This window comes from Pseudomonas sp. R5(2019) (assembly GCF_009905435.1).
Lineage (GTDB): Bacteria > Pseudomonadota > Gammaproteobacteria > Pseudomonadales > Pseudomonadaceae > Aquipseudomonas.
In genome coordinates this window covers 1-51,624 of record NZ_JAAAMT010000041.1, presented here as the reverse complement: position 1 = coordinate 51,624, position 51,624 = coordinate 1, and the positions used below count along the sequence as shown (strand labels likewise).

The 51,624-nt window shown below is 60.7% G+C and carries 52 protein-coding genes, 1 tRNA gene and 2 pseudogenes; 30 read left to right on the top strand and 25 right to left on the bottom strand.

All coding sequences use genetic code 11. The annotated features are described in order from the left end of the window. The 4 genes and pseudogenes from GUY40_RS21905 to GUY40_RS21890 form a co-directional block, all read left to right on the top strand. Nucleotides 1-1,472: pseudogene (locus tag GUY40_RS21905) on the top strand (hypothetical protein); the annotation flags it as partial. Between the two features lie 5 nt (nucleotides 1,473-1,477). Beyond that, complete coding sequence (locus GUY40_RS21900; RefSeq protein WP_166571006.1) at nucleotides 1,478-2,362, top strand: DUF6708 domain-containing protein; 885 nt, start codon at nucleotides 1,478-1,480, stop codon at nucleotides 2,360-2,362. A 5-nt stretch (nucleotides 2,363-2,367) separates the two neighbouring features. Continuing rightward, nucleotides 2,368-3,252 carry a DUF6708 domain-containing protein gene (locus GUY40_RS21895; RefSeq protein ID WP_166571005.1) on the top strand — a complete coding sequence of 295 codons (885 nt, stop codon included), beginning with the start codon at nucleotides 2,368-2,370 and terminating at the stop codon, nucleotides 3,250-3,252. 119 nt (nucleotides 3,253-3,371) lie between these two features. Continuing rightward, the gene (locus GUY40_RS21890; RefSeq protein ID WP_166571004.1) at nucleotides 3,372-4,094 is read left to right on the top strand and encodes an MBL fold metallo-hydrolase; all 723 of its coding nucleotides are present in this window, start codon (nucleotides 3,372-3,374) and stop codon (nucleotides 4,092-4,094) included. Here GUY40_RS21890 and GUY40_RS21885 read toward each other — a convergent pair. The 3 genes from GUY40_RS21885 to hpaA all read right to left on the bottom strand — a co-directional run bounded on the left by GUY40_RS21885 (nucleotide 4,088) and on the right by hpaA (nucleotide 6,777). Further along, on the bottom strand, nucleotides 4,088-5,299 hold the full coding sequence (locus tag GUY40_RS21885) for a Bcr/CflA family multidrug efflux MFS transporter (protein WP_166571003.1): 1,212 nt from the start codon (nucleotides 5,297-5,299) through the stop codon (nucleotides 4,088-4,090). The genes GUY40_RS21890 and GUY40_RS21885 overlap by 7 nt on opposite strands. A gap of 74 nt (nucleotides 5,300-5,373) precedes the next feature. Further along, nucleotides 5,374-5,796, bottom strand: a complete 423-nt coding sequence (gene hpaR / locus GUY40_RS21880; protein ID WP_166571002.1) for a homoprotocatechuate degradation operon regulator HpaR — start codon at nucleotides 5,794-5,796, stop codon at nucleotides 5,374-5,376. Nucleotides 5,797-5,874: 78 nt separating this feature from the next. Beyond that, nucleotides 5,875-6,777 (bottom strand): 4-hydroxyphenylacetate catabolism regulatory protein HpaA, encoded by a 903-nt coding sequence (hpaA, locus tag GUY40_RS21875; RefSeq protein ID WP_166571001.1) that lies wholly within the window; start codon nucleotides 6,775-6,777, stop codon nucleotides 5,875-5,877. A 183-nt stretch (nucleotides 6,778-6,960) separates the two neighbouring features. On the opposite strand from hpaA, the gene GUY40_RS21870 reads away from it, so the two are divergent. From GUY40_RS21870 to hpaI, 8 genes are all read left to right on the top strand, one after another. After that, entirely contained in the window at nucleotides 6,961-7,632 is a 672-nt protein-coding gene (locus tag GUY40_RS21870; RefSeq protein WP_166571000.1) for a fumarylacetoacetate hydrolase family protein, read from the top strand. After that, nucleotides 7,632-8,399, top strand: a complete 768-nt coding sequence (locus GUY40_RS21865; protein ID WP_166570999.1) for a fumarylacetoacetate hydrolase family protein — start codon at nucleotides 7,632-7,634, stop codon at nucleotides 8,397-8,399. Before GUY40_RS21870 ends, GUY40_RS21865 begins: the two co-directional genes overlap by 1 nt. 5 nt (nucleotides 8,400-8,404) lie before the next feature. Next, complete coding sequence (gene hpaE, locus GUY40_RS21860; RefSeq protein WP_166570998.1) at nucleotides 8,405-9,865, top strand: 5-carboxymethyl-2-hydroxymuconate semialdehyde dehydrogenase; 1,461 nt, start codon at nucleotides 8,405-8,407, stop codon at nucleotides 9,863-9,865. A 172-nt stretch (nucleotides 9,866-10,037) separates the two neighbouring features. Continuing rightward, the gene (hpaD, locus tag GUY40_RS21855; RefSeq protein WP_166570997.1) at nucleotides 10,038-10,895 is read left to right on the top strand and encodes a 3,4-dihydroxyphenylacetate 2,3-dioxygenase; all 858 of its coding nucleotides are present in this window, start codon (nucleotides 10,038-10,040) and stop codon (nucleotides 10,893-10,895) included. A 47-nt stretch (nucleotides 10,896-10,942) separates the two neighbouring features. Next, nucleotides 10,943-11,335 (top strand): 5-carboxymethyl-2-hydroxymuconate Delta-isomerase, encoded by a 393-nt coding sequence (locus GUY40_RS21850; protein ID WP_166570996.1) that lies wholly within the window; start codon nucleotides 10,943-10,945, stop codon nucleotides 11,333-11,335. Nucleotides 11,336-11,386: 51 nt separating this feature from the next. Further along, entirely contained in the window at nucleotides 11,387-12,691 is a 1,305-nt protein-coding gene (locus GUY40_RS21845) for an MFS transporter (protein ID WP_166570995.1), read from the top strand. Nucleotides 12,692-12,702: 11 nt separating this feature from the next. Beyond that, a complete protein-coding gene (hpaH, locus tag GUY40_RS21840) occupies nucleotides 12,703-13,506 on the top strand; it encodes a 2-oxo-hept-4-ene-1,7-dioate hydratase (RefSeq protein WP_166570994.1) in 804 nt (267 codons plus the stop codon). Between the two features lie 18 nt (nucleotides 13,507-13,524). Beyond that, nucleotides 13,525-14,328: a 4-hydroxy-2-oxoheptanedioate aldolase gene (gene hpaI, locus GUY40_RS21835; RefSeq protein ID WP_166570993.1), complete on the top strand. Its 804-nt coding sequence runs from the start codon at nucleotides 13,525-13,527 to the stop codon at nucleotides 14,326-14,328. 161 nt (nucleotides 14,329-14,489) lie between these two features. On the opposite strand, the gene GUY40_RS21830 is transcribed toward hpaI, so the two are convergent. Next, nucleotides 14,490-14,747 (bottom strand): hypothetical protein, encoded by a 258-nt coding sequence (locus GUY40_RS21830; protein ID WP_166570992.1) that lies wholly within the window; start codon nucleotides 14,745-14,747, stop codon nucleotides 14,490-14,492. Further along, nucleotides 14,711-14,863, bottom strand: a complete 153-nt coding sequence (locus GUY40_RS21825) for a hypothetical protein (protein WP_166570991.1) — start codon at nucleotides 14,861-14,863, stop codon at nucleotides 14,711-14,713. Before GUY40_RS21825 ends, GUY40_RS21830 begins: the two co-directional genes overlap by 37 nt. Before the next feature lie 52 nt (nucleotides 14,864-14,915). Here GUY40_RS21825 and GUY40_RS21820 point away from each other — a divergent pair, with 52 nt between their 5' ends. Next, nucleotides 14,916-15,395, top strand: a complete 480-nt coding sequence (locus GUY40_RS21820; protein ID WP_166570990.1) for a YbaK/EbsC family protein — start codon at nucleotides 14,916-14,918, stop codon at nucleotides 15,393-15,395. A 175-nt stretch (nucleotides 15,396-15,570) separates the two neighbouring features. Here the strand turns inward: GUY40_RS21820 and GUY40_RS21815 are convergent, their stop codons facing one another. Together GUY40_RS21815 and GUY40_RS28430 are read right to left on the bottom strand one after the other, a co-directional pair. Continuing rightward, the gene (locus tag GUY40_RS21815; protein WP_166570989.1) at nucleotides 15,571-16,422 is read right to left on the bottom strand and encodes a CAP domain-containing protein; all 852 of its coding nucleotides are present in this window, start codon (nucleotides 16,420-16,422) and stop codon (nucleotides 15,571-15,573) included. A gap of 116 nt (nucleotides 16,423-16,538) precedes the next feature. Further along, complete coding sequence (locus tag GUY40_RS28430; protein ID WP_256675818.1) at nucleotides 16,539-16,661, bottom strand: hypothetical protein; 123 nt, start codon at nucleotides 16,659-16,661, stop codon at nucleotides 16,539-16,541. Nucleotides 16,662-16,751: 90 nt separating this feature from the next. Here GUY40_RS28430 and GUY40_RS21810 point away from each other — a divergent pair, with 90 nt between their 5' ends. Genes GUY40_RS21810 through GUY40_RS21795 form a run of 4 tightly spaced genes read left to right on the top strand, consistent with a single transcriptional unit; the run spans nucleotide 16,752 to nucleotide 20,263 of the window. Further along, the gene (locus tag GUY40_RS21810) at nucleotides 16,752-17,363 is read left to right on the top strand and encodes a paraquat-inducible protein A (RefSeq protein ID WP_166570988.1); all 612 of its coding nucleotides are present in this window, start codon (nucleotides 16,752-16,754) and stop codon (nucleotides 17,361-17,363) included. Beyond that, on the top strand, nucleotides 17,360-17,974 hold the full coding sequence (locus GUY40_RS21805; protein ID WP_166570987.1) for a paraquat-inducible protein A: 615 nt from the start codon (nucleotides 17,360-17,362) through the stop codon (nucleotides 17,972-17,974). Before GUY40_RS21810 ends, GUY40_RS21805 begins: the two co-directional genes overlap by 4 nt. After that, nucleotides 17,967-19,643, top strand: coding sequence for an intermembrane transport protein PqiB (locus GUY40_RS21800; RefSeq protein WP_166570986.1), 1,677 nt, complete (start codon nucleotides 17,967-17,969; stop codon nucleotides 19,641-19,643). Before GUY40_RS21805 ends, GUY40_RS21800 begins: the two co-directional genes overlap by 8 nt. Next, on the top strand, nucleotides 19,643-20,263 hold the full coding sequence (locus GUY40_RS21795) for a membrane integrity-associated transporter subunit PqiC (protein ID WP_371924942.1): 621 nt from the start codon (nucleotides 19,643-19,645) through the stop codon (nucleotides 20,261-20,263). Before GUY40_RS21800 ends, GUY40_RS21795 begins: the two co-directional genes overlap by 1 nt. Here the strand turns inward: GUY40_RS21795 and GUY40_RS21790 are convergent. The 3 genes from GUY40_RS21790 to GUY40_RS21780 form a co-directional block, all read right to left on the bottom strand. After that, complete coding sequence (locus GUY40_RS21790; protein WP_166570984.1) at nucleotides 20,254-21,291, bottom strand: hypothetical protein; 1,038 nt, start codon at nucleotides 21,289-21,291, stop codon at nucleotides 20,254-20,256. The genes GUY40_RS21795 and GUY40_RS21790 overlap by 10 nt on opposite strands. A gap of 92 nt (nucleotides 21,292-21,383) precedes the next feature. After that, on the bottom strand, nucleotides 21,384-21,728 hold the full coding sequence (locus tag GUY40_RS21785) for a hypothetical protein (protein ID WP_166570983.1): 345 nt from the start codon (nucleotides 21,726-21,728) through the stop codon (nucleotides 21,384-21,386). 3 nt (nucleotides 21,729-21,731) lie between these two features. Continuing rightward, the gene (locus tag GUY40_RS21780) at nucleotides 21,732-22,247 is read right to left on the bottom strand and encodes a transporter suffix domain-containing protein (RefSeq protein WP_166570982.1); all 516 of its coding nucleotides are present in this window, start codon (nucleotides 22,245-22,247) and stop codon (nucleotides 21,732-21,734) included. 131 nt (nucleotides 22,248-22,378) lie between these two features. On the opposite strand from GUY40_RS21780, the gene GUY40_RS21775 reads away from it, so the two are divergent. From GUY40_RS21775 to GUY40_RS21765, 3 genes are read left to right on the top strand one after another with little or no spacing between them, the layout of a single operon-like run. Then, nucleotides 22,379-23,917 (top strand): efflux transporter outer membrane subunit, encoded by a 1,539-nt coding sequence (locus GUY40_RS21775; RefSeq protein WP_166570981.1) that lies wholly within the window; start codon nucleotides 22,379-22,381, stop codon nucleotides 23,915-23,917. Further along, nucleotides 23,914-25,038 (top strand): HlyD family secretion protein, encoded by a 1,125-nt coding sequence (locus tag GUY40_RS21770; RefSeq protein WP_166570980.1) that lies wholly within the window; start codon nucleotides 23,914-23,916, stop codon nucleotides 25,036-25,038. Before GUY40_RS21775 ends, GUY40_RS21770 begins: the two co-directional genes overlap by 4 nt. Continuing rightward, nucleotides 25,028-26,059, top strand: coding sequence for a DUF2955 domain-containing protein (locus tag GUY40_RS21765; RefSeq protein ID WP_166570979.1), 1,032 nt, complete (start codon nucleotides 25,028-25,030; stop codon nucleotides 26,057-26,059). The genes GUY40_RS21770 and GUY40_RS21765 overlap by 11 nt, the downstream gene beginning before the upstream one ends. On the opposite strand, the gene GUY40_RS21760 is transcribed toward GUY40_RS21765, so the two are convergent. After that, entirely contained in the window at nucleotides 26,044-26,493 is a 450-nt protein-coding gene (locus GUY40_RS21760; RefSeq protein ID WP_166570978.1) for a YMGG-like glycine zipper-containing protein, read from the bottom strand. The genes GUY40_RS21765 and GUY40_RS21760 overlap by 16 nt on opposite strands. Nucleotides 26,494-26,816: 323 nt before the next feature. On the opposite strand from GUY40_RS21760, the gene GUY40_RS21755 reads away from it, so the two are divergent. After that, nucleotides 26,817-27,311 (top strand): PaaI family thioesterase, encoded by a 495-nt coding sequence (locus tag GUY40_RS21755; protein ID WP_166570977.1) that lies wholly within the window; start codon nucleotides 26,817-26,819, stop codon nucleotides 27,309-27,311. Between the two features lie 20 nt (nucleotides 27,312-27,331). Here the strand turns inward: GUY40_RS21755 and GUY40_RS21750 are convergent, their stop codons facing one another. Next, nucleotides 27,332-27,547, bottom strand: coding sequence for a molybdopterin-binding protein (locus tag GUY40_RS21750; RefSeq protein ID WP_060752785.1), 216 nt, complete (start codon nucleotides 27,545-27,547; stop codon nucleotides 27,332-27,334). Between the two features lie 224 nt (nucleotides 27,548-27,771). Between GUY40_RS21750 and GUY40_RS21745 the strand changes: the two genes are divergently transcribed. Then, a complete protein-coding gene (locus tag GUY40_RS21745) occupies nucleotides 27,772-28,731 on the top strand; it encodes an aliphatic sulfonate ABC transporter substrate-binding protein (RefSeq protein WP_166570976.1) in 960 nt (319 codons plus the stop codon). Between the two features lie 15 nt (nucleotides 28,732-28,746). On the opposite strand, the gene GUY40_RS21740 is transcribed toward GUY40_RS21745, so the two are convergent. From GUY40_RS21740 to GUY40_RS21725, 4 genes are all read right to left on the bottom strand, one after another. Next, nucleotides 28,747-29,808, bottom strand: a complete 1,062-nt coding sequence (locus tag GUY40_RS21740; RefSeq protein WP_166570975.1) for a nitronate monooxygenase family protein — start codon at nucleotides 29,806-29,808, stop codon at nucleotides 28,747-28,749. Nucleotides 29,809-30,075: 267 nt separating this feature from the next. Next, nucleotides 30,076-30,729 (bottom strand): peroxiredoxin, encoded by a 654-nt coding sequence (locus GUY40_RS21735; protein WP_166570974.1) that lies wholly within the window; start codon nucleotides 30,727-30,729, stop codon nucleotides 30,076-30,078. A gap of 154 nt (nucleotides 30,730-30,883) precedes the next feature. Continuing rightward, nucleotides 30,884-33,307 carry a glucose/quinate/shikimate family membrane-bound PQQ-dependent dehydrogenase gene (locus GUY40_RS21730; protein WP_166570973.1) on the bottom strand — a complete coding sequence of 808 codons (2,424 nt, stop codon included), beginning with the start codon at nucleotides 33,305-33,307 and terminating at the stop codon, nucleotides 30,884-30,886. A gap of 155 nt (nucleotides 33,308-33,462) precedes the next feature. Then, nucleotides 33,463-33,729, bottom strand: coding sequence for a hypothetical protein (locus GUY40_RS21725; protein WP_166570972.1), 267 nt, complete (start codon nucleotides 33,727-33,729; stop codon nucleotides 33,463-33,465). Between the two features lie 32 nt (nucleotides 33,730-33,761). Between GUY40_RS21725 and GUY40_RS21720 the strand changes: the two genes are divergently transcribed. Continuing rightward, nucleotides 33,762-35,492, top strand: coding sequence for an amidase (locus GUY40_RS21720; RefSeq protein WP_166570971.1), 1,731 nt, complete (start codon nucleotides 33,762-33,764; stop codon nucleotides 35,490-35,492). A gap of 118 nt (nucleotides 35,493-35,610) precedes the next feature. Here the strand turns inward: GUY40_RS21720 and GUY40_RS21715 are convergent. Further along, nucleotides 35,611-35,685: transfer RNA gene (locus GUY40_RS21715), tRNA-Gln, on the bottom strand. 323 nt (nucleotides 35,686-36,008) lie between these two features. On the opposite strand from GUY40_RS21715, the gene GUY40_RS21710 reads away from it, so the two are divergent. The 3 genes from GUY40_RS21710 to GUY40_RS21700 all read left to right on the top strand — a co-directional run bounded on the left by GUY40_RS21710 (nucleotide 36,009) and on the right by GUY40_RS21700 (nucleotide 39,457). Then, nucleotides 36,009-36,755, top strand: a complete 747-nt coding sequence (locus tag GUY40_RS21710) for a phytanoyl-CoA dioxygenase family protein (protein ID WP_166570970.1) — start codon at nucleotides 36,009-36,011, stop codon at nucleotides 36,753-36,755. A 156-nt stretch (nucleotides 36,756-36,911) separates the two neighbouring features. Further along, nucleotides 36,912-38,288 (top strand): cystathionine beta-synthase, encoded by a 1,377-nt coding sequence (locus GUY40_RS21705; RefSeq protein WP_166570969.1) that lies wholly within the window; start codon nucleotides 36,912-36,914, stop codon nucleotides 38,286-38,288. Continuing rightward, on the top strand, nucleotides 38,285-39,457 hold the full coding sequence (locus tag GUY40_RS21700; protein WP_166570968.1) for a PLP-dependent aspartate aminotransferase family protein: 1,173 nt from the start codon (nucleotides 38,285-38,287) through the stop codon (nucleotides 39,455-39,457). Before GUY40_RS21705 ends, GUY40_RS21700 begins: the two co-directional genes overlap by 4 nt. 266 nt (nucleotides 39,458-39,723) lie before the next feature. Here GUY40_RS21700 and GUY40_RS21695 read toward each other — a convergent pair whose 3' ends face one another. After that, a complete protein-coding gene (locus GUY40_RS21695; protein WP_166570967.1) occupies nucleotides 39,724-40,677 on the bottom strand; it encodes a LysR family transcriptional regulator in 954 nt (317 codons plus the stop codon). Nucleotides 40,678-40,801: 124 nt separating this feature from the next. Between GUY40_RS21695 and GUY40_RS21690 the strand changes: the two genes are divergently transcribed. Both GUY40_RS21690 and GUY40_RS21685 read left to right on the top strand, forming a co-directional pair. Beyond that, a complete protein-coding gene (locus GUY40_RS21690; protein WP_166570966.1) occupies nucleotides 40,802-41,542 on the top strand; it encodes an AzlC family ABC transporter permease in 741 nt (246 codons plus the stop codon). After that, nucleotides 41,539-41,865 carry an AzlD domain-containing protein gene (locus tag GUY40_RS21685; RefSeq protein ID WP_166570965.1) on the top strand — a complete coding sequence of 109 codons (327 nt, stop codon included), beginning with the start codon at nucleotides 41,539-41,541 and terminating at the stop codon, nucleotides 41,863-41,865. Before GUY40_RS21690 ends, GUY40_RS21685 begins: the two co-directional genes overlap by 4 nt. Before the next feature lie 61 nt (nucleotides 41,866-41,926). Here the strand turns inward: GUY40_RS21685 and GUY40_RS21680 are convergent, their stop codons facing one another. The 6 genes from GUY40_RS21680 to GUY40_RS21655 form a co-directional block, all read right to left on the bottom strand. Then, nucleotides 41,927-43,171: an OprD family porin gene (locus tag GUY40_RS21680; protein ID WP_166570964.1), complete on the bottom strand. Its 1,245-nt coding sequence runs from the start codon at nucleotides 43,169-43,171 to the stop codon at nucleotides 41,927-41,929. Nucleotides 43,172-43,401: 230 nt separating this feature from the next. Then, nucleotides 43,402-43,809 carry a thioesterase family protein gene (locus tag GUY40_RS21675; RefSeq protein ID WP_166570963.1) on the bottom strand — a complete coding sequence of 136 codons (408 nt, stop codon included), beginning with the start codon at nucleotides 43,807-43,809 and terminating at the stop codon, nucleotides 43,402-43,404. 33 nt (nucleotides 43,810-43,842) lie between these two features. After that, entirely contained in the window at nucleotides 43,843-44,790 is a 948-nt protein-coding gene (locus tag GUY40_RS21670; RefSeq protein WP_166570962.1) for a 3-hydroxyacyl-CoA dehydrogenase NAD-binding domain-containing protein, read from the bottom strand. Nucleotides 44,791-44,804: 14 nt separating this feature from the next. Beyond that, nucleotides 44,805-45,725, bottom strand: a complete 921-nt coding sequence (locus GUY40_RS21665) for a 3-keto-5-aminohexanoate cleavage protein (protein WP_166570961.1) — start codon at nucleotides 45,723-45,725, stop codon at nucleotides 44,805-44,807. Between the two features lie 28 nt (nucleotides 45,726-45,753). Beyond that, nucleotides 45,754-47,115, bottom strand: coding sequence for an MFS transporter (locus tag GUY40_RS21660; RefSeq protein ID WP_218585465.1), 1,362 nt, complete (start codon nucleotides 47,113-47,115; stop codon nucleotides 45,754-45,756). 201 nt (nucleotides 47,116-47,316) lie between these two features. Further along, nucleotides 47,317-48,078, bottom strand: coding sequence for an SDR family oxidoreductase (locus GUY40_RS21655; RefSeq protein ID WP_166570960.1), 762 nt, complete (start codon nucleotides 48,076-48,078; stop codon nucleotides 47,317-47,319). 151 nt (nucleotides 48,079-48,229) lie between these two features. Between GUY40_RS21655 and GUY40_RS21650 the strand changes: the two genes are divergently transcribed. Both GUY40_RS21650 and GUY40_RS21645 read left to right on the top strand, forming a co-directional pair. After that, nucleotides 48,230-49,141 (top strand): LysR family transcriptional regulator, encoded by a 912-nt coding sequence (locus tag GUY40_RS21650; protein WP_166570959.1) that lies wholly within the window; start codon nucleotides 48,230-48,232, stop codon nucleotides 49,139-49,141. A gap of 107 nt (nucleotides 49,142-49,248) precedes the next feature. Then, the gene (locus tag GUY40_RS21645; protein ID WP_166570958.1) at nucleotides 49,249-49,734 is read left to right on the top strand and encodes an adenosine-specific kinase; all 486 of its coding nucleotides are present in this window, start codon (nucleotides 49,249-49,251) and stop codon (nucleotides 49,732-49,734) included. A 202-nt stretch (nucleotides 49,735-49,936) separates the two neighbouring features. Here GUY40_RS21645 and GUY40_RS21640 read toward each other — a convergent pair. Further along, nucleotides 49,937-51,362, bottom strand: a pseudogene (locus GUY40_RS21640) (IS1182 family transposase). Between the last annotated feature and the right edge of the window lie 262 nt (nucleotides 51,363-51,624).

The following is a 51,624-nucleotide window of genomic DNA, read 5'->3' as shown; positions in this document are numbered from 1 at the left end:
GCCGTTTCCCGCCCATTGCCGGCGCCACCGAGCTGATGGCGCAGAGCGTGACCACGGTCGTGCTCAAACGTATGCAGGGCAAGGCTCGCTGGAGTGCCAATCGCAATTTGAGCCAGCAGGTGCTGGCCGCCGCCCAGGAGGCCAACGCGGAAAAGGCCCTTGGGCTGCTGCGTGCGCGCTACCGGATTACCCACGAGGCGGTGTTGAACGATGCCTTCAGCAAGCAGGTCGACGAATTCCTGAAGTCCGGCATGGTGGAAGTCGAGGAAATGAAGATGGTTCGGCTGTACGGCAGCCGGACCGTGACCCTCGAACAGACGCGCACACTGCGGGTAAAACCCAGCCTGGCTTCGACCCTGGTCTCTGGAGTCGGGGTGCTGAACTTCGGGATGGTTTACTTCAATCTGATCAATCTGAACAGCGCGTTGAAGGAGGTGCAGAGCGACGGTTCTTTTGAGGCTGCCGCCGGGTTTATCTCCGCGATTCTGGGCACGATGGGCGCGGTCGCCGCGGCGCTGGTCAGTACCAGGGCCATCTATGCGACGACGATGCTGCGGTTGACCGGGACCGCGCCGGGGTTGGCGTATAGCGGTGGGGTTGCGCGATTTTTGACCAGCAAGCTATTCAGCCGTGGCGTGGGGTGGCCGGTGATTGTGTTTGGACTATCCTCGGATTTATCAAAAGCCAAGAGGCAATATCGACAAGGAGACAGCGCCTCATCAGCCTACACCGCCTCCGGCGGCTTCTTAGTGGCAGCCGGAAGCTTCGCAATTCTAGAAGGAAGCTTAGCAATTACCGGTGCAACATTTTTTGTCCCAGTCGCCGGTTGGGCAGCCGCAGCGATAGTCTTGCTAGGAGCAGCGATAGTTGCGGGCGGGCTGGCACTCCACGCACAGGCGCATGCGAGCAAACACACTCCCATTGAGCTATGGGCGGCCCGCAGTATATTCGGTAATTATCAAAACGACGGGGAGCACAGGCCGACTATTACCTTGGATACTCACAAACGATTACCTAAATTTTACAACCTCAACGAAGAAATCCGTGTTTGGTACGCCGCCTACTACGCTCCAGTGTTGTTAAATAAAGACGAAGCCAAGTCACTGGGATGGGAGGGCGTGGACAGCAAATTACACAACCATCGTGTATCAAACTTACCAAGCTGGGAACGCATATTTCCGACGGGAGCACCACGAGAACAAAGTAAAGTCGAGTTCACCATCCTGCTGCGTGGCTATCTGCTTAGTCAAAGTTCCTGGGAGGGCAACCTGAGCAGCATCGAGGGAGTCAGTGATGTCAAGGTCGTACTCCCCGTTACCCCCGCTATTCGCCTGACTTCCGCAGGCCTGCTACTCAATGTCACCAAGGAAATATCTGGATTCGACAACTGGGTACTCAATATCGCTTACAGCCCAAACCAAGGTTTGGATGAAAGCGCTGTAGCAACGGCGCATTTACTATTAGAGGATTGAAACCAATGGCAATCGCATGGATATTTTCGCGCCAAGCGAAAACCGAGTTTCGACCTGCCATCCGTGATCAATATGTGAGTATGAATAGGCATATTTTGTGCCTGCGCAATCCTTGGATAGCTGATTCGGTCTTCATGGGCAAAATGTACACAGCAGGAAATACCCTGATGATTTTCTTTTATGCCTCCATATTCTTGGAGCTAACAAACATTGATGTGTTTTTTTGGACGCTAATCATCGGCTGTTTAACATTCACCGCATTTATTGCAGCACTAACCTGGTACCGCATCTTCCTCATCAAACGCTTGTCCCACCTCTATTTCAATCGTAAAACTCAAAAGGTCTATTACCAACGCAACAAAACCCTCATCGCCTTCGACTGGGCACAAACAGAAGGCGGCCTATTCCAACGCACCGAGTTCGGCGGCAGTTCCTTCAGCATCAGCTACGCCCTCGCCTTCGGCCCAACGCCCACAGACGGCAACGAGAAAAACCGCATTACACTCTGGGTCGACAGCAATGAGCCGACCGAGAGTGATGTCCGTCATGTCGCCGAAGTCTGGGAATATATCCGTCAGTTCATGGCCCACGGACCAGACAAACTTCCCCCACCCGGAGAGCCCAACTGGTGGCACATTCCCCTCCATCGCATCTGCCTGTCACCCGCCGAAGCCTGGCGCCACTACGCGCCTTGGCGTACCGGCGAGCCGGGTGAACTGCAGGGCAAGAACAACTGGATGCTACCGTTCTGGCTGGTGCTCTTCCCTTACAACCTGTTTTCGGCCTTGTGCTGGTGCGTCGTCTGCCGTGTCTTCAATGTCCGGACCGCCGAGCCACCGGTGGAAGCGCTACAAAGTCAGAAGCGCTTAATGAGCACGGCAAAGGACTGAAACTCATGGCAATTGCATGGAGGTATTCGCCACAAGCGAAAAGCGTGTTCGGACCCGCCATACGTGACCAATACGTAAGTATGAATCGGGAAACTCTGTGTCTGCGCAACCCTTCGCTCTCCGATTCAGTTTTCATGGGGAAGATGTATACGGCTACCAATACCCTGATGATCATATTTTTTTGCTGGTTACTGGCTGGGCAGTCAGAAACCGGATCGTTTTTTTGGGCGTTACTAGCCTGCGCGATAGCCTTTGGAGCTCTCGCCGCAGCGCTGTCGTGGTACCGCATCTTCTTCATCAAACGACTCTCCAACTTCTATTTCAATCGGAAAACTCAAAAGGTCTATTACCAACGCAACAAAACCCTCATCACCTTCGACTGGTCTCATACAGAAGGCGGCCTATTCCAACGAACCGAGTTCGGCGGCAGTTCCTTCAGCATCAGCTACGCCCTCGCCTTCGGCCCAAAGCCCACAAACGGCAACGAGAAAAACCGCATCACACTCTGGGTCGACAGCAATGAGCCGACCGAGAGTGATCTGCGTCATGTAGCCGAAGTCTGGGAATATATCCGTCAGTTCATGGCTCACGGGCCGGACAAACTACCCCCACCCGGTGAGCCCAACTGGTGGCACATTCCACTCCATCGCATCTGCCTGTCACCCGCCGAAGCCTGGCGCCATTACGCGCCTTGGCGCACCGGCGAGCCGGGCGAACTGCAGGGCAAGAACAACTGGATGCTGCCGTTCTGGCTGGTGCTTTTCCCTTACAACCTGTTTTCGGCCTTGTGCTGGTGCGTCGTCTGCCGTGTCTTTAATGTCCGGACCGCCGAGCCACCGGTCGAAGCGCTGGAAGGTCAGAAGCGCTCAATGAGCACGGCAAAGGACTGAATCTCATGGCAGGCCTGACCGACCGCTTCCTTGCCGACTGCGTTCACCCGACACTCCTTCTCTACACTTAATAGGTGTCGCAATAAACCCAACGATAGAGCGCAACGCGGAGCCAGTGGATGAAAATCGTGACACGGGACCAATGGTTCGCCGTCGAGCAGAAAGCCGACGGCATCAAGCTGATTCACGAACCCTATGTGCGGCCGTTTTATCGCTGCAATATGTGGCATGTGACCGGCCGCGACCGTGACGTGCTGGTCGACACCGGCTCGGGCGTGGTCAGCCTGCGCGAGCAGCTGCCGTGGCTGACCGATCGGCCTTTGCTGGCGGTGGCCAGCCATACCCACTTCGACCATATTGCCGGGCACCACGAATTCCCTGAGCGGCTGGTTCACCCCGCCGAAGCCGATATCCTCGCCAGCCCCGATAACCAGCGCACGCTGGCGCAGGCGTTTGTCGGTGATGAGATGTTCGAGGCGCACCCGGATTGCCCGCTGTGCTATGCCGAGTACCGGGTCAAGGCTGCTCCAGCCACGCGGCTGATCGATGAAGGCGATGTGCTTGACCTGGGCGACCGGGTGCTGGAAGTGCTGCACACCCCCGGCCATTCACCGGGCGGGATCAGCCTGTGGGAGCCAACCACGCAAACCCTGTTCAGCGGCGACATCATCTATGACGGGCCATTGATCGAGAATGCCTACCACTCGAACCTGGACGATTACCGCACGAGCCTGGAGCGGCTGCTGAAGTTGCCGATTCGCACCGTTCACGGCGGGCATTTCCCGAGTTTTTCCGGTGACCGGTTGCGGGCGATGATCCAGCAGTGGTTGAAAAATCACTGAATGCTCGTGTCACCGCTGAAGGATTTCGCCGCGCTGCACACGCCCAGATAACACAGCGTGCAGCCCAGCCCGGCGGCGGCAATGGCCGCACACATCGGTAACGGCGTGCCATCGGCGGCGGCGCTGACCAATGCGCTGAAGCCGGCCCCCAAGGCAAATTGACACGCCACCGCGAGCCCGGCCGCCGCCCCGGCCTGCCTGGGGTACAAGGCCAGCAGACTGGCCACGCAGTTGGCGCCCAGCAAACCAGTGACACTGACATAGACGATCACGCAGGCTACCACCGCCGCCAGCCCGCCCACACCGCTTATCCCCACCGCCAGTAGCAAGGCACCGGAAAGCCCCGCCGCCGTCGCACCCCAGCCCAGCATCCGTAGCGGGCCCGCGCGCTGGACAATCCGGGCATTGAGCAAGGTCACCAGAATCACCCCGCCGATATTCAGCCCGAACAGCCAGCCATAGGCCTGGGGTGAGACACCGAAATACGCCATGTAGACAAACGGCGAGGCGGTGATAAAGGCAAACATGCCGCCGAACGAAAGCCCCATGCAGCCGATGTAGCCCAATGCCCGGGGTTGGCGAACAATCTGCCAATAGGCGCCAAAGGCAGCGCCCAGCGAGCGGCCACGGCTGTCCGCCGCGTGAGTTTCCTGGATCCGCAGGGCGCTGGCCAGCAGGCACAGCGCCGCGAAGGCCAGCAGACCGACGAAAATGGTGCGCCAGCCCTCGATCATCATCAGGAAGCTACCGACCAAAGGTGCGACCAGTGTGGCGAGCATGGTCACCAGGTGCATCAACGACAGCACCCGGGCGGCATCATTCAAGGGGAACAAGTCGCGGACAATCGCCCGCGCCAGCACGGATGCCGCCGCCCCGCCCAGGGCCTGGAAAAAACGCCAGACGATCAGTTGCTGAATATCGCTGGCGAGCATGCAGCCCACCGTCGCCATCAGGTACAGGACCATGCCGCCCAGCAACAGCGGCCGACGGCCATAACGATCAGACAAGGGGCCGTAGAACAGCATGCCCAGGCACAGGCCGGCGAGAAATACGCCGATGGTCATCTGCACGCTGGCGGGGTCGGCGCCCAGGTCGCTGGCGATCATCGGCAGGCTGGGCAGATAGGTGTCGATCGACAGCGGCGCGAACGCTACCAGTGCGGCGAGCAGAACAATCAGCCGCTCCGGGCGTGAGATAGACGACATGCAAGGCTCCGGACAAAACGGGAAAGGCGCAACGTTAACATCTTAACGCTGCACCTTGAACCTTGCGTGTCCCGTCAGGGCTTGATGTTCTTCAATGCGTTAAGCAGGCCCAGCAGTTCGTGCAGCTTATCTTCGCCGAATTGTTCGAGGATGCGCTGGTAATTGCTTTCCATGTCTTCGCTCATGTCGACAAAGCACTGCTGGCCCAGCTCGGTCAGGCCGACGAACACCCGGCGCTGGTCCTGCTCGGACTTCCAGCGGCGCACGATGCCATCGCGCTCCAGGCGCGACAGTACGCCGGTCATGCTGGGCTTGAGGATGCAGGCCTGGTCGGCCAGTTGATGGCTTTCCAGCTCGCCCTGCTGGCGCAGGATACGGATCACCCGCCACTGCTGCTCGGTCAGGCCGTGGGCGTTGAGCGAGGGACGGAAGAACCCCATGGCCGCTTCACGGGCTTGCAACAGGGCGAGGGTCAGGGATTGTCTGGGTATGGGCATGGGCTGGCTGGCTTGATACGGGGATGGGGCAGCTTAAGGGGGTCGGTGGCGGGGTGCAAGATGGGTGTTCGACCCCAATCACCGCAACCCCGGCTGGCGCTGGCGATACTCTCCCGGCGTCATCTGCGCATACCGCTGGAAAAACCGGCTGAAGTACGCCGGGTCCTTGAAGCCCAGCCGGTAGCAGATTTCATTCGCGGAGCTTCCGGTGTACAGCAGCAGGCGCTTGGCCTCCTGCATCAAACGCTCGAGGATCAGGCGCTTGGACGGCAAATCGGCGATGCGCCGGCAGACATCGTTGAGCCGCGCCTCGGTGACCCCGATACCACTGGCATAGCGCGAGAGCGGCCAATGCTCCAGATAGTGCGCCTCGATCAGCTCGTTGAAGCGATGAAACACCTGCAAGTCCTCATGCCGCGCCGGCCGCGCAGCCAGCGAATTGGCGCACAGGCGCAGCAAGCCGATCATCAACAGCCGGGTCAGGCTGTCCAGCGCCGGGGCGCGGCCGGCGTGGCTGGCGTTGATTTCCGCGTGCAGTTCTTCGAACAGAAACTCTACCCGCCGGGCCTGGGCGGCAAATACCGGGTCCACATTCGTCAGCGAAACACAGGCCGGCGCCAGTTGCGGTCCCGGTGCCAGGCTCGGGTCGGCTTCGAGCAGTTGCCACACCAGTTGCTGGCGAACGGTCAGCACATGCCCGTCGGCGTCCGGCTCGGTGACAAACGAATGCGGAATGGTCGGCGGCGTCAGGAAAAACATCGGCCCCGACTCCAGGTACTGCTGATCGTCCAGGTACACCCGCACCGCACCACTCTTGACGTAATGCACCTGGAAAAACCGGTCATGGCGATGCACCGGCATATTGCGGCCAAAGAAGCCCGCCAGGTTGCCGAGCTTGTCGTAATGCACCTCGGCGTCACTGTAGCGCTGGTCGTAGACCTGACCGATATTGATATTGGGGATCGGCTGGCGATCGCTCATTGCTGCCATCTCGTGGTTGTTTTGTCGTGAAGCCAGAGGCCCATCGTGCACCGGATCGTGACCGTCCACCAGCCTCGATTGCACAGCAGCGCTTGACGATCGTTAACATATTAAATATAACGTTAACACATTAACAATTTCACAGCAGGGCGATCACTGCCCTGCCCCTGCCAGGAGAAAAGCATGAGCCGTGCCCTGCATGACGTTGCGACCGGCACCCTGTTCGGCGTTGCGCTGAATTACCAGGGGTTGCTGAACCAGCGTCTCGCCGAATTCGAGCAAGCGCCTTACAAACAGCCCCCGGTCAAGCCGGTGCTGTTCATCAAGACGCCTAACACCCGCAACGGCCATGATTGCGCCGTGGTTTACCCGCACGGCGTCGAGCGCCTGCAGCCGGGCCCGGCGCTGGGCGTGGTGATTGGCAAGACCGCCAGCCGCGTGAGTGTCGAAAACGCCCTGGAGCATGTGGCCGGCTACACCATCGTCAACGAATTCAGCCTGCCGGAAGACAGCTACTACCGCCCGGCGGTCAAGGCCAAGTGCCGCGACGGTTTCTGCTCGTTCGGCCCTGAACTGGTGCCCGTCGACCAGGTCGCCGATCCTCACCAACTGGCGCTGAAACTGTTCGTCAACGGCGAGCTGCGCCAGGAAAACTCCACCGCCCACTTCGTGCGCAGCATCCCTGCGCTGATCGCCGAACTGAGCGAATTCATGACCCTGCACGAAGGCGACCTGCTGATCACCGGCACCCCGGAAGGCCGTGTCGACGTACTGCCAGGTGACAAGGTTGAAGTTGAAATCACCGGCCTCGGCCGTCTGGCCAACCACATTGTTGCCGAGCAGGAGAACCGCTGATGAAACACGCCCGTATCCGTTTCGAAGGTGAGGTTCACGTCGCCAACGTTGAAGCCGACAACGCCTTGCGCCTGGCCGATGGCCGCCTGCTTGGCGAGGACCAGGTCGAGTGGTTGCCACCGGCCAACGGCAGCATGTTTGCCCTGGGCCTGAACTATGCCGATCACGCCGCGGAACTGGCTTTCGCGCCGCCGACCGAGCCGCTGGCCTTCATCAAGTCGCCCGGCACCTACACCGGTCACAACCAGGTCACCTGGCGCCCGGACGGCGTCGCTTACATGCACTACGAGTGCGAGCTGGTGGCCGTGATCGGCAAGCCGGCGCGCAACGTCAAGCGCGAAGATGCCCTGGACTACCTGGCCGGCTACACCGTCTGCAACGACTACGCCATCCGCGACTACCTGGAAAACTACTACCGCCCCAACCTGCGGGTGAAAAACCGTGACGCCACCACCCCGGTCGGCCCATGGATCGTCGATGCCGCCGACGTGCCGGACCCGAGCAACCTGAAGCTGCGCACCTGGATCAACGGTGAGCTGAAACAGGAAGGCACTACCGCGGACATGATTTTCGATATCCCTTACCTGATCGAATACTTCTCCAGCTTCATGACCCTGCAACCGGGCGACATGATCGCTACCGGCACGCCGGAAGGCCTGGCCGATGTCGTGCCAGGCGATGAAGTGGTGGTGGAAGTGGAAGGCGTCGGCCGACTGGTCAACCGTATTGTCAGCGAAGCTGAGTTCTTCGCACGTAACGAGGCGTGAGCAACATGATCAAACACTGGATCAATGGCCGTGAGGTCGAAAGCAAAGACGTATTCGTCAACTACAATCCGGCCACCGGTGAAGCCATCGGCGAAGTCGCCAGCGGCGGCGCCGAAGAAGTCGCCCAGGCCGTTGCAGCCGCCAAGGAAGCCTTTCCGAAATGGGCCAACACCCCGGCCAGGGAACGTGCCCGCCTGATGCGCAAGCTGGGCGAGCTGATCGAGCAGAACGTCCCGCGTCTGGCCGAGCTGGAAACCCTGGACACGGGCCTTCCGATCCACCAGACCAAGAACGTGTTGATCCCGCGCGCTTCGCACAACTTCGATTTCTTCGCCGAAGTCTGCACCCGCATGGACGGCCACACCTACCCGGTCGACGACCAGATGCTCAACTACACCCTGTACCAGCCGGTTGGCGTGTGCGGGCTGGTGTCGCCGTGGAACGTGCCGTTCATGACTGCCACCTGGAAGACGGCACCGTGCCTGGCGCTGGGTAACACCGCAGTATTGAAGATGTCCGAGCTGTCGCCACTGACCGCCAACGAACTGGGCCGCCTGGCGGTTGAAGCCGGCATTCCCAACGGCGTGTTGAACGTGATCCAGGGTTACGGCGCCACCGCCGGTGATGCACTGGTTCGTCACCCTGACGTACGCGCCATCTCCTTCACCGGCGGCACCGCCACCGGCAAGAAAATCATGCAAACCGCCGGTCTGAAAAAGTACTCGATGGAACTGGGCGGCAAGTCGCCTGTGGTGATTTTCGAAGACGCTGACCTTGAGCGCGCCCTGGACGCCGCCCTGTTCACCATCTTCTCGCTGAACGGCGAACGTTGCACCGCCGGCAGCCGGATCTTCATCCAGGAAAGCGTGTACCCGCAGTTCGTCGCCGAATTCGCCGCCCGCGCCAAGCGCCTGATCGTTGGCGATCCGCAGGATCCGAAGACTCAGGTCGGCTCGATGATTACCCAGGCTCACTACGACAAGGTGACCGGCTACATCAAGATCGGTATCGAAGAAGGCGCACGCCTGGTGGCTGGCGGCCTGGAGCGCCCGGCCAACCTGCCGGCGCACCTGGCCCGCGGTCAGTTCATCCAGCCGACTGTGTTCGCCGATGTGAATAACAAGATGCGCATCGCCCAGGAAGAAATCTTTGGCCCGGTGGTCTGCCTGATCCCGTTCAAGGACGAAGCCCAAGCGCTGCAACTGGCCAACGACACCGAATACGGCCTGGCCTCCTACATCTGGACCCAGGACATCGGCAAGGCCCACCGCCTGGCCCGCGGCATCGAGGCCGGCATGGTGTTCATCAACAGCCAGAACGTGCGCGACCTGCGTCAGCCGTTCGGCGGCGTGAAAGGCTCGGGCACCGGCCGCGAAGGCGGTCAATACAGCTTTGAAGTCTTCGCGGAAATCAAGAACGTGTGTATATCCATGGGCAGCCATCACATTCCGCGTTGGGGTGTGTAACCACTCTTGTGGGAGCGGATTTACCGGATCGCCGGACCGCCGCGAATAAAGACACCGCGTTCTGACGGAAGCACCGCAGCGCCCGGATTCGCGGATAAATCCGCTCCCACAAAAAGCACCTCCAAAGGTAATGCCAAGGCAACAAGAACAACACATTTTCAGGAGAACACTCATGGGCGAAGTCGTCCTGGCCGCGAAGATCTGCCACGTTCCATCGATGTACCTCTCGGAGCTGCCCGGCGAGCACCACGGCTGCCGTGACGCGGCGATTGCCGGCCACAAGGAAATCGGCCGCCGGGCCCGTGAACTGGGTGCCGACACCGCCGTGGTGTTCGATGTGCACTGGCTGGTCAACAGTGCCTACCACATCAACTGTGGCGAGCACTTCAAGGGCATCTACACCAGTAACGAGTTGCCGCACTTCATCAAGAACATGGAGTACGAGTACCCCGGCTGCCCGGAGCTGGGCGAGTTGATCGCCGCCGAAGCAGTCGCGGCCGGCGTGCGCACCCTGGCGCACAACATCCCGAGCCTGGAGCTGGAATACGGCACCCTGGTGCCGATGCGCTACATGCACATGGGCGTGCCGGATGAGCAGAAGTTCAAGGTCGTGTCCATTGCCGCCTGGTGCGCCTGGCACCGCCTGGAAGACAGCTTCGCCTTTGGCGCCGCCGTGCGCCGCGCCATCGAGAAAAGCGATCGCAAAGTGCTGGTGCTGGCCTCCGGCTCGCTCTCGCACCGTTTCTCGGATGACCGCGATGCCCAGGCCAACATGCACAGTTGGACCCGTGAATTCGACAAGCAAATGGACCTGCGCGTGGTCGAGCTGTGGAAGCAAGGCCGTTTCAAGGAGTTCTGCGCGATGCTGCCGGACTACGCCGAGCACTGCTTCGGCGAAGGCAAGATGCACGACACCGCGATGCTGCTGGGACTGCTCGGCGGCGCCGACTATGACAAGCCGGTGGAGGTGCTCACCGAACCGTTCGGCAGCTCCGGCACCGGCCAGATCAACGCCATTTTCCCTGTCTGATAGCCGCTTGCGGGCAGCTCCGTGCTGCCCCTTTTCCGGAGGCGCGCATGCCGCACTTTATCGCTGAGTTCACCGACAACATTGAGCAGCAGGCCGACCTGCCCGGCCTGTTCGAGAAGGTCCACGCCACCCTGGGCGCCAGCGGCGTGTTTCCGCTGGGCGGCATCCGCAGCCGCGGCGTGCGCCTGGACAGCTGGCGCATGGCCGATGGCAAACACGACTACGCCTTTGTCCATATGACCCTCAAGGTCGGCCACGGCCGCGACCTTGAGACCCGCCAGCAAGTCGCCGAAGCCTTGTTTGAAGTCATTACCCAGCACTTTGCCGAGCTTCAGGCCCAACGCCTGCTGGCGCTGTCGTTCGAGATGATCGAGCTGCACCCGCAGCTGAACTTCAAGAAAAACAACGTGCATGCCTTTTTGAACAACCAGGCCGGCTAGACCACCGATCTGATTCCTGCAACGGCCTCTCTGACAAAAAAGTACAAGATCATGAGCACAGCCCACACCGCCGCCAGCCCTGCACTGGCCACTGCTGACCTGACCCACGCCAAGATCACCTGGCGGCTGATGCCGTTGCTGCTGATCTGTTACCTGTTCGCCCACCTGGACCGGATCAATATCGGTTTTGCCAAGATGCAGATGAGTCACGATCTGCACTTCAGCGACACCGTCTACGGTTTCGGTGCCGGACTGTTTTTCGTGGCCTACGCACTGTTCGGCGTGCCCAGCAACATGGCCCTGGACCGCGTCGGCCCACGGCGCTGGATCGCCACGCTGATGATCGTCTGGGGGGCGCTGTCGACCGGCATGCTCTGGATCGAATCATCGACCGGTTTCTACGTGTTGCGCTTTTTCCTGGGAGTCGCCGAAGCCGGTTTCTTCCCCGGCATCCTGGTGTTTCTCAACCGCTGGTACCCGGCCCGCCGCCGGGCGCAGATCACCGCGCTGTTCGCCATCGCCGTACCAATGGCCGGTGTGATCGGCGGCCCGCTGTCCGGTGGGATCCTGGAGTTTTTCCATGATTTTGGCGGCCTGCGCGGCTGGCAGTGGATGTTCCTGATCGAAGGCGCGCCGGTGATTCTGCTGGGGCTGGTGGTGTTCAAATGCCTGCCTGACAGCTTCGAAAGCGTGGACTGGCTCAAGCGCGACGAAAAGGAGCAGTTGCGCGCACAACTGGGCCAGGAAGAGCAGCGCAAGTCCATCACCTCCTTTAGCGGCATCCTGCGCAACCGGCAGGTGTGGCTGCTGGTGTCGGTGTATTTCGCGGTGATGCTGGCGGTCAACACCCTCGCCTTCTGGATGCCGACCCTGATCCACGGCGCCGGGATCGGCAGCGACGGCAAGGTCGGCCTGCTCAGCGCCATTCCATACCTGGCCGGCTGCCTGTTCATGCTCGGCTGCGGGCGCTCCTCGGACCGCCATCGCGAACGCCGCTGGCATCTGTGCGTGCCGCTGTTGATGGCCGCTGTCGGCATTGCCGTCGCCGGGCTTGCACCGACCCAGTCGCTGGTGGTGCTCAGCGGCCTGATACTGGCAGGCATGGGCGCCAGCGCGGCGCTGCCGATGTTCTGGCAGCTGCCACCGGCGTTCTTGTCCAACTCGACGCAAGCGGCCGGCATCGCCCTGATCAGCTCATTCGGCAGCATCGCCTCGTTCCTGGCGCCCTACCTGATCGGCTGGATGCGTGACACCACCCAAAGCGCCAGCCTGGCCCTTTACGTGCTGGCCTTGTTTATCGCCCTCGGCGGCCTGCTGGTGCTGCGCACCCACGCCGCGATCGTCAATCCTCAGTAAGAGATTTCGTCATGCTTGACCAAAGCCAGATTCTGCAAGCCGCCGCTCGCCTGGACCACGCCGAACGCAACCGTGAGCAAGTGCGCCAGTTCTCCCTGGATTATCCGGGCATCACTATCGACGATGCCTACGCCATCCAGCGCGCCTGGGTCGCGCAGAAGATCAAGGACGGCCGCAAGCTGGTCGGCCACAAGATCGGCCTGACCTCGCGCGCCATGCAGGTCTCCTCCAATATCACCGAGCCCGATTACGGCGCGTTGCTCGACGACATGCTGTTCGAAGAAGGCAGCGATATCCCCTTCGAACGTTTTATCGTCCCGCGCGTTGAAGTGGAGCTGGCGTTTATCCTCGGCAAGCCGCTCAAGGGTCCGAACGTCACGGTGTTCGATGTGCTCGACGCCACCGAATGGGTGATCCCGGCGCTGGAAATCATCGACGCGCGCATCCAGCAGATCGATCCGCACACCAAGGTCACCCGCAAGGTCTTCGACACCATCTCCGACAACGCCGCCAACGGTGGCGTGGTGATGGGCGGCCGCCCGGTACGGCCGACGGACATCGACCTGCGCAAGGTCCCGGCGGTGCTGTACCGCAATGGCGTGATCGAAGAATCCGGTGTCTCTGCCGCGGTGCTCAACCACCCGGCCAAGGGCGTGGCGTGGCTGGCGAACAAGCTGGCGCCGTATGACGTCACCCTGGAGCCGGGCCAGATCATTCTTGGCGGCTCCTTCACTCGCCCAGTGGCGGCCAACCCGGGCGATACGTTCCATGTCGACTACGACATGCTCGGCTCGATCGCCTGTCGTTTCGTTTGATTGCCGGAGCCCGTGCCCATGGATATGCCCATCAATACCTTCAAGCAACGCCTGAAAAACGGTGAAGCGCAGATCGGCCTCTGGCTCGGCCTGGCCGACCCGTACTGCGCGGAGCTGGCGGCCAATGCCGGTTTCGACTGGCTGCTGATCGACGGCGAACACGCCCCCAATGACCTGCGCGGCCTGCTTGGCCAGTTGCAGGCGGTGGCGCCCTATGCCAGCCAGCCGATCATTCGCCCGGTCATCGGCGATACCGCGCTGATCAAGCAGGTGCTCGATATCGGCGTGCAGACCTTGCTGGTGCCGATGGTCGAGAGCGCCGAACAGGCGCGTGAACTGGTACGCGCCATGCGCTACCCACCCTTGGGTGTGCGCGGGGTCGGCAGCGCACTGGCGCGGGCGTCGCGCTGGAACAGCATCCCCGGCTATCTGGATGAAGCCGACGCGCAGATGTGCCTGCTGGTGCAAATCGAGAACGCCGAAGGCTTGGCCAATCTGGATGCGATCGCTTCGATCGAAGGTGTCGATGGCGTGTTTATCGGCCCGGCCGATCTCAGCGCGTCGATGGGCCACCGCGGCAACCCTGGCCATCCGGACGTTCAAGCAGCCATCGAAGATGCCATCGCCCGCATCCGGAAAGCCGGCAAGGCCGCCGGCATTCTCAGCGCCGATGAAAAGCTTGCGCGTCGTTATCTGGAACTGGGCGCCACATTCGTCGCCGTGGGCGTCGATACCACGGTGCTGATGCGTGGGCTGCAAGCCCTGGCGGGAAAATTCAAGGACGCCCCTGCGCCTGTGACCGGCGGTGGTGGCGTGTACTAATCGGTTACGAGGGATCCAACGGTGGAGTTCCGTTAGCTCGCGTCGCCTTCATTCGCGGGCAAGCCCGACTCCCACAAAGCCGTAGGAGCCGGGCTTGCCCGCGATGGGCTGCAAAGCAGCCCCATGAATGGCCCACCTCGTGCGGGCCCTTGTACCTTCTATCAGCCGCGATTGTCGCGGTTCAGGTCATCTTTCCTGGTGCCAGTGGTGCCTTTTTTCATGGGGTCTTCCCAGTCAGCAGGCCGATTCCCGCCTTGGGTCTGACCCGGTTTGCCTGGCTGGCCGGCACGTCCGCCTTGCCCTGCCCCACCTTGGCCGCCTTTCGGTGAGTTTGGATCAATGCCAGGGTCATTGCGCCCGGTTTGTGGACGGCTTGGGTCTTTCATTTTGTCGCCTTGTGGACGTTGTTCGTTAGCCATGGTGCACCTCGTTGGTTGAGGTCCAGTAGATCTGGGCCGTAAGGGTTGGAGATGCGGGTGTCGGTGCAGGTGCCGAGCAGGCGACGGATGGTCGAGGCGAACAGCGCATTTGACACACCCCGTCCTCCTGCGCACCATGCCCCCCTTTGCCCCTGACAGGAGTTGCTCATGAGCCTTGAATCGGTACGGTCCTTCCTGGCTGAAAAGGCGCCGGATATCGCCATCATCGAACTGACCACCAGTACCGCCACCGTGGCGCTGGCGGCCGAGGCTCATGGCGTGGAACCGGGGCAGATTGCCAAGACCCTGGCCTTTCGCGTGGGTGAACAGAATGTATTGCTGGTGGCCAAGGGCGACGCGCGCATCGACAATCGCAAGATGAAAGCGGCGTTTGGCAGCAAGGCCAAGATGCTCGATGCCGACAGCGTCGTGGCACTGACCAGCCACCCGGTCGGCGGGGTATGCCCGTTCGGGCTGGCAACGGCTTTGCCGGTGTTTTGCGACGAGTCGCTCAAGCAGTATGACGAAGTGCTGCCGGCGGCAGGTTCGATCACCAGCGCCGTGCGTATCGACCCATTGCGCCTGGCGCAGCTGGTCGAAGCGCAATGGGTGGATGTGTGTCAGGCGGTTGAAGTCGAGGCTTGCTAGCGCTGAGGCCAGCACAAGCGACAAAAAACTTGCGCGGGTAGCAACCCTGTAGGAGCAAGGCTCGCCTGCGATGCAGGCGCCGCCGTGTTACTGATATAACGCGGTGCCTGCATCGCAGGCAAGCCTTGCTCCTACAGGGGGTTTGTCAGCAGTCCGGGAGGTAGCGACCCCGATGTCACTGCGCCCCAAACATCGCCGTCCAGTAAATCCCCGCATCGCTCTTTGGGTCCACCGCGTACGCCGCGCCCATCTCCTTGAACTGCGGGTTCATCACATTGGCGCAGTGCCCGGGGCTCGCCAACCAGCCATCAACCACCTTGCGCACCGTGTCCTGCCCCGCCGCGATGTTCTCTGCCACCTGCTGCGCGGCATAACCGGCCAATTCCGCCCGATCCCCGGGCGTGCGCCCGTCTCGGTCCTTGTGATCAAAATAGTTGTTATTGGCCATGGCCCGCGCGTGGTCCTGAGCCGCGCCGCCCAGGGTGGCATTCCAGGCCAGCGGCGAGGTCGGCGCAAACGACTGGCCGCCGCACTGACGGGCCTGGGCGCGAGCGCCATTGACCATCTCCAGCACCTTTTGCCCTTCGGTCTGCCAGTCACCCAGGCGCCCGCTCAACAGTGGCCGCGCCAGCACAATGCGCCACTCGCGCCCGTCCCGGCTGACGCCGATATCGACAAACTGCGGGTCCAGCACCACCTGGCAAAAACTCTCCTGCACCGCCTTGGCCGCCGCCTGGGCATCACGTGGCCCGGACAGCGTGATCGCCTGCACATTGACCATCGGGTAAGCCGCCCGTGCCAGCGCCTGCTGCAGGTCGCCAATACTGTTGGCCGGCAACTCCAGGCGCGGGTCGGCGGCCAGCGGTGGCAGCTCCGCAGAGGCTTGCCCGCCGCAGCGCTGTACCTGGCTGCGGTAGGTGTTGATCGAGTCGACCAGCTGCGACTCTTCGCTGGCCAATGCGGTGGTGGCAGCCACTAACCCCAACGACAGAGCAGCAAAGCGCAAAGCGGATGGAATGACGCGCATGGAGATCTCCCTTGGGCTGAACTGCGCTTATGATGCGCGAATGTTCGCGATGTCGCACCGGCAATGTCACCGCCTGTGGGAGAGACGGCCTCAGCGAGACCGTCGTGGCAAGCGTTCTACAGGGTGTACGAAATACCCGCCTGCACCGTTCGCGGCGCCCCGGGATAGGCATAGACATTGCCGAACGCGCCTTCGGCCACGTTCAAGTCGAAGCCACGGCTGCGCACCTCGAGCCACATGGGGCACAAAGCAGGCGGGATTGGATCCGGGCTTCTATCATGAGGGGGTCGCACAACAACTCGCCCTTCAAGCTTATCTCGGCCAAGGCCATGACAGCTCCTACCGCCTGGATCATCTGCGAACACTGCGACTCGGTGTACACCCCCGTGCCTCTGGCCAAAGGCCAGACCGCACGCTGCGTCCGTTGCGCGGCGGTTCTGGCGCGTGGTGGCGGGCTCAGCATTCAACAGTTGCTGGCGCTGTCGATCAGTGCAGGATTGCTGTTTATCTTCGCCAACGCCTTTCCGGTGATCTCCATCAGCCTGCAGGGCTTGAGTAACCAGGCGACGTTGTGGCAGTCCGTAGAAGCGCTGGCCCAAGGGCAAATCAGCGTGATGGCGGCCATCGCGGGGCTGACGATCATCCTTGCGCCCATGCTGCAAATCATCCTGTTGTGCTGGGTGCTGGGCTTTGCCCTGTGCCGCCGCGCGGCCCCCGGCTTCAAACTGTGCATGCGCAGCCTTGACCAACTGCGCCCCTGGAGCATGCTTGAAGTGTGTTTGCTGGGGATTCTGGTGGCCATCGTCAAACTCGCGGGGATGCTCGATGTGCACCCGGGGATCGGGCTCTGGGCGCTGGCCATGTTGACGGTGCTGCTCATCCTGATTTCCGGCAAAGGCATCCGCCGGCTGTGGAAGGACCTGGAGGGCGTTATTCCATGAGCCTGCCGCCTTATGCCCGGCAAATGAACCTGATCCTGTGCCACACCTGCGAGCAGGTCTGTAGTGCCGCGAACACCCGTTGCCCTCGCTGCGACTCCCTGTTGCATCGGCGCAAACCCAACAGCGTGGCGCGGACTTGGGCCCTGCTGCTGGCCAGCATGATCTGCTATATCCCGGCCAACGTGATGCCGGTGATGTACACCAATATCTTTGGCAGCGGCAGTGAAAACACCATCTTGAGCGGCATCCTGGAGTTCTGGCATGCCGGCGAGTGGGATTTGGCGCTGATTATTTTCATCGCCAGCGTGGCGGTGCCCTGCATGAAGTTTCTGGTGCTGGGTACGCTGCTGGTCACCTGTCAGCGCCGCAGTCGCTGGGCCATGCGCGAGCGGGCCAAACTCTATCGACTGGTCGAAGTGGTCGGTTACTGGTCTATGCTCGATGTGCTGGTGGTGGCCCTGATCGCGGCCCTGGTGCAGTTCCGCTCGCTGAGCACCATCGACCCGCGGATAGGCATCCTGTTCTTTGGCCTGGTGGTGGTGCTGACAATGTTCGCCGCCATGAGTTTTGATCCTCGGCTCATTTGGGACGCAGAGGTTGAAGATGCCTGAACACCCAAGCCCTGACGCTGCACCGACTCCAGGCCCCCCTGAGGTCAAACGCAGACGCTTCAACGTTTCGCTGGTCTGGCTGGTGCCGATTGTCGCGGCACTGGTGGGGTTGTCGATGGTGGTGCATAACGCAAGGCAAGCCGGCCCGCAGATCACGGTGAGCTTTCTGACGGCCGAGGGGCTTGAGGTCAACAAGACTCAGGTCAAATACAAAAACGTGGTGATCGGCAAGGTGACCGAGATCACCCTGGCCGAGGATCGCAGCCGCATCAATGCCACCCTGGACCTGGAAGGCTCCGCCAAGTCGTTTGCGTCCGAAGACTCACGCTTCTGGGTGGTGCGCCCGCGCATCGGAGCGGGCGGTATTTCCGGTGTCGATACGCTGTTGTCGGGCTCGTTCATCGGCGCCGATGCCGGCGCATCGACCGAGACCAGAAAGGACTTCGTCGGGCTGGAAACCCCGCCGCTCATCACCTACGGGCAAAAGGGCACGCGCTACACCTTGCGCACCGACAACCTTGGCTCGCTGGATATTGGCTCCAGCGTCTATTACCGGCGCATCCCGGTGGGTGAAGTGGTGTCCTATAAGCTGACGGAGGACGGCAAGGGGGTCGAAGTGCAGATCTTCGTCCACGCCCCGCACGACAAATTCGTCACCCGCGATACCCGCTTCTGGAACGCCAGCGGCTTCGACCTCAGCCTCAGTGCCGAAGGCATGAAGGTCGATACCCAGTCGATGTCATCGATTCTGGCCGGCGGCGTTGCCTTCGTTGAACCCAACTACAGCCCCAACCCCCAACTGGCCGAAGAACTGACCCAATTTACCCTGTTCAACGACCGGGAAACCGCCATGGCACCCGCCGATGGCCCACCGCGCTATATCCGCATGCGCTTCGATCAGCCTTTGCGTGGCCTGGTGATAAATGCCCCGGTGGAATTTCACGGGGTGAACCTGGGCCGGGTCGTTTCGATCGACCTGGACTATGACGAGGTCAACAAGAGCTTTCCTACCGTCATTGGCGCGGTGATTTACCCTAGCAGGCTGGGCAAGGCCCACGAAAAAATACTGAAAAACCGCGACTTCAATGATGATGAAGCCCTGGCGGTCCAAATGATGGCTCAACTGGTCGCACGCGGGCTCAGGGCTCAGGCCCGAACCGGCAACCTGCTGACCGGGCAGCTCTACATCGCCCTGGACTTTGACCCGACGGCGAAACCGGTGGCCTTCGACGTGAGCGCGCGACCGGTGGAGATCCCGACGGTACCGGGCAGCCTCGACAAACTTCAGGAGCAGTTGCAGGGCGTCGTCGACAAGCTCAGCAAACTGCCGCTCGAACAGATTGCCAGTAACCTCAACGGCAACCTCGTCGAGCTGCAGAAGACGCTCAAGCAAGTCAATGGCGAAGTGTTGCCACAGGTCCGCAGTACGCTGGTGGAGACCCGTAAAACCATGGCCTCGGCCAACGACAGCGTGTCTGAAGACTCACCACAACGTCAGCAATTGGGTCAGGCGATGGAGGAGTTCCAGCGCACCGCCCGTTCGGTAAGGGTGTTGACCGACTTCCTCAGCCGCCATCCCGAGGCGCTGATTCGAGGGCGCATCAAAGACAACCAGCCAGACAGCTATCGATCGCCGCCCTCCTCCTCTCGGGAGATTGAACCACAATGATCAGCCTGAACCTCCGTGCCCTGGCCCTGTTCGGTACACTCGGCCTGGCTGCCTGTACCTCGGCGCCGACCCACTACTACACCCTGGTCGCGACCGCGCCGGACAATACACCGCGCACGAATGTCACGACGCCAGCGTTCCAGTTTGAAATGCAACCGGTGCGCGTACCGGTCCAGGCTGACCAGCCGCAAGTGGTGATACGCCATAGCAACGGCATCTTGGCGCTGATGGAAACTGACCGCTGGAGCGCACCACTGGCCGATGAATTCCACGACGCCCTGGCCGCCCAGATGGAATTGAAACTGGGCACCCGCGACCTGGCAGGCTTCCCCAAGGTGGCCGGCATCCCGCTACTCGCGCTGCAAACCGATGTCCGGCGTTTCGACTCGGTGCAGGGCCAATACGCGTTGATCGATGTACTCTGGAGCCTGCGGCTGCGCGGCGATGGGGTCAAGAATCGCAGCCTGACCTGCAGCAACGTCATCCGCCAACCGGCAGGCGGGCAGGTACAGGAGCTGGTGGTCGCGCATCAGCAGGCTATCGCGCAACTGGCGGGCATTATTGCCAGCACGGCATCGAACTGGTCGAAACAATCCGGTACTGGTTGTCCTCAGGGTTGAGCGAGGTGCTCAGGCGCTGCCTCCCAGCTGACGATCGGTTCGGCGCTGCTGGCCAGGCTGCCTTCGATCTGCCCGGCCATGTACAAGGTTCCGGCCATCACGCCGGTGGTGGGGTTCTGCACCAGCTTCAACCAGGCCTTGTCGAATGAGGAGCCCAGGCTTTGGCGGATCAGCGCTTCGCTGTCTGGCTGGTCGTTGGCCTGGATGATCGCCCGAATCCCGGCCACCCCCACGGAAATCAATGCCCCGGCCAGTTTCCCCGCCGCTGCCGCCACTGCACCGGCCGCACCGCGCGGGGCCATTTCCGCTTCGATTCGCTGACTGGCACGCTTGGCCACCGGCGCCATCCCCGCATCCGTCGAGCCAATACCGCGGTCACCGCCGGCCTTGTGAATCTTGTCGATCAGCGCCGCATAGGCCGGCAGGGTGTTCAACGGCTCAGTGTTCACCACCTGAAACAGCGAAGCATCACGCGCAGGCGGTGGCCCCAGTGCGATCGCCGGTACTTTCTGGATTCGACCGTTAAGCTGCGCCATCGGCACCCCATGGCGTTGGGCAATCACCTTCAATTGCTGGCCCAGCAGCTGCACATAAAAGTCCGTGGCCTGGCCGAGGATGGCATCAGGGTCGATCTCCACCGCCACCGGCGCCAACACCTGCTCCTGATACTCCTCCAGCAGATAGGCGGCCAGGCGGTTGGCCGAGGCATCCTCTTCGCCCTTGGCGCTGAGGCTGTACCAACTGACCTTCACCGACAGCCATTCCTGGGTCCAGTAACTGCTGAACCAGGGAATGAATTTTTCTTCGGTCTGCTGGTAAACCCGCGTGCGCCAGTGCTCCATGGAACCTCGGGCATATACCTTGGCCTGCTCGGTGGCTTGCTGCGATGCGCTGACAATCTCCCGATCAATCTGCAGCCAGGTCTCCTGGGAAATCACGACAGGCGCAATCACCACCGGGGGAGGCCTGGGCGAGGCGCATCCCACCAATACCACCATGACGGCGACGATCAGCGAACGCAGGTTCAAGATTGCGGTTTCCTGGGATTGGATCAGGCCTGATGCTGCATGTTTGAGTATAGGCCCGTGGCTCTGAGGGCATCCTGGGCAGGCGACCGCCGTTATTCAGCCCGGAAGTTCCAGACGATTTCGACCACGCGCAACGCCAGGACCAGGTAGAAGACCGAAAGGAAAACCTGCAATACCCTGTGGTAACGCAATTTGGCGACCCGGTGCAGGCCGTCGCTGATGTTGAGCAGCAGCAACACCGCAGAAATGACGATCAGCGCCCAGCCGGTTACCCATGCGCCCAATAAACCGAGAAAAACCGGAAATTCGCCGCGTAACGCACTGGTACCGGCGGCGAACAGGAGCGCACAGACCAGCAGATTCTTGACGTTATCAAAGACCTTGGCGTTCAGATCCTTGTCCAGAAGGCTTAGATACTGGCGCCAGAGTTTTTTCATCACTTACGCACTGGCGATGCGTGCATTGCGAATAAACAATGCACGGACTTTCTCCCAGAAGTTGCCCCCCAGTACGAAAAAACTGCCAATCAACATGAGGTCGCCCAGCAACTGGATTTGCCACAGGTTCGGGCGCAGGCCCGGCCAGAAGGTGTCGACGTAAGGTTCCAGGACTGAAGAGATCAACGGCACACAGAACATGATGACGCCGATCTTGTGCCGGATGGGCCCCACCTCAACGTCAACGGAAGGCGCCAGCACAGAGAAGTAGCCTGCCAGCCTGCTCTTGACCTGTTGAAAGCCGGACTTGCCCATGATGGTAATGGCCAGTATGAGCAGCACCTTGTTGCTGATGAACAACACGCCGGTAAGGGCAGCGATCCGCGGGCCAGGAACATCCATCAGCGCCGCGATTGGCACCATCAGCCAGCTCCCCAGCATCAGGGCGATAATGCCAACACCGACTTTGAAACGCCAGGTCGGCGAATGGGGTTCACTCACACCGAAGGTGGTATTCATGATCATCGCACCTCTACAAATCGCAGCCCGATTCTGTAGCACCTGGAAAGCGTAGCAGTGAATACACGGCGATGCCCTGCGGTCGAGGGCGCAGCTATGCTCAGTGAACTTCCTTAAATGGAATTTCTTCAATGCACCCACGTTCAGCCGTGCGGACAGCGCCGAGCCACCTCCTGCTGCTGGTCGCACTGGGCTTGGGCGGCTGCATGCAACTGGGGCCAGACTTCCAATCGCCGGTTGAACCCTGGGCCAGAAGCTGGAAAAGCCCGGCACTGGCGCTCGCCAGCCAACATCAGGCTGAACCGGACACGCTTTCCTGGTGGCGGGTGTTCGGCGATCCGCTGCTCGATCAGCTGATTGCCCAAGCCGATGCCCACAACGCCGACCTGAAAATCGCCGGCCTGCGCGTGCTGGAGGCCCGCGCGCAACTGGGCATTGCCCGCAGTGGCCGCTATCCGCAAGTGCAGCAAGCCAGCGCCGACAGCCTGTACGTGCACCGTGACCAATACGGCGGCAACAACCCTTTGGATAACCACTTCTGGCAGTACAGCGCCGGTTTCGATATCGGCTGGGAGCTGGATTTCTGGGGGCGCTTCAGCCGCGCCATCGAGTCCGCCGACGCCCAGTATTTTGCTTCCCGGGCCAACCAGGACGATGTCCGGGTGCTGCTCCGGGCCCAAGTCGCGGACACCTACTTTTCCCTGCGCACCACCGAAGCACGCTTGCGTGTCGCCCGGGAAAACGCCGGTCTGCAACAACGCAGTTTCCAGATCACCGAAAAACTGTTCAACAGCGGCCAGAGTGCGGAACTTGACGTGCAACAGGCCAAGACGCAGTACCTGGCGACTTTGAGCGGCATTCCCACCCTGGAAGACCAGGCCTTGCGCTTGCGCAACACCCTGGCCGTGCTGATGGGGCGGCCACCCGGCCTGCTGACGGAGTGGGTCGAACATCAGGCGCCGGTCCCCTTGATCGACCGCGCCGTGCTGCAGGATGTACCGGCCAACCTGCTGCTGCGTCGCCCTGACGTGCGTGCCGCCGAGCTCAATGTGGCGGCCCAGTCGGCGCTGATCGGCGTGGCCGAAAGCGACTTCTATCCGTCCCTGTCCCTGCTGGGCAGCATTGTCTGGTCGGCCGACACCCTCAAGGGCACGTCAAAGAGCCTGGATCTGGTCGGCGGCCCGAGCCTGCGCTGGAACCTGTTCGACCATGGCCAGATCAGCAACAACGTGCGCGTCCAGGATGCACGCCTGCAGCAACTGATCGAGGCCTACCGCGACAAGGTCCGCCAAGCGGCACGCGAAGCCGACGACGCCGCCAGTGGCCTGGTCAAATCCCTGGAGCGCGAACGAATCCTGCGTGAAGCCGGGGTCGCCGCCCAGCGCTCGCTGGTGCTGGCCAGCGCCCAATACCGGGAAGGTTATTCCGATTTCCAGCGCGTGCTCGATGCCCAGCGCGCCCTGCTTGAGCAACAGGACAATTATCTGCTCAGCCGCGGCAATGCCGTCAGTAACCTGATCGCCCTGTACAAGGCGCTTGGAGGCGGTTGGTACAGCGCGCAACCCAGCGTTGACCCCGTCTCCCGCCAGCAGATGGAAGCACGCACCGACTGGGGCGATCTGCTGCAAGAGCCCGTGCGCCCCAGCCCTGAGGAGTTGAAACGACCATGAGTGAAGCGCCCCAACCTGCTCCCGAACCGACCAGGCCTGCAGCCGATCCTGCCCGCAAAGGCATCAAGTGGGTGCTGCTGATGATTGTCCTGAGCCTGGCCTGGTACCTGTTGGCGGACCGCTTCACGCCCTATACGCAACAGGCGCGAGTGGGCGCCTTTGTCATTCCCGTGGCCGCCGAAGTGTCGGGGCGCGTAACCCGGGTGTATGTGCGCAACAATCAGGACGTCAAGGCGGGCGATGTGTTGTTTGAGCTGGACGCCGAACCCTATCAGATTGCCGCTGATCGCGCGCGCGCCGACCTTGAATCCACGCGCCGGCAGATCGGCGCGAGCACCGCCGGCATCGCCTCGGCGCAAGCTTCCTTGCGGGCTGCCCAGGCCAACGAGCTCAAGGCCCGACAGGACAACCGGCGCCTTGAAGGCTTGTACCGTGAAGACCGCGGGACCATTTCCGTGCGCTTGCTCGAAGTGTCGCGGGCCAACCTTGAACAGGCCGTCAGCCAGGTGGCCGCCGCGCGTGCTGAAGTCGAGCGGGCACGCGAACAGGAAGGCGGCAGCGAAGATGAAAACGCCCTGCTGCGCAGTGCCGCCACGGCCCTGTCGAAGGCTGAACTGGACATTGCCAACACCCGCATTCGCGCGCGCTCGGCCGGCCTGATCACCGACCTGCGCACCGACGTCGGGCAGTTCGCCGCTGCCGGCAATCCACTCATGACCCTGATTGCCATCCATGACATCTGGATCAGTGCGGACATGACCGAGAACAACCTGGGCCGGGTCAAGCCCGGCACCCCGGTTGCCATTGTGCTGGACGCCCTGCCCGGTGAGGTGTTCGAGGGCCGCGTGCGCAGCATTGGCTACGGTGTCAACGTCGGCCCGACGCCACCACCCGGCAACCTCCCCAGCGTGCAGAACAGCCGTGACTGGCTGCGCCCGGCCCAGCGTTTTCCGGTGATTATCGAGTTCAACGAGGAGGCCATGAGCGTACTGCGTGACAGTCGCGCGATCCGCGCCGGCGGTCAGGCCGAAGTGATGGCATTTGCGGCGCCGGGCAATCCGCTCAACCCGCTCGGGCGGCTATTTCTGGGGCTGATGAGTTGGCTCTCGTATGCATACTGAACTGAACCTGCCGGCCCGGCGTGCGTTGCGCCTGGCCATGGGCACGGCCGTGAGCCTTTCCGCCAGCTTCGGGCTGGGCTTGCCGCTACCGTTCCTCGCGCCGGTACTGGCGTTGCTGCTGCTCGCCACGCTCAACCGTCCGTTGTCGTTCAAGGCCAGTGTGGGGCTGGCGCTGGTCGCCCTGTTGACCACCGGCATCGGCCTGCTGTTGATCCCGGTCCTGCGCTACTACCCGGTCAGCGGCGTACTGATGGTCGGTGCCTGTCTGTTTCTTTCATTCGGCTATGGCTTGCGCGGGGGCAACAACCTGATCGTCACGTTTCTGGTCATCGGCCTGACCATGATCTCTGCCGCCGGCGTCGCCAGTTTTGATCTGGCGGCCATCGTCATCGGCGCACTGGTCAAGGCATTGCTCCTTGCCGTGCTGGTGCTTGCACTCAGTCACTGGCTGTTTCCCGAGCGCCAGGCCGCGGCGCCCGCCGCTGCCACGGGCCTGGCACGCAACGACGTCGCCAGTGTGGCAGCCAGGGCCACGCTGATCGTGCTGCCGACGTTTTTGTTGGCGTTGGTTGACCCGAGCAGCTACTTGCCGATCATTTTGAAGGCCGTCAGCCTGGGCCAGCAAAGCACCGCCCTCTGCGCGCGCAATGCCGCTCGCGAGTTGATCGGCTCAACCCTGCTCGGCGGTCTATTGGCCATACTGTTCTGGTGCGCGCTCAGCCTGTTTGTCCATTTGTGGATGTTCTTTCTATGGATGCTGTTGGTGGGGCTGGTGCTGGCGCGCAAGCTCTATCGCTTGAGCCCTACCCCCTTCACCCCCGGGTTCTGGCTCAACAGCCTGATCACGATGATTATCCTGTTGGGCCAGTCAGTGCAGGACAGCCTGGCCGGCAAAGACGTCTATACCGCCTTTGCGGTGCGTCTCTCGCTGTTTATTGCCGTAGCCCTGTATGCGTGCCTGATGGTCAACCTGCTGGCGCCGCGCCGGGCGCTTGCGACAGGCGGTCAGGGCGTGACCTGATAGCCCTTGCCCTGCAGGCAACTGGTGTAGGCCGAGCTGCTGGTCGACTCGGCATTGCGTTGCGCCCGACGCTCCTGGCGCTGGCGCGCCCCACCCACGACGGCGCCCGCGGCGGCGGTTTCCCTGGCGCGGTTCTGGCGATACTCCTGCTTTACGTCATCATCGACCCGGTCATAAAACTCGTCATGCTGGCGCCCGCGAACCTGGGCCCCGGCGGCACCGGCGGCGGCCCCGACCGCAGCACCGCGCACCCTTCCACCGGTGGCAGGCGTCGACGTCGAGGTGCCTTGATTGGCGGTCGCATGGCAATCATTTATATCTTGCTGGATTTGCTGCGAGGTCTGCCCCTTCAGCGGCACCACGGTTTCAGCGAGTACCGGCAGCGCGTAAATCGACAATCCGACGCACAGGCCAATGGACGATAACCGTTGCATGATGACCTCCGGCAGGCGTGGGTGCATCCAATGAGTGTAGTCCACGCGATTTCGCGGTCGGCTACCGGCAGGGCTTTTCGTAGGAGCCGAGCTTGCTCGCGAGGCAGGCGACGCCGTGTATCTGGTGCGCAGCGTCGCCTGCCTCGCGAGCAAGCTCGGCTCCTACATTCCCTGCTCAGCATTAAATGAACACCCCCGCCCATCTGAAAGCAAATAGCAAACGCGTAATGGAGCTCATCAGTGATGTAGTACGACAGTTCCAGCTCCACGCGAAATCCGCTAGGCTTGCTGTCCCTCTTCCCGGATAACCCAGGGACCTGCCCATGTTCGAGACTTCTCTGCAAGACCAGGCCGCACCAGAAGGCGTCTGTTATGGCTGCGGTGGTAGTAACCCGCACGGCCTGCACATCAAGAGCTTCTGGCACGAGGATGGTGTGCATGTCATGGCCGAGCATCTGCCAGAGGCCAGGTACTGCGGCTGGCCGGACCTGGTGTACGGCGGGCTGATCGCAATGCTGGTCGATTGCCATTCCAACTGGACCGCGATGGCCTACCATTACCGCGCCGAAAACCGGACGGTTGGAAGCCTGCCACGCATCGACTGCGTCACCGGCAACCTTGGCATCAAGTTCATCAGGCCGACGCCGATGGGTGTGCCGCTCACCTTGCGCGCCAGGGTCGAGGGCGAAGTCGGCCGCAAGAGCCGCATTATCTGCGAGGTGTATGCCGGCGACATGCTTACCGCCATTGGCGATTCCATTTTTGTTCGCGTCGATACCGGGCAATTGGCCGCCGCGGCGCATGGCCGCGAGGCTTGACTGATCGAGTATGAGGCCCCTCACAGCTTGGCGATCGACACCTCAGTGGATTTGACGAAGGCAATGACCTCGCTGCCGACTTTCAATTCAAGGTCGCGCACTGAACGGGTGGTGATCACCGAAGTCACGATGCCGGAAGCGGTTTGTACATCGATTTCGGAAACCACCTCGCCTTGCAGAATTTCCTTGATGACGCCCTTGAACTGGTTACGAACGTTGATCGCTTTGATGGTCATGTCGAGGCTTCCTGTTTGAGGTTGGGCAAATCCGCCCTGATGTGCAGGCCCTCAAAGTGCACCTTTCCAGATGACAACAAAAGGAATAATTAACTATTTATTTATACCTTTATGGAATAGCCGCTCTCCATAAGCTCATTCCTAAAAATTATTTATACAATATTTTTTAGAACCTTATGCTTCGGAAAAGCCCACCTTTTTCTTTCCCTACAGACGAGCGCGCCATGTCACAGTCATTGAAAATCTATCGTCCGCTTCTGGCCAGCCTGGTCGTGGCGTTGTCCGTGGCATTCGCCCTTCCGGCGCAGGCCAGCGAAACCCTACGGATCGGATACCAGAAGTCATCGACCCTGATCACCTTGCTGAAAACCCAAGGCACGCTGGACAAAGCCCTCGCACAGCAGAACATCGACGTCAGCTGGCATGAATTTCCCAGTGGCTTGCCGCTGCTCGAAGCATTGAATGTCGGCAATGTCGACATCAGTGCCGACGTCGCCGATACCGTACCGATTTTCGCTCAGGCGGCCCAGGCCAAGCTGACCTACTTTGCCGAAGAGGCGCCCTCACCTTCAGCCCAGGCGATTGTCGTGCGCAAGGACTCGCCGCTACGGCAGCTATCGGATCTCAAAGGCAAGAAAGTCGCGGTCACCAAGGCGGCCGGCTCTCACTATTTGCTGATCGTCGCCCTGAAAAAAGCAGGCCTCGAGTTCTCGGATATACAACCGGCTTACCTGACACCCGCCGACGGCCGCGCGGCCTTCGAGAACAACAAGGTTGACGCCTGGGTCACCTGGGAACCCTTTCTCACCAGCGTGCAACTGCAATTGCCAACCCGGACCCTGGCGGACGGCACCGGCCTGGCCAGTTACAAACGCTATTACCTGACCAGCACAAGCTACGCCAAGGCCCACCCGGACGTGCTCAAACTGGTTTACGAGCAGCTGCACAAGACCGGAGCCTGGGTCAAAGCCCACCCCACTGAAGCGGCAAAAATACTCGGCCCGTTGTGGGGCAACCTCGATCTGGTCACGGTCGAAACCGCCAACACCCATCGCAGTTATCAGGTCCAGCCGGTCAAAGGCGACCAACTGGGTGAACAGCAGAAAATCGCCGATGCCTTCTTCGCCGCAGGCTTGCTGCCCAAGGCGGTGGACGCCAAGGATGTCGAGATCTGGAAGCCATAAACGGCTGTTCAGCCATCAGTGTTTACAAGCCTGCGACTCACTCACTAATGCCGCCATCAACTCAGCCGCCGGAAGCGCCCGCGCCCGTGCGGCTTGCTGGCCCGCCCAGAACGGTGAGAACTCAGAACTGCCCGCCTTCGACGCCGCTTCGCTGAGCTGCTTGCCAGCGTTGTAGGCAATGCCAAACCCTGGCACCGGCGGATGGCCGGGCGCACCGACTTCACGCATGAAGCGGTTGACCATACCCCGCGCCGGCCGGCCGGAAATCACGTCAGTCAGCTGGGTCAGCTGTGCGCGTTCACTGCCGAGCATCTGCCGGTAGGCCGCATTGGCCGATGACTCCGGGCACAACACAAAGGCGGTCCCCAGTTGCGCAGCCAGGGCGCCACGGCCCAGCGCAATGTCAACGTCGGCACCGTCCATCAGCCCGCCGGCGGCAATCACCGGAATCCTTAGCTGGCGGACCAGCAGATCCACCAGCGCCAAGGTTGGCAACTGCTCATCCTCGGCCTTGGGATCGAAGATTCCGCGATGCCCGCCCGCCTCGATCCCTTGCGCCACCACCACGTCGATCCCGGCCGCTTGCACCGCCTGCGCTTCACTCAGGCAAGTGGCACTGGCAAACAACACAATACCCGCGGCCTTCAGCGAATCGATGAAGGCCTGGGGCGGCAGGCCGAGGTGAAAGCTGACCACTGCCGGGCGCTCCTCCAGCAACAGCTGCAGCTGTTGCTCGCTGGCGCTGAAGCTGGTGTAGATGTCATGAAGCGCGGCCGGCGGCTGCGCGCCAAACTCGGCGAACCAGGGCGCCAGATGCGCAAGCCAGGCCTGCTCGACGGCGCTGTTGGGCTGCGACGGTACATGGCAAAAGACATTGACGTTGAACGGTTTGTCGGTGCCCGCGCGCAGCGCCCGAATCATCTGGCGAGCAGCGTCGATGTTTGCCGCTGCGATGGAAATCGAGCCCAGCCCGCCTGCATTACTGACGGCCGCCGCCAGGGCCGGGGTGGCCGTACCGGCCATTGGCGCTTGTACGATGGGATAACGAACGCCGATAGAGCTCAGAAGATTGTCCATGCAATTCACCGTGTCTGGCACAACAGAGGGGTCGCCAGTCTAGAAAGACTCGGTATCGTTATAAACCCCATCATTTCACGTTTGCTCGCAGACACTCCCCGAAGCTAGGCCGAACCACTGTGGGAGCGGATTTATCCGCGAATAAACACCGCGGTTTATCAGGCATTGTGCGGCGTCTACATTCGCGGATAAATCCGCTCCCACATGGATCTCGCCTTAACTGACTGGCATTGAGGCAATTCCTTGCCCCTACAAAGTGCGTTTGCCCTACTTCGGCGCCTTGATCGTGCGCAGATAAGGCAGCTTGATGTCGATGTTGCCGTATTTCTCCCGAGCCTGATCATCATTGAGCGCGAGGGCGACGATCACATCCTGGCCCTGCGTCCAGTTGGCCGGGGTGGCCAGTGGCACGTTGTAGGTCAGCTGCAGGGCGTCCAGCGCACGCAGCACTTCGGCAAAGTTGCGGCCTACGGACATGGGATAGGTCATCGACAGTTTGAGCTTCTTGTCCGGCCCGATGATGAACACTGAACGCACCGTGGCCGTATCGGCAGCCGTACGGCCATCGGGCAGGTAAGCCTCGGCCGGCAGCATGTCGTACGCCTTGGAGACAGCCAGCCCTTCATCGGCAATGATCGGAAAAGTGGCCTTGGTGTTGCAGATTCCTTCAATATCGCCCTTCCACTTCTTGTGCGCGTCGACACCGTCGACTGACACGCCAATCACCTTGGCGCCACGCTTGGCCCATTCATCGGCCAGTTGTGCCACAACGCCGAATTCGGTGGTGCACACCGGAGTGAAGTCTTTCGGGTGGGAAAACAGAATGGCCCAGTCCGAACCAATCCAGTCGTGAAATTTGACAGGCCCCTGATCGGTATCGGCCGTAAAGTCGGGGACCTGGTCGTTGATACGCAGTGCCATGGAAATGCCCTCCTCAAGTGTGATGAATTGCAAGCCTGAAATAGCCTAGTCCGGATTCACGAAACTGGGGGTGAACCGTGCATCGGTCTTTTCAGGCAACAAAAAACCCGCTGCCACCCTTTCAAGGCGACAGCGGGTTCGAGGTGATGCCGCTTTACTGGCTGTCAGGCAGCGCGTAAGCGATCACATAATCGCCGCGGTCAGGCGACTGGCGCGCACCACCGGCGGTGATGACAACGTACTGCTTGCCGGTTTTCGGCGACACGTAGGTCATCGGGCCACCCTGGCTGCCGACCGGCAGGCGGGCTTTCCAGGCTTCCTCACCGTTGGCCGTGTTGAACGCGCGCAGGTAGTAGTCCTGAGTACCGGCGATAAACACCAGGCCACCCTGGGTGGACAACGTACCGCCCAGCGTCGGCATACCGATTGGCAGCGGCAGGTGCATCTTGATACCCATCGGGCCGGTGTCCTGAACGGTGCCAACCGGCACTTGCCATGCGACTTTCTGGGTCTTCATGTCGATCGCGGTCAGGGAACCGAACGGCGGCGCCTGGCAAGGGATGCCGGCAATCGACAGGAAGCGGTTCTTGTTCACGGCATACGGGGTGCCTTTGAGCGGCACCGCGCCCATGCCGGTGTTGATGGCTTCGCCACCCGAAGAGGCCTTGGCGTCTTTCTCCTGCGGGACCATCTGAATCCACAGGCCCAGACGCATGTCGTTGACGAAGATGAAGCCGTGTACCGGATCAGTCGAAATGCTGCCCCAGTTCATGCCGCCCAGCGAACCCGGGAAACTCAGCGACACATCGGTGCCCGGTGCGGTGAACAGGCCTTCATAACGCATTTTCTTGAACGAGATGCGGCACAGCATTTGGTCGAACGGCGTGGCACCCCACATGTCCGACTCGGTCAGGTGTTCGGCGCCGATCTGTGGCATGCCCACCGATTTGAGCTGGGTTGGCGAGTAAGGCTCTTTCGGGATGCTGGCGGCCTTGACCGGCACTTCCTCGACTTTGGTCAGCGGTTTACCGGTGGCGCGGTCGAGCACGAAGATCTGACCGGCTTTGGTACCGATGACAATAGCCGGCACCTTGCTGCCGTCTGCCTGGGTGAAGTCGATCAGGCTTGGCTGCATGGGCAGGTCGAAGTCCCACAGGTCGTTGTGAACGGTCTGGTAGACCCACTTCTCTTCGCCCGTGGTGGCGTTCAGCGCGAGAACGGAAGCGCCGTATTTGTGGTTCAGCTCGGTACGTTCCACACCGTAGAGGTCGGTGGACGAACTGCCCATCGGCAGGAAAATGGTGTTCATCGCCGGGTCGTAGGACATCGGTGCCCAGCTGTTCGGCGTGCTGCGCACGTAAGAGCTGCCGTCTGCGGGGGCCTGCTTGTCTTGCGGGTTGCCCGGGTCGAATGCCCAGCGCATTTCGCCACTGATGACGTCGAAACCACGGATCACACCCCCTGGCATGTCGGTCTGGACGTTGTCGGCGACGCGACCGCCGACCACCACGGTGGTCCCGGCCATCAGCGGGGCCGACGACAGCTGGTAGTACGAATCAGGGACGTTGCCCAGGCCGGCTTTCAGATCGACCTGGCCATTGTTACCGAAGCCCTGGCAGAACTCACCGGTTTCAGCGTCAACGGCGATCAGGCGCGCATCGATGGTGTTGGTCAGCAGGCGCCGCTGGCAATTGGCACCGGCCGGCACGGCAACGGGCGTGGCGGGCGTGCTGCCGTCGGTGGGCTGGGCGACTGCAGCGCTGGCGTCGAAGTAGGCCATGCCGCGGCAGCGCTGCCAGACAGCCGACTGGGCGTTGATCGCGTTTTTCCACAGCTGTTTACCGGTGTCGGCATCCAGCGCGATGAGGTTGTTGTGCGGGGTGCAGATAAACACCTTGTCGCCTACCTGCAACGGCGTCAGCTGGTCTTCGGCGCCGTTGCCATTGCTGAGCGCGATGTCGCCAGTCTGGTAAGTCCAGGCCGGTACCAGTTTGGAGACGTTGTCACGGTTGATCTGGTCCAGCGCGGCGAAGCGGCTGCCACCTTCGTCGTTACCGTAGTGCGCCCAGTTTTTCTGGGCATTGGCAGGGTCGACCTTGGTCAGGCCCGGGCCGTTGCCGGTAGGGGCGACCGAAGCGTGGGGGACGAACATGCCCGCTGCACCGCCGACCACGGCGATCACCAGCAGGCCGCTCAACGCGTAGCCACCGGCACCGCCGGCCAGGCCATTGGCCTTGCGCAGGGTTGGGTAAACCAACGCCACCACCAGGCTCAGTACGCCCAGGGCGAACAGGCGCGAGATCTGCGGCCAGAAGTTCAGGCCGGCATCGACCAGCGCCCAGATCACAGACAGCCCCATCACTGCCGCGAACAGCCAGGCGCCCGCCAGGCGCTGTTTGAAGAGCAGTACAGCCGATACCAGCATACCGAGGCCGGCGAGCAGGAAGTACCCGCTGCCGCCAAGTGTCGCGAGGTAGCCGCCACCGGCTGCGAAGAGTAAGCCAAATACCAGCACACCCAAGGCGGCGACCCAAATGGGCCAGCGGCTGACGGATGCCGGCGGTCGAGAGTTAGTCATAGTGCAAGATCCTGCTGACGCATGAACGTTTGTGGGAAAAGTTAAGAGTAGTGAAAGCAACAGCCTTTGCCGCTGCTTCAAGGACAGTGGCCGCTGGGGGACTTTTCATGATCTGTTAGCGGAATGCCTGCAAAGTCCGTTAACTAATTAGTTAGTTAGGCTGGCAACGATATCAAAGAAATGTCGCCCCTGCGACAATTGGTCATTCGAGGGGTAGGAAAAAGATTGTTGCGCTGTAGGTAATAATCCGGATTTAAGCCGCGTCCGGCGAATTTTCCGCTGAGCATGGTGTTAAATAGAACGCTCAGGTTGTAAGCCCAGACCCAGTCGCGCATTGCAGTGCAACGAGAACCGATATGAGCACCTTTTTTGAAATACCTGATGTCCCTCAGCCAGCGCTCAAGCAGGATGGGAACTTTCACTGCGTCACCCATCAACAACCGGCGGTACCAGCATGATCGAGGTCACTGAGGTTTCCATTGCCCAGCTGCGGGCTGCGCTTGAATCCGGCCAGACCACCGCGGTTGAGCTGGTCCAGGCCTACCTCGCCAGGATCGCTGCCTACGACGGCGCCGACACGCCGACCGCCCTCAACGCGGTGGTGGTCCGCAACCCCGATGCGCTCAAGGAGGCACAGGCGTCCGATGCCCGTCGGGTCAAGGGCCAGACGCTCGGTCCGCTCGACGGCATTCCCTATACCGCCAAGGACAGTTATCTGGTCAAGGGGCTCACCGCAGCCTCGGGCAGCCCTGCCTTCAAAAACCTGATTGCCTATCGCGATGCGTTCACCATCGAACGGCTTCGGGCCGCGGGTGCGATCTGCCTGGGCAAGACCAATATGCCGCCCATGGCCAACGGTGGCATGCAGCGCGGGGTATACGGTCGCGCCGAGAGCCCGTACAACGCTGACTATCTCACCGCCCCTTTCGCATCGGGTTCCTCGAACGGCGCCGGTACTGCAACCGCCGCCAGCTTCGCGGCCTTCGGTCTCGCTGAAGAAACCTGGTCGAGCGGACGGGGCCCCGCCTCGAACAATGGCCTGTGTGCCTATACGCCTTCGCGCGGGGTGATTTCGGTGCGCGGGAACTGGCCATTGACGCCGACGATGGACGTTGTCGTGCCCTTTGCACGAACCATGGCGGACCTTCTCGAGGTGCTTGATGTGGTGGTCGCGGACGATCCCGACACGCGAGGAGATCTGTGGCGATTGCAGCCCTGGGTGCCCATTCCGAGCGTCGCCTCGGTACGCCCCGACTCCTATCCGCAGCTTGCCGCGAATGTTGATGCGCTTGCCGGAAAACGTCTCGGCATTCCCCGTATGTACATCAACGCGGATCCCGAAGCGGGCACGGCTGATGCGCCCGGTATCGGTGGCCCCACGGGGCAGCGGATCAATACCCGCCCCTCTGTGATCGGGCTCTGGGAAGCGGCTCGCAAGGCACTCGAAGCCGCGGGTGCCGAAGTGATCGAGGTCGACTTCCCGCTGGTCTCCCATTGCGAGGGTGACCGTCCTGGTGCGCCGACGGTGTTCAATCGGGGCCTGGTGTCCCCAGAGTTCCTTCATCATGAGTTGTGGGATCTGACGGCCTGGGCGTTCGATGATTTTCTCCGGGCCAACGGCGATCCCGCGCTGAACCGTCTGGTCGATGTCGACGGCCCGCTGATTTTCCCGCACGACCCCGGGACGCTGCCCAATCGGGAGGGAGACCTTGCCGCTGGCATGGACGAGTATGTGCGCATGGCCGAGCGCGGCATCACGCCGTGGGACGAGATCCCCACGCTGGCTGACGGCCTGCGCGGGCTTGAACAGACGCGCCGGATCGATCTGGAGGACTGGATGGATCAGCGGGGGCTCGACGCGGTGCTGTTCCCGACCGTAGCCGACGTTGGGCCCGCGAATGCCGATGTCGATCCGACGTCTGCGGATATCGCGTGGAGCAACGGCGTCTGGGTCGCCAACGGCAACCTCGCCATCCGCCACCTGGGCGTGCCCACGGTCACCGTGCCGATGGGCGTCATGCCGGACATCGGCATGCCGGTCGGGCTGACTTTTGCCGGTCGTGCCTATGACGATTCGACGCTGCTTCGCCTGGCCAGCGCATTTGAGTCGACCGGCACGAAGCGACTCATTCCGCCTCGAACCCCGCCCTTGTCGGCGGGTAAAAGGCCGGCGGGTACAAAATAGAAAAGACGGGATTGGGGCACTACACGCCTCAATCCCGCCCCGTAACGAAAAGCCGGAAGCCACGCTCACGCGCTCTGCCTGCCCGCCGGCTGAGTGATCTGGAAAATAAAAAGGAAAATGGCAGGGGCGGCTGGATTCGAACCAACGCATGGCAGGATCAAAACCTGCTGCCTTACCGCTTGGCGACGCCCCTGTATCTGTTGCGATGAGTGCCTGGCACTCTATTTCTGATGGTGCAGCGTGCAAGCAACACGAGATGCTGCTTCCTTCGCCGCAGGCCCTGGGAGGGCCATTGCAGGAATGCGCGGAAATTTACCAGCTTTCGCTTCGTCCGGGAAGCCCCAGAACAAACAAATTGTTGTGAAAACAGCGGCTTACTGTTTATCGAGGTCCGGCACCCTCCTCCCGTGGGCTTTTGAGCGGTCAACTGGGGGCACCGCGCAGGCTATGATCTTCAGTGTTGCCGAGCCGAAATTTACGCCTGGCCCTTCGTTCATCTCATGAGGGCAGCCCTTGATGAACACCCCCGAGCAGGCACTCGCACTGCACAGGGACGGCTACACACTGCTACCGGCATTGATCAGCCAGGAACAAGTCCAGGCCGTGCGCCAGGCCATCGACGCCTTGCGCCCTCGGCACTGGGACTACCAGGGCGTGCTGGACCATTACAAATGCGTGTTTAACCGCGACCCCTTCTGGTTGCCTTACCTCGACCTGCCAGCCGCCATCGCCCTGGCCGAAGCTGTGCTGGGCGAAGACTGCCATGTGATCGGCCAGACTGCCTGGCGCTGCCACCCCGGTTTCGTCGGCATGGGCCTGCACCTCGACTATCTGGCAATGGCGTTGCCTTCGGCCCTTCTGGACGACCCGACCTTCGAGCTGCCCATGTACATCTGCACCCTGCAGCTGTACCTGGACGACATCGACGAATCACTGGCCCCCACTCGGGTCGTACCCGGCAGCCACCGCGCCGGGCGCGCACCGACGCCTGGGGAAAGCCACTGGCGCGGCACACCGGCCCAGCCGATCTACTGCCGCGCCGGCGATGCCCTGATGTTTCGCAGCGAGCTCTGGCATGGCGGCAGTCCAAACCTGGACCCTGTGCGCAGTCGTTACCTGCTGCAGGTGCATTATGGGCGGCGCATGATGGCGCAGAAGTTTTCGCCCTACCTGCAGTGGCAGTTCAACCCGCTCGTGATCGCCGCAGCCAGCCCGCGACAACGACGGCTGCTGGGTGAGCATGTGGAAGCGGAATATGACTGAGTCGTTCAAGCAATGAGCAACCGACTGGCTGCGAGCGGTTGCAGGGGGGGCAATCCCCGCCTATGTTCCTAGCGAGACATTGTCTGCGTCGGCTGCGCGATGACTCGCTGCATTGTGCTGTAAGTCCGGCGCAATTTCCCGCAGGGAGGTGACGATATGCCAAACCATTCCAGCCCCGCCGTGCTCGCATTGATCGGCAATACGCCGATGGTGCGCATCAGTCGGTTCGATACCGGCCCGTGTACGCTGTTCCTCAAGCTCGAATCACAGAACCCCGGCGGTTCGATCAAGGACCGCATCGGCCTGGCGATGATCGACGCCGCCGAGCGCGATGGTCGCCTGCGTCCCGGCGGTACCATTGTCGAGGCCACCGCCGGCAACACCGGCCTGGGCCTGGCCCTGGTCGGCCGTGCCAAGGGTTACCGGGTGGTGCTGGTGGTGCCGGACAAGATGTCCACCGAAAAGGTCCTGCACCTGAAGGCAATGGGCGCCGAGGTGCACATCACCCGCTCCGATGTCGGCAAGGGCCATCCCGACTATTACCAGGACGTGGCGGCGCGGCTGGCCCAGGAGATTCCCGACGCCTTCTTTGCCGATCAGTTCAACAACCCCGCCAACCCGCTGGCCCACGAGTGCAGCACCGCCCCGGAGATCTGGTCGCAGACCCAGCACGATCTGGATGCCATTGTCGTCGGCGTCGGTTCGGCGGGCACGCTGACCGGGCTCACCCGCTTCTTTCGCCGCGTACAACCGGACCTGGCCATGGTGCTGGCTGATCCGGTGGGCTCGGTGGTTGCCGAATACAGCCGCACGGGCACGATCGGTACGCCGGGGTCCTGGGCGGTGGAAGGCATCGGTGAAGACTTCATTCCGTCGATTGCCGACCTGTCCAGCGTGCGCCAGGCCTATTCGATCAGCGACGAGGAAAGCTTCGACCATGCCCGCCAACTGCTGCGCGCCGAAGGCATTCTTGGCGGCTCCTCGACCGGCACATTGCTGGCGGCAGCGCTGCGCTATTGCCGCGAGCAAACCGAACCGAAGCGGGTCGTGACCTTTGTCTGCGACACCGGCACCCGCTACCTGTCGAAGATCTACAACGACCAGTGGATGACCGATCAGGGCCTGCTGCAACGCAAGCGCTACGGCGACCTGCGTGATCTGATCGCACGGCGCTTCGAGGACGGTCGAGTGATCAGCGTAAGCCCCGATGACACACTGCTCACGGCCTTCCAGCGCATGCGCCTGGCCGATGTGTCGCAACTGCCGGTGCTGGTGGACGGCCAGCGCCTGGTCGGCGTGATCGATGAGTCCGATATTCTGCTGGGCCTGCACGAAGACGCTACAAACTTGCGCATGACGGTGGCCAGCGCCATGACCGGCACACTGGAAACCCTGCCGCCCAGCGCTTCTCTGGCTGAACTGCAAGCGGAGCTTGACCGCGGCCTGGTGGCAATCATCGCCGACGCCTCGGGTTTCCACGGTTTGATTACCCGTGTCGACCTGCTCAATCACTTGAGGAAGTCCCTGCCATGAGCCAGCACGATGACACGCCACGCGCCTTCGCCACCCGTGTGATCCACGCCGGGCAGGCGCCCGACCCTTCCACCGGGGCGCTGATGCCGCCGATTTATGCCAACTCCACCTATGCGCAGCAGAGCCCCGGTGTGCACAAGGGCCTGGACTACGGGCGTTCCCACAACCCCACGCGCTGGGCGCTGGAGCGTTGCGTGGCGGACCTGGAAGGCGGCACCCAGGCCTTTGCCTTCGCCTCCGGGCTGGCGGCGATTTCCTCCGTGCTTGAACTGCTCGACGCTGGCGCGCACGTCGTCTCCGGCAATGACTTGTACGGCGGGACTTTCCGCCTGTTCGAGCGGGTACGGCGGCGCAGCGCCGGGCATCGCTTCAGCTTCGTCGATCTGACTGACCTGCATGCCTTCGAAGCAGCGCTAGAGGACGACACGCGAATGGTCATGGTCGAGACGCCGAGCAATCCATTGCTGCGCCTCAGCGACCTCGCCGCCATCGCCGACATCTGCAACGAACGAGGCATCCTCAGCGTTGCCGACAACACCTTTGCCAGCCCATGGATACAGCGCCCGCTGGCGCTTGGTTTCGATATCGTCGTGCATTCGACAACCAAGTACCTGAACGGCCACTCCGACGTGATCGGCGGCATTGCCGTGGTCGGGGAGAACACCGCATTGGCCGAGCGCCTGGGCTTCTTGCAAAACGCGGTCGGCGCGATTGCCGGCCCCTTCGACGCATTCCTGACCCTGCGCGGCGTGAAGACCCTGGCACTGCGCATGGAACGTCACTGCAGCAATGCACTGGAGCTGGCGACCTGGCTTGAGCGGCAGCCGCAGGTGGCACGCGTCTATTATCCAGGCCTGCCGTCACACCCGCAGTACGCGCTGGCACAGCGGCAGATGCGCGGATTCGGCGGGATGATTTCCCTGGACCTGAACAGCGACCTGGCCGGCGCCAAGCGTTTCCTCGAAGCTGTACGGATCTTCGCCCTGGCCGAGAGCCTGGGCGGGGTGGAAAGCCTGATCGAGCACCCGGCGATCATGACCCACGCCACCATCCCTTTCGAAACCCGCGCACAGCTTGGCATCGGCGATGCACTGGTGCGGTTGTCGGTGGGTGTCGAGGATGTGGAAGACCTGCGCGCGGACCTGGCCCAGGCGCTGGCGCGGATCTGATTAGCGTTCTGGCCAACGAAGCAAATGCCACTTTCTGTAGGAGCGGACCTGGCCGCGATGGGCCGCGCAGCGGCCCCTTGGGCCTTTGACATCGGCGAATCAGCTTACGAGTGCCGGCGGTTTCAGAATCGCCGGGGCTGCTTCGCAGCCCAGCGGGGCCAGGGCCGGGCCGACACCGGTTGCGTCGCTCAGTTGCCTAACTATCTGGCATTGCGGCTTGCCGGCGATGGCGATCTTACGGCCTTCATCGCCGGCAAGCCGTGCTCCTACTTGAATTGAGCGATCAACCAATCCTTCAGACGGCAGCACGCTGGATCATCGGCCTTTTTTTCGTTGATCATCAGATACTGCACCGCTTCTCTGAGCGTCAGCTCTTCCGTCACGGGCCGAACCAGGCGCCCCTGCTGTACCAGATGTCTCACCAGATGGTCCCACCCCAACGCAATCCCTTGATCATCCAGCACCATTTGCATGAGAAGGCTGTAGTCATTGCTGCTGAAGTAATGCGGGTTTTCTGAGGCCGGGATTTGTAAATCATGCGACTGGAAAGCGAACCACACGTTCCAATCAACCTGCTCTGATAGCTGGGAACGGCCATAAGGGTTGAGGTCCAGCAGCACACTGTTGCGCATGCCCTCCAACGTTCCAAGCTCAGGATGCGCCTTCAGATAATGAGGCGTGCACACGGGATAGACGACTTCATGAAACAAGGGTATTCGCAGATAACCGGAGCGAGGATCAAGCGCCTTGGTAATGAAGATATCAGGATTTATACCAGGCTCCATCACCAGAAAATGCTGAGTGGTGATGACATTCAGGTCGACATCAGGGTTGGCGCTGAAGAAGTCCTTCAGCCGGTGCGATAACCAAAGAGCTGATAATGCCGGTGAACAACACAGCGTCAGCGTGCGTTTATCGCTTTTTTCTCGGCGAATTCTTTCCGTCGCCTGAAAGATGTTGAGCAGTGATAGCTGTGCCGCATCGAAGAGTGCTGTGCCCGATGCCGTCAGCCTGACCTCCCTCCCCGTACGCGTGAACAACTCTGTACCCAAATAAATTTCAAGCTCGCGAATCTGACGACTGATAGCCGCCTGGGTGACGCACAACGCTTCGGCGGCCCGGGTAAAGTTCCGATACTTGGCGGCGGCCACAAACGATCTCATGGCCTTGAACGACGGCATTGCAATCAGGGCCTGATCAGGCAGGGACCTTTTAGCCATAACAAAAACTACCTGTTTTCTCGGAAAAAAAGTCGATTCTACCGACCGGATGCCGGGTCTTACACTTTACCGCACGATGCGCTGCGAACCACTGACCAACCTAAAGCCCTGACCAGGAGACGAAATGCCGTACAGAACAGGAAGGGAAGCTTTCATGCAAGGTGTCCGAGCGCTCATTCCATTGACTCCCGGCGTCATTCCATTCGGCCTGGTGGCGGGGGTCATGGCTATCCAGATGGGAATGTCGCCTGGCACGACCATCGGCATGACGCTGCTTTTCTATTCTGGATCCGCTCAGATGGTCGCCCTCCAACTGCTGCATAACGATGTTCTGCCGTTGGCGATTGTGGTCACGGCGCTGGTGATCAACTTGCGCTTTATCATGTACAGCGCTTCGCTTGCGCCTTATTTGCACCACTTGCCCCGGCGCTGGACGTGGCCCGTGTCCTACATGCTTTCTGACCAATCCTATGCGCTTTGCAGTCTCAAGTTTTCCTCAGGCGAGCTAGGGCAATTCGCCCACCAGTTCTACGCCGGCACCGCTGTTGCCATGTGGCTGTCCTGGCAATTATCGGTAGTGGCGGGCGTCTACCTGGGAGCAAGCATCCCCGAAACCTGGTCATTAAGCTTTGCCATACCGCTTTCTTTTCTAGCGCTTCTCGTTCCCGGCATCCGGAGCGCAGCGAGCTTGGGCGCCGCCCTGGTCGGCGGGCTGCTCGCCGTATGGGCGGTCAATATGCCCTATAACCTTGGGCTGATAACCGCTGCCATAGGCGGCGTCATGGCGGGTCTGTTGATCGAGAGTGTTCGCAAAAGCGCGGTGACCGGTGCGCTGACCGACGACGTCAAGGGGGAGACACGATGAGTGATCTATCCTTGTGGGGGCTGTTCCTGGCAGTCGGCCTGGGAACGTTCGCCATGCGTCTTTCCTTTATCGAAGTGTATGGACGATTGCGAATCCCGGCGTTGCTGAGCCGAGCCTTGGTTTACGTACCGGCGAGCGTGCTGGCTGCCCTTGTATTACCCGCCGTGGTTTACCCCAGTGGACAGGGTGAATTCGTGCTCGATAACCCACAGATACCCGCCGCCATTATTGCTGCCTGGGTCTCTTGGCAGACTCGAAATACTGTCCTGACGCTGGCGGTCGGTATGGGAGCGCTGTGGGTATTCAAGTTTATAGGTTTGTAACGCGCCTCCGGGCGCGCTCAACAACGCGTTCTTGAATAGATCAATGAAAGCGCAGGGTCCATTACCAGATTTTCCAGGTGTAGGTCGCTAGCAAACGGTTCTCCTGGTAGTCGGCACCATAGCGGCTTTTGACATCGATGTTACGGGCTTCAAGGCCCACCCCCTTGAGCGGGCCGCTTTGCAGCACGTAGTTCATCACCAGGCTTCTTTCGCTCTCTACATCGGTTGCCAGGTTGGGTCCGCGCTCTGCATCCGTCCCCCGCAAGTAACGGGTCATCACGTTCAGACCCGGGACTCCCATCGTCGCGAAGTCGTAGTCATAACGCACTTGCCAGGAACGCTCGCCGGCCTTGAAGAACGACACGGTCGACCAGTTCACCAGGTAAGGTTGCGGGGCATAGCCACTGAATAGCGGGAAGGCATCATCGCCATACATGCGCTGATAACCCAGGGTGAAGGTATTGCCACCTTTTTTCAGCGCCGTCAGAAAGCCCAGCGCCCGGTTATCCAGGTCGCCAGCCAGCTTCTGCCCTTCCCCGCGGTTGTGGTAATAGCGCACATCGTTTTTGAGGCTGTAGCCACCGCCCATGTCCAGGGTGTAGCTCACCCCCAGGTAGTGCTGGCGATAGATATCTTCCAGCTGGCCATAGAAATACGTCGCGTTGAGCGCCGGTGTGAAGTCGTAGCGCCCCCCGGCGAAATTGAGCCCGCTGCTGCGGTGGGCCGGATTGTCGCCGAACAGAAAGATCTCCTCTCTGTTGGTGGATTCGCGGCTGCTGATCTTCCAGAACCGCCCGGCGTCCAGCGTCAGGTTTTCCCATTCACGGGACTGCAGGGTCGCCCCCTCGTAGGTGGTCACCAACTGCCGAGAGTCGTCAGTGTAGGCCACCGGCAAGGTCGGGCGATGTTCACCAACCCGCAGCTCGGTTTTTGACACCTTCACTTTCGCGGTCGCCCCGGCACGACCATAGTCACGCACCGATTCGCCCTTGCTGTGATCGAACGGCAGAATGGTATCCGGAACGCCTGCCCCGCCATCGAGCCGATAGGCGAACTTCCCGGAAGCGTCCAGGCCGAACTGCACCGGCCCATCGGTGTAACCGGACTTGAACTGCAGATCGAACCCCTGGCTCCAACTGCCGACCTGCGACTTGGGGGCGTTGTGCTGCTTGAAGTCCTTGTTGGAATAGAAATTTCGCAGCCCCAGGGTCAGGTGACTGTCCGCGGCAAAATCAGCCTTCGCCTGCGGCACGAACGAGAAGGTCGCAGCGGTACACAAGGTCCCGAGATAGACAACAGATTTCATGCAGCTCATTCCTTATTATTGTTGTATGAAAATAAACAGCGCAGACGAGCGAACCCGTGCGCATGCATTGAAGCGGCGCAGGATTGGCATGGGTTGTTAAAAGGGCGCGGCTGATAAGCCGCGCCAAGACCGCTCTAGACGTCGAGCATTCGACCTGGAACGGGTACACAAGGGGTTACTGGCCAGGCTGACGCCTCAAGCCCGCATCCAAACGCTTGGGAGCAAGTCCATCAATTCGAGTAAGCAGAGAACCGCTGCCTCCATTGGTCATTGATCGGTGCCGCACGCAAGGTGTCCACCGACACCAGGACAACTTTGAGGGAAAAGCGAACTCGCTCCTGGTTGTTGCAGCGGGCGACCAGGAACAGGCTCAGCGATGAACGCCCAATCGCCATCACTTCCAGAGAAAACTCGAGCACGTCTTCATAGACGCTGGGACTGATGAACTCCACATCCAGCCGAACAGCGGGGATGGTGAGGCGAAGGACTTCCTGAAGATGACGGAAGTCGATGCCCAGCCCATCTCGGAACCAGTCTTCTACCACCTCGTTGCAAAGCTCCGCATAGCGAGGGTAGAAGACGATCCCGGCAGGATCGCAATGCGCGAACCGGACAATCTTCCGGGTGGTGAACTTCATGACGCTTTCCTTGTAGTGAATATCGAGAAGGACTCAGGGGAGCCAATAAGCCTGGCATTTACCGCGAAGCAGTTCCTGCAAGAGCCTGTCGCGCGCTTGCAACAGGCGGTCGACATCCACAGACGCCGTTTCTTCCCCTACGCCAGCCGCGACCCGAGCCGCGAGTGCTGGCCCGACCGAAACCTTGCCGAGATCGGCCCAGATGGCTTCGACTGCCTGCCAGAGCGGTTTTTCAAACAATCCTGCGATACCGCCCTCGCCGCCCGAGAAATGCAAATTCATGAACGGGCCAAGCAACGCCCAACGCAGCCCGGGGCCATGGGCGATGGCGGCATCGATATCGGCCACACTGGCAACGCCTGCCTCGACAAGGTGCAGCGCTTCCTGCCAAAGCGCGGCTTGCAATCGATTCGCCACGTGCCCCATCACTTCTTTGCGCAGATGAATGGGGTGCTTGCCAATGGCCCGGTAGAAGTTCATCGCCTGCTCAATCGCCAAGGTGGAGGTCGTAGCTCCGCCCACCACCTCCACCAGCGGAATCAAGTGGGGTGGATTGAACGGATGCCCCAGTACCACACGCTCAGGATGACGAGTGCAGGCTCCCTGGAACTGGCTGACGACGAAGCTGGAAGAGCTGCTGGCCAGAATGGCGTCAGGTGGTGCGGCAGCATCCAGGCGAGCGAACAACTCGCGCTTGAGATCCAGACGCTCGGGACCGTTTTCCTGGACAAACTGAGCGTCACCAACGGCCTCCTCAAGCGAGGGGGTAAAGCGCAAGTTGGCCAAACAAGCCCCGGGCGCCAATCCTGCTGCTACCATCGCCGGCCACTGTGACTCGACCGTAGCGCGCAGCCTGACCTGCGCATCCGGCGCGGGATCGGTAGCAACGACATTGAGGCCTCGCGCCAGGAAGGCCGTTACCCAACTTGCACCGATCACCCCGGTCGAGACAACGGCAACTCGCTTGATGTCATGGCTCATGAAAAGATTCCTTTTTACGCCAGGGCGAACTGCGGTCGAACGAGTGCTTTTTTCGATGACAGGCCCATGATCTCTCGCGCCTCGGCAGGCGTCGCTGGCTCAAAGCCCATTTCACGAACCAGCCGAACGATTCGCTCGGTCAGCTGGACGTTGCTGGCCAATTCACCCTGGCGGTAGTAAAGGTTGTCTTCCAGGCCTGTGCGAACATGGCCGCCGAGCAACAGAGCATTCATGGCCGCAGGCAGTTGGCTCGGCCCGATGCCGCTGACGCAAAAGAGGCTCTCCTTGGGCAGGAGATCCACCATGTTCTGAAGGATCTTGGGTGAGTACGGCATGGCATTCTGAAACCCTTTATGCACGTTCAGCACAATGTTGATGAAGTACGGCGGCTCGTCGAAGCCAGCCTCGATCAAGGCGTTTACGTCCTGGAGAATGTGAGTAGGACTGAATACCTCCCACTCCGGTTTGATGCCTCGTGCACGCATGCCTTCGGCAAGCTCACGGCACCGAGAAGGCGGCGTGTTCATCAAAAACTCGCGACCACCGAAACTCGCATTGATGGTCGTGGCGTCCAGGGTGCACATCTCGGCGCCGGCTTCCATACCTTTGAGGCGCTCCTCCCAGAGAATTTCCCAGTATCCATTCGCGGCCTCGCGAACCATGTCCCCAGTCACGCCACCGCCAGTGGAGTTGTTAATGACGATGTCGCACTTGTCGCGGATACGCTGGTTGATATCCAGGTAGATGGCCGGGTTGCAGGTCGCTCCCCCGTCAGGCCGGCGGGCATGCACCGCCACCACGCTGGCACCGGCGTTGTAACAGTCATAGACGTCGCGGGCGATCTCTTCTGGTTGAGTCGGAAGGTGCGGATTCTGTTCTTTACTGGCCATTCCGCCTGTTGGGGCGATGGTCACGATGACTTTGTTCCCGCTCATTTCGTTTACTCCCTTCAATCCATTCTTATTAAGTGTTGTCATGGGTTTGATCGCCCAGGCGTCGGGCACTCCTGGGAACAGCGACCAACAATGTCACTGCGCCCAGGCAACTCAGCACGGCGGCAAAGAGCAATCCGCTGGACATGCTGCCGGTGGTGGTCATGATCCAGCCGATCAAGGTCGGGCTGATAAACCCGCCCAGGATGCCGATCGAGCTGATCACGGCGATCCCCGTGGCAGACTCGGATGGGCTCAAGTAGCCAGGAGGAATGGCCCAAAATAATGCGATGCTGAAAATGAAGAAGGCGGCAATCGAAAGCATGAACATAGTCGCAACGAACTCTCCGCCAAAAAGCTGAGCGGCATAGAGCGCCAGAGGACCGATAAACAAAGCGCTCGCAACATGCCAGCGACGTTCCTCAAAGCGATCGGAACTCCAGCTCATGAGCAAGATGCCCAGAGCACCGCAAGCGAATGGGATAGCCGAGTACCAGCCGATCTGAGCGATATCGGTTACACCCAGTCCCTTGATTGTCGTTGGCAACCAGAATGTGATGGTGTAGACGGCACAAGCGCCGGTGAAATAGACGAAAGCAAGAATCCAGACCTTGGGATTAGCGAATGCCGCTTTTAGTTTGCCTTGGCCATGTGAGTCGCCCTCATGCTTGCAGTCTGCCGCCATCACCTGCTTCACCACCTGCTTTTCGCGCTCGGTCAGCCACTTGGCCTGCTCCGGTTTATCGGCCAGCAACAGATAGACAAGCACCCCGATGAGCACAGTCGGCAGGCCCTCGATAACAAAGAGCCACTGCCAACCATGCCAGCCCGCAACACCATCAAAGTGTTTCATGATCATGCCGCAGAGCGGTCCACCCAACATTCCTGTAATCGGCATACCGAAAAGGAAAAGACCGGTGACACGTCCGCGCCTGGAGCTCGGATACCAATAGGTCAGGTAAAGAATGACACCCGGAAAGAAACCGGCTTCGAAGACACCGAGTAACAGTCGCACGACATAGAACTCGGCAGGAGTGGTCACAAAGGCCGTGGCGGCCGAAGTCAGGCCCCACAACACCATGATCCGAAGGAAGGACCGTCGAGCGCCGATCTTCTCCAGCCACAGGTTGCTGGGCACTTCGAACATCAGATAGGTGATGAAAAAGATACCGGCGCCCAAACCGAAGACCGCGTCGGAAAAATGAAGATCCTGCTGCATGGCCAGCTTGGCATAGCCCACATTGATGCGATCGAGGAAGGCCATCATGTAGGCGATCAAAATGACCGGAACAATGCGGAAGTTGATCTTGGACCAAACAGCATTTTGTTCGGTTTGATTAACGTGGACAGATAGAGGTGCTCCGTTTTTCAACGGAAATGATTCAGTTATCACGAGAACTGCTCCTATGTAATTATTGTATTAGGGCTCTCTAAAATTCGATTCTGGGGCGACCGAAACCGTCCCGCATCGGAATCACACACTAAACGGTCTAAAAATATTCCTTGGTTATCAGCGATAGATGAGTGTCAATCCCGTGTTGTTTGTCAGCACTTCATGCGGTGTGGGATGAGCTCTACCGGGTTCGCCCTGGCCTCAAGTTCGTTGCATGTCGCAGTCAATCGGCAGCATCTGTCCTGAAATCGAGCGGCCGCTCTCGGAGGCCAGAAACACTGCCAGATCAGCGATATGCCCGGGATCGACCAGATGCTTGAGCGACTGAGTGGTCAGGGCTTCATGTGTGACTTCATCAGTGGACTTACCGCTGACCTGGGCACGCCCGGCGAGCACGCTCTGGAAACGTGGCCCGTCCACTGCACCGGGAAGGATTGCGTTGGCTCGGATGCCATACTCGCCCAGTTCGATCGACAGGGTCTTGGTGAAGCCAACGATGCCCCACTTGCTCGTGGCATAGGCGATGCGGTTGGGATAGCCGAGGCGCCCCGCTACCGACGACACATTGATGATGACCCCAGCCTGCGACTGCTTGAGGTGGGGGATGGCAAGGCGGGTGACATTGAAGGTGCCGGTAAGGTTGACCTGCACGACCTTTTCCCAGTCGTTCGGGTCGAGCTGATCGGCGGGTAACGTGGGCCCCGAAATACCCGCATTGTTCACCAGCACATCCAGGCCACCGAGCGATTGAATGGCCGTGGCCATCATCTGTTCGATATCGGCGCGACTACTAATGTCGCAAACCGTGCTGCGAACGCCAGGCACGTTTTTCTTGAGCGCAGAGAGGCCTTCAGCGTCGATATCACAGACGAACACCTGTGCACCTTTGGCAGCGAAGCCCTCAACAATAGCCAGACCGATACCAGACGCTCCGGCGGTGACCAATACCCGTTGCTTGTTCATTATTGTTCTCCAAACCCGCGAGCTGACGGCCAGCTGAGCCGGCCCTTTCGGTACGATCGGGCTGCTTTCGTGAGGCCTCAATATAGGTAGCCACCAACGAATCAATGAAATAGATTGCCGTTATACAACCTATAACTTCAATGGATTGCTTATGAGCCTGCGCCAGATTGATCTCAACCTTTTGGTCTCGCTGGATGTCCTACTCAATGAGCGCAACGTGACACGGGCTGCCGAACGTCTGCACGTTAGCCAGCCGGCCATGTCGGCGCAGCTGTCGCGCTTGCGCCGGATTTTCGACGATCCGTTATTGCTGCCGGCCGAAACCGGGCGTGGAATGATCCCGACTGCCAGGGCGCTGGCGCTTGGCACACCGCTGAGATCGGCGTTGAAACACCTGGATTCGGTAATCAGCCAGCAACCCACCTTCGATCCGCTCCTGGACACGCGAACCTTTCATGTGGCCGCCAGCGATAACGCCACAGCGCTGATCAGTCTCCCGTTGATCCAAAGGCTTATCACCCAGGTCGGACCAGAAATACGCATTGCCTTCCGCGCACCGGACCCTCGCCACATCGCCGAACAGATGGAGGACGGCCGCATCGACCTGCTGGTCGATGCGGAACGCCAAATGCCGGAGAACATGAAAACCCACCTGCTGCTGCAGGAGCGCTTCGTCATGGCCCAGCGTAAAGGTCACCCGCGAGGTACCGGAGCACTGGACCTGGACAGCTACTGCTCGTTACGACACGTACTAGTGTCGAGCGAGACGGGCAGTGTTCGCGGCTATATGGATGAAACACTGCAGGGGCTTGGGCGGCAGCGATCCATTGTCTATTCGGTTCCGCAATTCATATTGGTCCCCGAAATTCTGCGTCACTCCGACTACGTCTGTACCCTGCCCGCCATGCTGCTGACTCGTTTTTCGGATGTGCTGGATACCTTCGAGCTGCCCTTTCCAGCACCGAACTTCACCCTTCGGCTGGCTTGGCATCCCCGAAATCACGCCGACCCAGCCATTTCCTGGCTACGCGAATTGATCAAAGATGCTGTTAGATCGGTGTAGACAACCTGTTCCCCATGGGCTATGTCTCGTACACGATAACAAATGAGTGGCTATGCTTGGTCTGTTGCCAGACTCTGGTAGCAACATCGTGAAAGGAGGCGTTTGAGATGCAACTCATCACGTTGAAGATCGATAAGCCGGATGTGACGAACTTCATTTTGGGTCAGACGCACTTCATCAAGTCCGTCGAGGACATCCACGAAGCGTTGGTAAATGCCGTGCCAGGTATCCAGTTTGGCGTGGCCTTTTGTGAAGCCTCTGGCAAATGCCTGGTGCGATGGTCTGGCACCGATTCCTCAATGATTGAACTTGCACAGAAGAATGCGAAAGCCATCGCCGCAGGCCATAGTTTCATCATTTTCCTGGGCGACGGTTTCTATCCGCTGAACGTGTTGAATACCATCAAAATGGTCCCAGAGGTATGCCGTATTTTTTGTGCAACAGCCAATCCAACTGAAGTGATTCTCGCTGAGACGGAACAAGGGCGAGCCATCCTGGGCGTAGTGGATGGCTTCTGTGCCAATGACATTGAAGGCGACGAAGACATCCTGTGGCGCAAGAACTTGTTGCGGCAGATTGGCTACAAGCTGTGAATTGCAGCTGGTCGCGAATGGCCAAAGTCGGCCCAGACTGTGTAAAAACGCAGCAAGTGATGGCAACCAGCTGCTGGATGACGTTCTCAGGAGCCAGGAGGCTGCGGGAGGCTCAATCAGGCTCAATCGGTGATTCTGGCTGTTATGGCACTTTCGACTTCGGCGCGCCTGCTGGAGGGCGGCAAGAGTCGTAAAACAGGCCTCAGGCCTTCATCGCTGCCATCAAGGCATCGCTACCCATCAGGCTCAACAAGCGTTTGAGATTGTAGGCGAGCACATGCAGGCTCATCTCGGTACTCACCCGGTCGAGCGTTCTGGAGAGGAAATGGGTGGCGCCCATCCAGGACTTCAGCGTGCCGAACGGGTGCTCGACCGTCTGACGGCGGATTCGCATCATCTCAGGCGCTTGATCCAGACGATTCTGCATCGCCTCGAGTACGGACTCATGCTCCCAGCGGCTCACTCGTCGCTCTGGGCTAGGCGTACAGTGCTCTTTCAACGCGCAACCTCGGCAATGCGAACTCCAGTAACGGTGCAGCTTCAGCCCTTTCTCGACGCTTGAGAAACGCCAGATCAGGCTTTGCCCAGCAGGGCATCGGTATTCGTTCTTTGCTGCGTCATAGATGAAATCACCTTTGCCAAAGCGACCAGCCGCTGTCGCTCCCGAGGTCAGCGTCTTGGGTACGAAAACAGTGATTCCAGCTTCATGGCACGCCAGGATTTCTTCGCCTTTGAAATACCCTCTGTCTGCGACCGCCGAGAGTTCCTCGACGCCCATGGCTTCTCGGGCTTGCTTGGCCATTGAACTCAGTTGGTCTCGATCGACTCCGTCGTTCGTGACCTCATGCGTCACGATCAGGTGGTGCTTCGCGTCGACCGCCGCCTGCACGTTGTAGCCGACCATTCCGGTGCCACGCGTCTTCATTGAGCGGGCATCGGGATCGGTCAGGGATATCTGTTTATCCGGTGTTTCGTTGAGCTGAACCTCGATTTCCTTGAGCTCCTGCATCTTGGCTTTCAAGGTCGCGATCTTGTCGTGGAGGCGTTCGGCTTTGACCTGAGCAACGGCAGGTTCCTGACGATCTGCGGTATCGAGCGCCGTCAGGTAACGATTGATGCTGGACTCGATCTCCGCCATTCGCCGTTGAAGCGCTGGTGAAATTGCGGTCGCGATTGTTGCCCGCCTTGAACTTGCTGCCATCGATGGCCACAAGTGCTTCCGAGAACAGGCCAAGCTGCTGGTACAGCACCACGAACTGCCGACAGACGCCGCGGATTGCCTTGCCGTTATCCTTGCGGAAATTGGCGATGGTCTTGAAGTCCGGCATCAGACCTCCGGTCAGCCACATCAATTCAACATTGCGCGGGGTCTCTCGCTCAAGCCGGCGACTGGACTGGATGCGATTGAGATAGCCGTAGATGTAGATCTTCAGGAGGTCGGCAGGATGGTAGGCCGGTCTGCCGGTTTCCGCCGGGACGACACCGTCGAAACCCAGCGTGCCGAGGTCGAGCTCATCGACGAAAACATCGACCACCCGCACCGGGTTGGTGTCCGCCACATAGTCATCCAGGCTCTCGGGAAGCAGCGTGCTTTGTCCTCGATGCTCTCCCTGGATAAAGCGCTTCATTGGCCGCCCCCACTGATTTCGAATCCATTAAATCACAGCAAGGTCGATGCCAACGTTTTTACACAGTCTGGGCCAATAGCAGACGTTGGTTCTTACCTGGCCCCCCGGATCGAGAGCAACAGATCGAGAAAAGAGCGTAAGGGGTCGGCGAACACACCTTCCCGCCTCCACCGCTGAGGGCCATGGTGTCCACCTAATTTAAGTGGACACCATTTCTGGCCCCAACAAGCGGATTCCCCATGCAGCCACAGCGCCGTACCTA

Coding starts and splice junctions, on each gene's coding strand:
- GUY40_RS21900 (WP_166571006.1), top strand. CDS start 1,478: ATGGCAATCGCATGGATATTTTCGCGCCAAGCGAAAACCGAGTTTCGA.
- GUY40_RS21895 (WP_166571005.1), top strand. CDS start 2,368: ATGGCAATTGCATGGAGGTATTCGCCACAAGCGAAAAGCGTGTTCGGA.
- GUY40_RS21890 (WP_166571004.1), top strand. CDS start 3,372: ATGAAAATCGTGACACGGGACCAATGGTTCGCCGTCGAGCAGAAAGCC.
- GUY40_RS21885 (WP_166571003.1), bottom strand. CDS start 5,299: ATGTCGTCTATCTCACGCCCGGAGCGGCTGATTGTTCTGCTCGCCGCA.
- hpaR (WP_166571002.1), bottom strand. CDS start 5,796: ATGCCCATACCCAGACAATCCCTGACCCTCGCCCTGTTGCAAGCCCGT.
- hpaA (WP_166571001.1), bottom strand. CDS start 6,777: ATGAGCGATCGCCAGCCGATCCCCAATATCAATATCGGTCAGGTCTAC.
- GUY40_RS21870 (WP_166571000.1), top strand. CDS start 6,961: ATGAGCCGTGCCCTGCATGACGTTGCGACCGGCACCCTGTTCGGCGTT.
- GUY40_RS21865 (WP_166570999.1), top strand. CDS start 7,632: ATGAAACACGCCCGTATCCGTTTCGAAGGTGAGGTTCACGTCGCCAAC.
- hpaE (WP_166570998.1), top strand. CDS start 8,405: ATGATCAAACACTGGATCAATGGCCGTGAGGTCGAAAGCAAAGACGTA.
- hpaD (WP_166570997.1), top strand. CDS start 10,038: ATGGGCGAAGTCGTCCTGGCCGCGAAGATCTGCCACGTTCCATCGATG.
- GUY40_RS21850 (WP_166570996.1), top strand. CDS start 10,943: ATGCCGCACTTTATCGCTGAGTTCACCGACAACATTGAGCAGCAGGCC.
- GUY40_RS21845 (WP_166570995.1), top strand. CDS start 11,387: ATGAGCACAGCCCACACCGCCGCCAGCCCTGCACTGGCCACTGCTGAC.
- hpaH (WP_166570994.1), top strand. CDS start 12,703: ATGCTTGACCAAAGCCAGATTCTGCAAGCCGCCGCTCGCCTGGACCAC.
- hpaI (WP_166570993.1), top strand. CDS start 13,525: ATGGATATGCCCATCAATACCTTCAAGCAACGCCTGAAAAACGGTGAA.
- GUY40_RS21830 (WP_166570992.1), bottom strand. CDS start 14,747: ATGGCTAACGAACAACGTCCACAAGGCGACAAAATGAAAGACCCAAGC.
- GUY40_RS21820 (WP_166570990.1), top strand. CDS start 14,916: ATGAGCCTTGAATCGGTACGGTCCTTCCTGGCTGAAAAGGCGCCGGAT.
- GUY40_RS21815 (WP_166570989.1), bottom strand. CDS start 16,422: ATGCGCGTCATTCCATCCGCTTTGCGCTTTGCTGCTCTGTCGTTGGGG.
- GUY40_RS28430 (WP_256675818.1), bottom strand. CDS start 16,661: ATGTGGCTCGAGGTGCGCAGCCGTGGCTTCGACTTGAACGTGGCCGAA.
- GUY40_RS21810 (WP_166570988.1), top strand. CDS start 16,752: ATGACAGCTCCTACCGCCTGGATCATCTGCGAACACTGCGACTCGGTG.
- GUY40_RS21805 (WP_166570987.1), top strand. CDS start 17,360: ATGAGCCTGCCGCCTTATGCCCGGCAAATGAACCTGATCCTGTGCCAC.
- GUY40_RS21800 (WP_166570986.1), top strand. CDS start 17,967: ATGCCTGAACACCCAAGCCCTGACGCTGCACCGACTCCAGGCCCCCCT.
- GUY40_RS21785 (WP_166570983.1), bottom strand. CDS start 21,728: ATGAAAAAACTCTGGCGCCAGTATCTAAGCCTTCTGGACAAGGATCTG.
- GUY40_RS21780 (WP_166570982.1), bottom strand. CDS start 22,247: ATGAATACCACCTTCGGTGTGAGTGAACCCCATTCGCCGACCTGGCGT.
- GUY40_RS21775 (WP_166570981.1), top strand. CDS start 22,379: ATGCACCCACGTTCAGCCGTGCGGACAGCGCCGAGCCACCTCCTGCTG.
- GUY40_RS21770 (WP_166570980.1), top strand. CDS start 23,914: ATGAGTGAAGCGCCCCAACCTGCTCCCGAACCGACCAGGCCTGCAGCC.
- GUY40_RS21765 (WP_166570979.1), top strand. CDS start 25,028: ATGCATACTGAACTGAACCTGCCGGCCCGGCGTGCGTTGCGCCTGGCC.
- GUY40_RS21760 (WP_166570978.1), bottom strand. CDS start 26,493: ATGCAACGGTTATCGTCCATTGGCCTGTGCGTCGGATTGTCGATTTAC.
- GUY40_RS21755 (WP_166570977.1), top strand. CDS start 26,817: ATGTTCGAGACTTCTCTGCAAGACCAGGCCGCACCAGAAGGCGTCTGT.
- GUY40_RS21750 (WP_060752785.1), bottom strand. CDS start 27,547: ATGACCATCAAAGCGATCAACGTTCGTAACCAGTTCAAGGGCGTCATC.
- GUY40_RS21745 (WP_166570976.1), top strand. CDS start 27,772: ATGTCACAGTCATTGAAAATCTATCGTCCGCTTCTGGCCAGCCTGGTC.
- GUY40_RS21740 (WP_166570975.1), bottom strand. CDS start 29,808: ATGGACAATCTTCTGAGCTCTATCGGCGTTCGTTATCCCATCGTACAA.
- GUY40_RS21735 (WP_166570974.1), bottom strand. CDS start 30,729: ATGGCACTGCGTATCAACGACCAGGTCCCCGACTTTACGGCCGATACC.
- GUY40_RS21730 (WP_166570973.1), bottom strand. CDS start 33,307: ATGACTAACTCTCGACCGCCGGCATCCGTCAGCCGCTGGCCCATTTGG.
- GUY40_RS21720 (WP_166570971.1), top strand. CDS start 33,762: ATGATCGAGGTCACTGAGGTTTCCATTGCCCAGCTGCGGGCTGCGCTT.
- GUY40_RS21710 (WP_166570970.1), top strand. CDS start 36,009: ATGAACACCCCCGAGCAGGCACTCGCACTGCACAGGGACGGCTACACA.
- GUY40_RS21705 (WP_166570969.1), top strand. CDS start 36,912: ATGCCAAACCATTCCAGCCCCGCCGTGCTCGCATTGATCGGCAATACG.
- GUY40_RS21700 (WP_166570968.1), top strand. CDS start 38,285: ATGAGCCAGCACGATGACACGCCACGCGCCTTCGCCACCCGTGTGATC.
- GUY40_RS21695 (WP_166570967.1), bottom strand. CDS start 40,677: ATGGCTAAAAGGTCCCTGCCTGATCAGGCCCTGATTGCAATGCCGTCG.
- GUY40_RS21690 (WP_166570966.1), top strand. CDS start 40,802: ATGCCGTACAGAACAGGAAGGGAAGCTTTCATGCAAGGTGTCCGAGCG.
- GUY40_RS21685 (WP_166570965.1), top strand. CDS start 41,539: ATGAGTGATCTATCCTTGTGGGGGCTGTTCCTGGCAGTCGGCCTGGGA.
- GUY40_RS21680 (WP_166570964.1), bottom strand. CDS start 43,171: ATGAAATCTGTTGTCTATCTCGGGACCTTGTGTACCGCTGCGACCTTC.
- GUY40_RS21675 (WP_166570963.1), bottom strand. CDS start 43,809: ATGAAGTTCACCACCCGGAAGATTGTCCGGTTCGCGCATTGCGATCCT.
- GUY40_RS21670 (WP_166570962.1), bottom strand. CDS start 44,790: ATGAGCCATGACATCAAGCGAGTTGCCGTTGTCTCGACCGGGGTGATC.
- GUY40_RS21665 (WP_166570961.1), bottom strand. CDS start 45,725: ATGAGCGGGAACAAAGTCATCGTGACCATCGCCCCAACAGGCGGAATG.
- GUY40_RS21655 (WP_166570960.1), bottom strand. CDS start 48,078: ATGAACAAGCAACGGGTATTGGTCACCGCCGGAGCGTCTGGTATCGGT.
- GUY40_RS21650 (WP_166570959.1), top strand. CDS start 48,230: ATGAGCCTGCGCCAGATTGATCTCAACCTTTTGGTCTCGCTGGATGTC.
- GUY40_RS21645 (WP_166570958.1), top strand. CDS start 49,249: ATGCAACTCATCACGTTGAAGATCGATAAGCCGGATGTGACGAACTTC.